The organism is Celerinatantimonas marina (assembly GCF_046054165.1).
Classification (GTDB): Bacteria; Pseudomonadota; Gammaproteobacteria; order Enterobacterales; family Celerinatantimonadaceae; genus Celerinatantimonas.
Window position 1 is genome coordinate 1 of record NZ_JBFNXK010000005.1, and the last position, 57,671, is coordinate 57,671.

Sequence of the window (57,671 nt, forward strand, 5' to 3'; positions counted from 1 at the left end):
CAGCCCAATCATTATTGCTTTTTATCATTTCAGGTATCCTCAACTAAGCCCATCCGTTGAAGCTCTGATCGTGAAGCTAGAATTTAGTTCAAAAAAAGTCCCTCACATCATGTGAGGGACTTCTGTATAAAAGACAGGCTTTATGCGGGTTTTTTGATGCTTGACGAACCTTGATCGATTAACCGATAGTTCAGTAATGCTGAGAAATAGCAGATCCAAATCGTGATGGCCATGGCAATGAAAGCGTTATGTCCAATTCCCGTCATCGGTGCACTTATTGCGCCGAATCCAAACATTAATAGCCCTAATAGAGCAGAGGCTGAGCCGCCTTCTTGAGGTGGAATGGATTGCATTGAAAGCGTGGCACTCATTGTCCCAACGGCGCTGTTGATCATAATCGTCACGAATAAAATGGGTAAGACCCACCATAAAGATGCCCCACTCAATGCACATATCACCAGTAGTGTTGCGCCTATGAGTCCAATACCAAGCGCTGTGATTAATATATGGGACTCAGAGCTTTTACGGCTTAAATAAGAACTCAGTTGTGCTGAAAGAATTAATCCAATGCCATTGATAGCGAAACAGTAACTGAAAGCTTGGGCCGATAAATGATACATATTTTGTAAGACAAATGAAGCGGCACCAATATAAGCAAACATTCCAGCAATAGAAAATCCTTGAGCTAAACAAGGAGCCATGAACTTTTTGTGGGTGAGCAATTGCCCCATAACCGGTAGCGCATTCCAAAATCTTCCATGCGCTCGTTGCTCTGGAGGGAGCGTTTCGATAATTTGGAATTGACTGAGTAGGAATAAAATAATGGTGATAACGGCAAGGATAAAGAATATTCCTCGCCAGGTGGTGATCAGTAATAGTGAGCTTCCTAACACTGGGGCAAGAATAGGTGCAATTCCGTTAACGGCCATGAGCAGTGAAAAAAAACGTGTGAGGGCTGAAGCTGTATAGAGATCTCGAGCAATAGCTCGAGAGAGCACAATCCCTCCGGCACCGGCAATACCTTGGATAAATCGGATAATAATTAATTGATCAATCGACTGTACCAACCCACATCCAATCGAAGTAAAAACCATCAGGAGCAAGGATAATTGGAGAGGTATTTTTCGACCGAGTTTATCACTGGCTGGTCCAATGATAAGTTGTCCAATACCCAGTCCTAATAATGAAGCTGTTAAGCTTAACTGCGTCATGGATGTGTTCGTTTTTAAATGGATGGCAATATCTGGTAAGGCAGCCAGATAAAGATCGGTACATAGTGGGCCGAGAGCAGCCAGTAAACCGAGTGTAATAATATATCCAACTTGGGTTTGTGGTAGATGTATATTAAGTTGCAATTGTGACTCCCTGATTTTGAAAAGCTCTCGACATCCATTGCTTAAAGAGCAAAACTATCAATAGATTATATGAATTCATTGAAGTAACTAATGGCTTTACATAACTTTGAATTGAATGTTGTATCTACGGGGTGGATTGGTAGTTTTCACGATGAAAAGGGCCACTCATGAGCATAGCAAACCTGTTATTGAAGGGGATGAAATGACCCGGAAAGAACCCATAACGATTGGAACGCTATCAATGGAACAGCAATGGTATGCTGAACGGGAATGGGTGAGGCGCTATAGCGTGTTGCATCCTTGTTTTTCCAGACGCCAAGAACGCTGTGAACGGTTCATGCGTTCAAGAGCTGAGAGTTATATGGTGGTTCGTCTGGATGGGATCGACATGAGTCGCCGGTTTTTAAAAAACGGATTATTTCATGAACGTTTCGATAAATGCCTTCATCGGGCGGTATTGCAGGCATTGAACGATTATTGTGCTGATTCGTCTGGTTCAATTATGGTGATGTGTTGCTCTGATGAAGTATCCTTGATTGAATCTCGGCCAAATGCTCTTGGTGCGGATTCAAGTCTATTCAAAATGATCTCGGTTTTGGCCTCTTTGCTGACATATTATTTTAATGCTAATGCACATCGTATGCCTTGGCGGCGTCTGGGTTATCAAGGGGGATTTGATGCGAGGCCGATTCAGTTACTGAATAAACTTGAAATTAATAATTATATTGGTTACCGACTGGCACTTTATCAACGGAACACACTGACCAAATTACTTCGGCTTAAAAAAGTACCCGCTTCAGAAATCTATCGGGAGCCATTCTATAATCATATCGATTATTTATTTGAAAAATCAGTTTCTGTTCAGGATTATCGGGAGCTTAGCCATTACATTCAGCAACCTGCATTTTGCCGTTGGCCGAATAAAAATCAGCCTTGGTTTCATTTGCAAACCTTGGCTGATTTTGATCGTCAACTAAAACTCAATCAACTGATCTCTGATTAATACCTAAAGCGCCGAGAAAGTTGTTGAAACCGAGAACGGTCATTAATGGGATGACCCACTTCTAAGTGGTGCTCTTTTTGATGGCTCAATCCGGTAGAGTAGAGAACGAGGCGATCTCGATGATGGTTTTTTAGCGCCATTGTGAATCGCATAAGTTCAGCCCGATCAAGCTTCATTAATGCTTCTACAACGAGTTGTCGTTGATTAAACGAGGTATCTTTGTTGCCGATACTCGTCCAATAATATTGAGCACGAACTCGCATATTGGATTCTAATTCTAAGATCTGAGTGGCCAAGCCTTGTTTGGCCTCATTCCATTGTTGTTCACTTAATTCAAAAACCAGAACTGGAAAATGATCAAGAAATCGGTCAATCGCATCCAGCATCTGAGTGGGGGTTGCATGCGGAGATTGAATGTAAAATATGATCCCGGGATGCCGGTTAAGCGGTAAGTTCCCGTTGCCTACAATATATCCTAATTGCTGCTGAGTTCTGAGTTCATAGAAAAAAGTAGATGACATGAGATGGTTGCAGAAGGTGTACAGAGCAATCTGCTCGGGTTTGTTTTCAGCACTTTGGAAGTAAACTAGTATCGCTGAATCGTTATGTTCCGTTGCCAATTCATAGGTTAGTGTCTGTTGCCCGCTGATATCAATGAGTTCTCGAGGTGTTTCTTCACCTGACTGGCTCTGAGGAGCCACTTCGCGTTGTAAATAATCGCTCATAGCAAAAGCTTGTTGTGTGGACCAGTTTCCATAAATAAAACTTTCAATATGAACTTTTTGATAAAGTCCGCTGACGAAATCTGGCATTTGTTGCACCGTGACGGGTTTTAATGCCTGGATCAATTGTTCCGGGATCGGATTTTTGGGTTGCAGTAGTGAAATTAGTTGCTGATAAAGCCGGTTAATAGGTTTGATATGCGTTTGGTTATGCCAATATTCAAGCAGCTGATGTTTGACATGCTCAAAGCGTTGCGGATCAAAATGACCGAAGCTTCGTTCATTTAAAATCATTTTTAATAATTCAAACTGACGGTGGCTGATCCCTGCAGTATGTAATGTATATCCCCCTTGATGGGTATAAATTTGATAACTCATCCCCGCAATTTCAGCTTGATAAGTGAGTTCACTTAAATGATCAATCAGGCATTCAATGGCTAATCGAGAATAAGCGATATGCTCGATTGAACTAACGGCATTGAACGTATCAATTCCTAAATAAATGTGTCCTTTGGGAATTTGAAATTCACTATCTTGTTGAAACCAAAATCGATAGCCCAGTTTATCACAGAGCACGCGTGGTTTATCCGATGTGTCATCACTGAAAATTTGATGCGGCTCATCACTGATAAATGGATTGACCGGAGGTAACAGCAGTTGTAAATCCCGAGGAGTTTCCCACCGAAGAAGTTGTTCTGGAGTAATAGGTTCGACCCGATAAGGCGTTTGGTACCATTGTGCTAGACGATTTGTTTCGACTTCTTTATCAAGCAGAGTGATACGTAACCGCTGTGGAACCATTTGATCTAAACAAGCGATCAATTCAGATTTATCAAAGGATTCCATCAAGTAATCGCCTTGAATAACATCTTCTGGAGTGTAATGGTGCATGTTGATCGCCAAATGGGATGCTAAATCAATGCTTCGGATCCGTTCTTGATAATTAAAAGCACGCTGTAAAATACATTGTTTTTCTTGATAGCGCCAAGCTTCTAATCCTTGATTTCGTATCAGTTGTAAGTAACTGAAACTAGCTTCAATGATATGGTCAATGGCTGAGAGCCCTTCTTCCGTCAGCTGATAGCTTAGTGTAAATTCTCGAAACCCTTTACCGCTAATCCCCCCGCCTGCGGCCATTGTTTGGATGAATCCCTCTTGGCGAAGATGGGCGATAAGCCCTCCAGAGGTTTCGTTTCCTAACAGATGAGCCAGAAATGTCAGTGGTTTATTGCGGTAATGGCATTGTTGATCGGCAAAATCAAAGGCTAGGGTGAGTCGACGCACCTCTTTAATAGGACGAGCGTAAATTAAAATAGCTCGTTCTTTATCTGTTAAGAGTGGGACTTCAGGATCACTGGGTTCCTGATGTGGAATTGTTTTAATAGCCTCAAAAAAAGATAATAAAAACTGTTGCGAAGCAATCGGAAGAGGACTGACTAAAACCAGTGTCATTTTATCAGCACTATAGCTTTGTTGATAAAAATGAATCAGATCCTGACGAACGGGTTGATTGGGCCAGTCTGCCAGAGTTTCTGCTGAACCCACGGAAAATTTGCTAAATGGATGCAGTGGATTGACTGTTTCTTTATGAACTTGATAAAGCCGTCTGACATCATCTTGAATCTTAAGTTGATACTCAGAATGGACGGCTTGTCGTTCTTTGTTGATCAACTCTGCATCGAAAAGAGGGGCAATAAAGAACTGGCTAAATTGGTCGAGCGCCGATTCAAACCAATCGGTTTCAATATCAAAAAAATAGTTGGTGAATTCTGTTCCAGTCCAAGCGTTATGATTACCCCCATGATGTGTGATGAATTGCTGATATTCTCCAGGATGAGGATATTTTTCAGTCCCTAAAAAAAGCATATGCTCTAAAAAATGAGCTAACCCCTGGCGATAGGGTGGATCATCAAAATGTCCGACATTGACGGCTAATGAGGCTGCTGATTTCGATGAATGTGGGTCGCATACAAGAATTGCCCGTAAACCATTCGATAATTGTTGGAATTGATATTCTCGAGTATCACTAGGACTGGTTCGCAAAATGCGCTCCATTATTAAGAGAGTCTATAATTCATTATCAACAGCTATTGGAGGAGTTGCAAATAACAAAAGACATTTTTTAGTAACCGGTTCCATGTTGTCAGAACTGATAGTAACATGGCTCCTTCAATTAGCATTATGAGTAGCAATGTAATGGATATATATGTCATGCGTCATGGGCAAGCTGAAATGCTAGCTGCTTCTGATAATCAGCGTGAACTGACAAAACATGGACGTCAGGAAGTGCGGAAAATGGCTGAAATGTTGGCCGATTCAGTTCACCAATTTGATTATGTTTTGGTCAGTCCTTATGTTCGGGCGCAGCAGACTTGGCAGGAAGTCATGTCAGTGATTCAGCGTGCGGGTTCTGTAACGTCACTGAATGAACTAACACCATCCGGAGATGCTTATGATATTGTGACGCTGGTTGAACAATTTGAACCGATGAGCCAAGTTTTGATTATCTCTCACTTACCTTTGGTCGGATATTTGGTTGAGGCTTTTGCTCCCGATGCAGGGGCTCCGCTTTTTACGACCGCTGCACTCGCTCATCTTCGTTTGAATGATCGCTTTCAGGGGGAGTTACTCAGTTTAACTCAAGCCCACTAATTCTCTGGGTAGTAAAATCGGCGGCGTCAAGCCGCTTTAGTCATTGTCGCGATATCATTCGCAAAATTATCATCACCTGTCATTGATTGATCACATTTCTTAATTATTGTAACCGCCTAACGGAACTTTTTCTGATATTCTTATCTAAGATAATGTATTAATGAAGCATTAAGTACTCGAAAAAGGATATCAGCAGTATTTTATTATGTATTACGTTAGATGGAGGTGTGGAATGATTCCTCTATGTAACCATAGATAGTAGGTGAAGCTCGATATGAAAATTTTTAAGAAATATTCTCCACAGCATATTGCCCGTTATGTGAAAGCTTTTTTCAAAGGTCGCCTTTATATTGAAGGCCGAGGCGCTTATCTTTTTGATTATGGAAAAGTGGTAATGCTGGAACAATATAGGACTTCAAAGCACCGTCAGACTGTTGCTGAAATTAATCGGTGTATTGAGAATTTTAATCATCATGATGCCGCGTAAATTTCCCATCCTTATCTAGTTTGATTGCTCCTGTTATCGGGGCAATCGAATGAGAACTAATAAAGCACTGGTACCTCCCCATTCTTTGGGAGCCTGATGGAATGCGGCAACGTCTGGATGTTGAGCCAACCATTGCGGTACCCGTTGTTTGAGAATGTTCTGACCGTGTCCGTGCATGATAGAGGCAATAGTTAAACGATCTTTGAGGCAGGCATGGATCATGGCTCCGATTTCTTGTTTGGCCTGAATTTGTGTGAGTCCATGTAGATCCAGAAAAATTTCGGGGGCATATTGTCCTCGCCGCAATTTTTTAAGTTCATCGGAATCAGTGTGTTGAGCACACCAACGCATCGGGCCTTCATCTGGGAGCAGTGGACTATATTCATCGGAAAAATAATAAGCTTGTTGACTAATTTGTTGCTGAAGTTGTCCAGCTGTGAGTCTTTTTTTCTTGATCCGAGGCGGCTGTAGCCGTATTTTATCTTGCTTTAAAGGCCGTACCCCGTGCATCTCTTTCTCAAAAAGATCAAAATCTGAGTCTGTTGATGGATTTTTGGGCATAATACGGTTCATTGACTATAAATTATGGATCTCATTGTACGCAATCCCGGAGCTAATTTGGAAAAGATTTTTGTAGAAGAGGCAGTCAGCGAACTGCATACAATTCAGGATATGTTGCGTTGGACTGTCAGTCGCTTTAACTATGCAAACCTTTATTATGGGCACGGGACTGATAATGCATGGGATGAAGCTTTGCAGCTGATTTTCCCCTCGCTTCATTTACCTCTTGAAATCGGTCAAGATGTGAAAGAAGCCCGTTTGACTCGTTCTGAACGCGAGATGTTAGTCGAGTTGGTTATTAGTCGGATTAAAGATAAAACACCAGTTGCTTATTTAACGAATAAGAGTTGGTTTGCTGGTTTGGAATTTTTTGTAGATGAACGTGTATTAGTTCCTCGTTCTCCAATCGCTGAGCTTATCGAACAGCAGTTTCAACCTTGGCTTATTGAGGAACCACAGCGGATACTCGATTTATGTACCGGTAGTGGTTGTATCGCAATCGCTTGTAGCTATGCATTTCCAAATGCTGAAGTCGATGCCGTTGATATTTCTCGGGATGCACTGGATGTGGCTGAAATTAACATTCAGAATCATGGTTTAGAACAACAGGTCTTCCCGATTGAATCCGATGGGTTTGGGGCTTTGCAAGGTCAATGCTATGATCTGATTGTAAGCAATCCTCCCTATGTCGACGCAGTTGATATGTCACATTTACCTGATGAATATCGGCATGAACCGGAGTTGGGATTGGCATCGGGCAACGATGGTTTGGATTTGACCCGACAGATTTTGGCGCAGGCAGCCGATCATCTAACGGAGCAAGGGGTTCTGATTGTGGAAGTAGGTAATAGTCAGGTCCACCTAGAGGAACAGTTTCCAAATGTTCCGTTTACTTGGTTAGAATTTGCTAATGGTGGTCATGGTGTATTTGCGCTAACCCGCGAACAATTAATCGCTCATGCGAGTGAGTTTTAAAATAGGATTACAAGGAATTCATTCATGGCAGGAAATAGCATTGGGCAACTTTTTCGGGTCACTACTTTTGGAGAGAGTCATGGTATAGCATTGGGTTGTATCGTTGATGGTTGTCCTCCGGGGTTAGAAATTGATGAACAAATGTTGCAGATTGAACTCGATCGCCGCCGTCCAGGAACTTCCCGTTATACAACGCCACGACGGGAACCGGATGCTGTTAAAATTTTGTCTGGGGTTTTTGAAGGTAAAACAACCGGAACCTCCATTGGTTTATTGATTGAAAATACCGATCAGCGTTCTAAGGATTATTCTGCAATTAGCCAACTGTTCCGACCTGGCCATGCTGATTATACCTATCATCAGAAATATGGTATTCGTGATTATCGGGGAGGTGGTCGTTCCTCTGCACGTGAAACTGCGATGCGGGTTGCCGCAGGAGCAATTGCAAAAGCCTATTTGAAACAGAAGTTTGGGATTGAAATACGCGGTTATTTAAGCCAGTTAGGACCGATTAAAGCCGAATCAATTGATTGGGAACAGATCAATCAGAATCCTTTCTTTTTTCCTGATAGTGAAAAGCTTGCTTCTCTTGATGAATATATGCGTGATCTGAAAAAACAAGGCGACTCGATTGGGGCTAAAATATCGGTTGTTGCAACTAAGGTTCCTGTTGGACTCGGTGAGCCCGTTTTTGATCGCCTAGATGCGGATATTGCACATGCACTCATGGGGATCAATGCTGTTAAAGGGGTTGAGATTGGTGATGGCTTTGGTGTTGTGACGCAACATGGTAGTGAACATCGAGATACGTTGACTCCGGAAGGATTTGCCAGCAACCATGCCGGTGGCATTCTGGGTGGGATCTCTTCAGGGCAAAATATCATTGCACACCTTGCATTGAAGCCAACCTCTAGCATTACGGTACCTGGAAAAACGATTAATCTCCAGGGGGAAAGTACGGATGTTGTGACCAAAGGACGTCATGATCCATGTGTGGGGATCCGGGCCGTTCCGATTGCAGAAGCGATGCTTGCTATCGTTTTAATGGATCACTTTATGCGGCAACGAGCACAGAATGCTGATGTGATAACTGATACGCCACATTTGAGTTGATTCGTTATTCAACCTGAAATGTAAAAAAACGGCTTCAAGCCGTTTTTTTGTATCGCTTTAATCTGAATAACATAATTGTTCAGACTGTTGTGCTGATGTTTTTTTCCGCCATCGAGAGGGGGTAAGCTGATAGAAATGCGAAAGCGGAGCATCCAGTCGATCCTGAATTGTCTCAATGTAATCAAATCCAGCTTTTAATAGTACATGTTGAGAAGCCAGATGATGTACTCGGGCATTGGCTGAGATAGCGGTCAAGGCTAATTGCTCAAATCCTGCGGCTAACATCGCTTTAGCCGCTTCAGTGGCGTAACCTTTTCCCCAAGCTTTCACCATGAGTCGATACCCTAGATTAATGATATGGCGGTCAGCAAAATCCCGATGAGTTAGGCCCGAAAAACCAATGATATGCTCGGGCTCTTGGTGCGTGCTAATCGCCCACATCCCAAATCCATTTTCTTGCCAGTGCGTCAGCCATTCCGTCAATTTTTGTTCAGCATAAGCCCAACTGGGGAAAGGGCCTTCTGGATTGAAGGTGTTGGTGGCTGGGTCGCCATAAATTGTAAATAAATCTGTTAAATCATCCATACTGGGCCGCCGCAGGAGCAGACGAGGTGTTTGTATATTCATAAAGTTAAATTACGTCATTGAAGGCATTTACCTTACAAGGTAATAATGTCATATAGATGAAACGGCTATTGTTTTGAATCGATTAAAAATTCAATTTAATAGAATTAATAGTCACATAATGCCGCTCATTGTGCTGATGTTCAATATATTTATTCAGGATGAATGAATTAATTTTCAAGATCGTTCGAATGGGCTATGCAATCTATAGAAAGGCTAGGTTATCGCTCAGTTTGTAATCATTTTACAAAATTTAAAATGAATAGTTATACACTCATAGTCTGTTAGAATGGGTGCCGCTAACGGTTAACCTACAACTATTTTCAGAAGAGAGAACAGCATTGAATATATGGGTGGATGCGGATGCTTGTCCGGTGGTTATTCGCAATATTTTAATTCGGGCATCCAATCGACATAAAATAAAGACCACATTTATAGCGAATCGACCATTACCCATTCAGCCCTCGGCGTTTGTGAGTCAGTGGCAAGTTCATCAGGGTTTTGATGAAGCTGATCATGAATTAGTCAGACGAGTGTCAAATGGTGATTTAGTGGTCACTCAGGATTTAAGGCTTGTAGCTGACGTTTTTGGTAAATCAGCGATGGCATTGAGCCCTCGAGGAGAATGGTTTGAGCCATCAACGATTCAATCACGAATTGCGCGTCGAGATTATAACGAAGTGCTCCGAGATAGTGGGGTCTTTACCGCCGGTCCGACGTCACTATCGAGCCGGGATAGTCAGAATTTTGCCAATAATCTTCAGCGTTGGATTAATCAAAGGAATGGATAGTCGATTAAAAGGCTACCATTTTTTCTTCGGTTGGAATAAGACATCGATATCGTCTTTTTCCTCTTCTTCTTTTTTCTGCTGGCTCTGCACTTTTTTCAATTTTTCGCTCATGTCATCATTCATTTGATGCATTTGCTCTAGTTTCGCGATGAGGTAATCATCCTTATCGTTAATGTTGCTCACGACTGTGATGGCTTTATTCAGTAATTGACGTGCCGTTCCCCATTGCCGCATCGCTTGGGCTTCCATTGCTCGTTTGATAGCATTTTCGATATTTACTTTGAGCGTCATTAACTCCAGTCGACGATCTTCAGCAACATAATTAGGCGTTGCCACACGTCCCCGAGAGTGCTCCGAACGAATGACGGAGCGCAACCGCTTGATTATTTTAAGCATCTGTACCGCCTCAGAGTCGGTATCAGGGATCCTCAGAACAGCGGATTGCTCAATACCATTTCGCAGTTGTTCCATTTGATTTTTAGCGGCCTGAATTCGATCGTTGAGTCCTTTGAGCTCAGGATCTACTTTTTGAATTAAGGTGAGGGTCTTTAATATTCGGTTATGCAAAATGATCATGAGATCGGAAGAGTAAGGGATCCGGGAAGAATTTAATAGCAAATCTTCCGTTTCGCTGATCACTACTTTGTGCCGCGATATGGTTGCTCGTTGGTCCGCCAATAGCTTTTGCTTATATTGCAAAACGATATTGTATCCGATCACAATAAACAGCAGGATGCCGATGGCAATGAGAACTAATGTAAAGATCATATCAGCAGGCTGAAATCCTTTAGTGTTAAGGGAGACGTAAAATGAACTCGCTTCCCCCCAATGGTCCATTATTTTTTAGTATAACTGAACCACAAAGTGAATGATTTTTATGCGCTCGAGCAATAAGTTTCGCAAAATAGAGTCCTAAACCGCTACGATTCTGACTCAGCATCGAAAGGCTAGGTTTATCGAGTTTTGCCAAATCGATTATATCATCAGGATAGCCATCTCCATCATCATTTATCTTAATTTCTAAAGTGTTATCGGCATTATACGCAACAATTTTAATTGTTTTTTTACAATAACGGATCGAATTTACGATGATATCGCCCAGCAAAAGCTGAATGAGCTCTGTATCACAGTGCCATGTAAGATCCTCATCTACCTCAATTAAAATATCAATTCCCTGTTGCTGGGCCAACCATCGATATCGATCAAACAAATCGGTTAACAAATCAGCGATAAATGCATGGGTGATATTAACACCAAACATTTTTTGATCGGATCGAAAAATAGCCAATAATTGTACCAAGGTACCGTTTATTCGGGATGATTCGTAGTAGAGCCTCGCTAGTTCCCGACGTGTTTTATGGGTTTGCTCTGGATCCATTGCCATTGATTCAATAGATTGATTCAGCAAACTTAACGAGTTCTTGATATCATGGACAATTGTTGCCAATACTGTTGAAAAATCCAATGAATCTGAAAAAGGCATGGTGATTGCACTTAAAATCGCATATAACTTGTTTTAAGCTTAACTGCTAGCTTGAAAAGCGTAAAGATTCGAACGATTAGTTATCGTTTGCCTCGTTAAATATAATTTGATTGAGCCCATGAAATTACAGCAATTGCGATATATTGTCGAAGTACTGAACCACGACCTGAATGTTTCTGCAACCGCGGAGAGTCTTTATACATCCCAACCCGGGATTAGCAAACAGGTTCGGACACTGGAAGATGAGCTTGGGGTCCAGATTTTTGAAAGAAGTGGAAAACATTTGACCCGGGTGACATCAGCGGGTCGAGAGATCATCCGGATCAGCTCAGAAATTTTAGCAAAAGTTGAGAGTATCAAGGCTGTAGCAAGTCAGCATACCCATCCGGATCAAGGGACGTTGAACATATCGACGACTCATACTCAAGCGCGATATGCATTACCTGAAGCGATTCGAGGTTTTATCCAACGTTATCCCAATGTCTCGTTGAATATGCATCAGGGAACGCCGTCACAAATTGCTGAGGCGGTTGCTAAGGGGACGGCGGATTTTGCGATAGCAACGGAAGCACTCTATATTTTCTCCGATTTGATTACGCTCCCTTGTTATTATTGGAACCGAAGTATTCTCGTAAAACCTGATCACCCGTTAGCCAAAAAACGGCAACGAGGAGAAGTTATTTCTATTGAAGATGTCGCACAGTATTCTCTGGTCACTTACACCTTTGGTTTTACGGGTAAGTCAGAGCTTGATAAAGCATTTAATCAGGCTGGACTAAAGCCTAAAATTGTTTTTACGGCGACCGATGCGGATGTTATTAAAACCTATGTGAGAGTTGGGATCGGGATTGGTGTCTTAGCGACGATGGCTATCGATTCGGAAGAAGATAGTGATTTAGTGGCTATTGATGCGAGTCATTTATTTAGGGCGAGCATCACGAAGATCTGTTTTCGCAAAGGAACATTTTTGCGTAGTTATATGTACGATTTTATTGAGCGATTTGCTCCACATTTGACACGTAACATCGTTGATCAGGCTGTTTTGGCCAAAAGTACGGAAGAGGTTGATAAACTTTTTGAGGATGTACATTTGCCAATGTATTAGCACTTATGCAGTAAGGTGATTGGGCTTGCGCATTTGGATTTGTGCCTCAAGTTGAATCATATTACTTGTTACAATTGTAAGGCCCGTGATCACGTGTGATACGGGCTTTTTGCATTAACATTCGATAATATTTACAGCTAATCCACCCCGGGCAGTTTCTTTATATTTAGTTTTCATATCTTTACCCGTTTGCCACATTGTTCGAATGGCTTTATCTAGGGATATAGTATGGATCCCTGTTCCTCGCAATGCCAGCCGTGAGGCATTCAACGCTTTGATGGCTCCCATTGCATTGCGTTCAATACAAGGAACCTGAACGAGGCCACCAACGGGGTCACATGTTAACCCCAGATTATGCTCAATAGCGATTTCCGCAGCATTTTCAATTTGTTCTGGTGTTCCTCCTAGAATGGCGGTTAAGCCTGCAGCGGCCATCGATGAAGCAACCCCCACTTCGCCTTGGCAACCAACTTCGGCACCAGAAATAGACGCATTTTGCTTATATAAACTACCTATTGCCGTAGCGGTTAAAAAATAGCGTCGACAGTCAAGACGAGTCAGAGGAGTAACAAACTGATTATAGTAAGCCAGTGTTGCAGGAATAATGCCGGCTGCTCCATTAGTCGGGGCTGTAATGACACGACCTCCGGCCGCATTTTCTTCACTTACGGCTAATGCAAATAAGTTAACCCAATCAAGGGTATTTAATGGATCGTTTGAAAGCTTTTGAGAGGCTTGCAGCTGTTGGTAGAGCGTTGATGCCCGGCGCTTGAGCTTTAACCCCCCTGGAAGTATTCCTTCCTGATGGATCCCGCGATGAATACATTGATGCATTGTATCCCAGAGCATTTCGCAATAGTCATCCACGCTCTCAGGTTGAGTATGTTGGGTTTCATTCGCTAAGATCAGAGTGGCAATACTCATCCCGGTTTGGTTACATAATTGTAATAGTTGGGCAGCACTGGTAAACGGGTAGGGGTCGGTTGACTGTGTGGGGGATGGATGGTTAGCATTCATTGCATCAGCATCGGTAATAAATCCACCACCTAATGAATAATAGGTTTTATCGACGTGCTCGCCGTTTTCAAAGTGGGCATGAAAAGTCATGGCATTATTATGCCCAGGATGGGTTTTTCGGCGATGAAAGATGATGCCATCCTGCCGTGGAAATGAGATGGTTTGTGTGCCTGCTAATAGCAGCGCCTGCTGTTGTTCAACAGCATTGAGTAACGAGGGGATCTGGTCGCAATCAACCGTCTCGGGAGCTTTGCCTAACAGCCCTAAGATGATAGCTTTCCCTGTTCCATGACCATGACCTGTGGCCCCAAGAGAACCAAATAATTCGATATAAAGTTCAGTTTTGTGACTAAACTGGGGATGCGTAATGAGCCATTGTGCAAATTGATTCGCGGCAATCATGGGCCCAACGGTATGGGAGCTCGAAGGTCCAATACCAATCGTGAATAAATCAAAAATACTGATCATGGTGGTGATTAAAAAACTCGGTGCATAGATGAAATTTAAGCATGGGTGAATAATGTTGCGAGTCGGTGTAAAACTGCAGCGGTTGCTCCCCAAATAACATAGCCATTGACCTCAATAAAGTAGAGTGTTTGTCGCTGTCGATGGCGCTCTATTTTTAGAGGCTGATAATGACTAAGTTCTAATAATGGTGCAAGTGGGAGATGGATAATCTCATCAACTTCGGTTGGATTGGCGGTTAATTGAAATGGTTCGGTGATCAATCCAATAAATGGAGACATAATAAAGTGTTCCCCTGCAAGTTGATCGGGTAGTCGGCTGACTAATTGAACCTTATGGGGGGATAGGCCAATTTCTTCATAAGATTCACGGAGTGCGGTATACCCCAAATTATGATCGGTATGCTCAAAACATCCACCAGGAAAGGAGAACTGTCTGGCATGATGTTTGAGCTGCGCACTCCGGCGAGTAATGATGATATACCATTGCCCATTTTCCAAATACACCGGTAAAAGTGTGGCCGCTGCAATTCGATTCGTATTCTGCTGATGATATGCTGACTTCAACGGCGTCAGTAATAATTGGGATAACCAGTGTCGGCTCATAAGATCTCCTGTAAAACGGGGAGAATTCGACCAAGTTTATCATGGCATTCCTGATATTCTTCATGAACATCGGAATCAGCGACAATTCCACCTCCCGCCCATGTGAATAATGTCCCTTGTTCAGCAACCAGAGTTCGGATCGTAATATTAGTATCCATTTTCCCACTCTGGCAGATATAACCAATGGAACCACAATAGGCATTACGTCGGTGTGGCTCAATTTGTTCAATAATTTCCATGGCTCGCACTTTGGGCGCTCCTGTGATCGAGCCCCCAGGAAAACAGGCGCGTAAAAGGTCTTCCGCACAGAGATCTGAGCGAAGTTCTCCTGTGATGGTACTGACCAAATGATGTACTGCCGGAAATGATTCAATATCAAAGAGTTTAGGGACCCGAACGGTTCCAGGCTTACTGACCCGGCCAATGTCATTGCGAAGTAGATCAACAATCATGACATTCTCTGCACGATCTTTTGGGGATAATCGGAGCTGCTCAGCATTGTTATGGTCGGTTATGGCATCCGTTCCTCGGGGCCGTGTTCCCTTAATCGGTTTAGTTTCAATATGGTTGCCGTCTAATGCAATAAAGCGTTCCGGCGATATCGACAATATAGTGGATTGTGGGAGCTGAATATAAGCACTATATGGTGCACCATTAGTGGCTAATAATTGTTGATAAGCGGTGCGAATATCGCCCTGATATTGGCTGGTAAATTGCTGAGTTAGATTGATCTGATAGCAATCCCCTTGGCGCAGATAATTCTGAATCTGGGCAAAACGGTTTTCGTAGGCGGCAAAAGGGAGATCCGTTTGCCATGTATTCAGTAGTCTAAAAGGTTGTAATGGCTGAACGGATAATTGCTGTAACCAGCGATAACGATACTGCCAATAGTGTTCTGCATCCGGATGATTGACGACTAACCACTGCTGATGATCATCATGATCGACAATAATCACCCAATCATAAACACCGACAGCCATATCAGGTGTTTGTAGTCTGGTTTTGTTCAAAACCGGGATAGGTTCAACACGTCTTCCTAAATCGTATCCCCATAAACCGACTAATCCGCCACTGAAAGGGAATTCAGATGGCGATGACTCTGGGAAAAATTGTTGGCGTAGCTGTTGGCATAGCTCAAAAGGATCCGCTTGGCTTATTTGGTAATGGTCACCATCCCAGATGGTGGTATCGCTATTATAGGTTGTCAGTGTTGCGATCGGATCGGCAACATAGATATCGAATTTTTCATTGGAATCAGGGGCGCTATGTAGCATTTGACTCCAGCGATGCGGCCCAAGTATTTGCATCAGCAGTTCAGCTGTGAACTTAACGGGCTGAAAATGAATCATATAAGGCGTTATTTACTATGATTATAGAATGCGAAGCGCTAGTCTAAACTGGACGATAAGCGTAACACAAATTAACTTTTCACGCTCTTAAAACAAAATAAACTCAGATTGTGAAGGTGCTCTGCATCCTTGCTTAAAAGGAGAACATTCATGACCGTCATACATAAACAAGATGTTGTTGATAGTGTGGCTGATGCGTTGCAATTTATTTCTTACTACCATCCAGTTGATTTTATTGATGCGATGGCTAGGGCTTATGAACAGGAACTGAATCCAGCGGCTAAAGATGCGATCGGGCAAATATTAATTAATTCCAAGATGTCTGCACAAGGGCACCGACCTATTTGTCAGGATACCGGGATTGTTACGGTATTTGTGAAAGTCGGGATGCAAGTACAATGGGATTGTGATGAGCCGCTGCAATCCATTATTGATGAAGGTGTTCGTAAAGCCTATAGCAATCCGGCTAATCCATTGCGGAAATCATTAGTCGCTGATCCGGCGGGGAGTCGGAAAAATACTCGGGATAATGCTCCTGCGGTGGTGCATATGGAGTTGGTTTCTGGATCGGACATTACCATTAGCATTGCAGCTAAAGGGGGAGGGTCAGAAAATAAAGCAAAAATGGTGATGCTAAATCCATCGGATGATATTGCTGCATGGGTTGAAAAGACTTTGCCCCTCATGGGAGCTGGATGGTGTCCGCCTGGAATGTTGGGAATTGGTATTGGTGGAACGGCCGAAAAAGCGGCGGTGATGGCTAAAGAAGCCTTAATGGAACCTTGTAATATTCAAGAACTTCAAGCACGAGGTGCTGAAACAACAGATGAAAAACTTCGTTTAGATATCTATCAACGGGTGAATCGTTTGGGGATCGGCGCACAGGGGCTCGGTGGTTTGACAACCGTGTTAGATGTAAAAGTGAAAAGTTGTGCAACCCATGCAGCGTCGAAGCCGGTAGTCATGATCCCTAATTGTGCGGCGACTCGGCATATTGAATTCACCTTGGATGGTAGTGGCCCCGCAAGCTTTGATCCGCCCTCATTAGATCACTGGCCGGAAATTAGTCTGGAGAATAGTGAAACCAGTCAACGGGTTTTCTTAGATCAAATTACTCAGGAAGACATCGCCAGTTGGAAAGCGGGGGATACATTATTACTGAATGGTAAAATCTTAACTGGACGAGATGCGGCTCATAAACGAATTCAGGAATTACTCGAAGCTGGGGAACCCCTCCCTGAGGGCGTTGATTTTCGGGGACGCTTTATTTATTACGTTGGTCCTGTTGATGCGGTAGGTGATGAAGTGGTTGGTCCCGCAGGCCCGACGACTTCGACTCGAATGGATAAATTTACGGAGATGATGTTAGGGCAGGCGGGTCTTATGGGCATGATCGGGAAAGCTGAACGGGGAGCCGAAACGGTTGAGTCTATTCGTCAACATCAAGCGGTTTATTTAATGGCTGTAGGGGGCGCAGCTTATTTGGTCGCCAAAGCGATTAAAAAATCCAGGGTTGTTGCTTTTGCCGATTTGGGGATGGAGGCTATTTACGAATTCGAAGTCTCTGACATGCCGGTCACTGTAGCCGTAGATTGTCATGGTAAAAATATTCATGAGATTGGGCCTGCTATTTGGAAGGTAAAAATCGCTGATCCACAGTTATAATATAGCGCTTTCTTTTTGGAATTCATGGAACGTGTTATGTCTTTTGCGCGTTCCATTTCAGTTAACCCCATGCTCCATTTATCTTTGTTTGTCATTAAAACTTTTTATTCTGTTGGATTTTCCCAAGGCAGTCGTGACGCAAGGCTCTGGTCAGGTGTTTGGTTAGGGGATATCTGAATGATTTTATTGACAATAAAAACAATAATTTTTATTGTGATAACAATATCTATTTAAATTTAGTTTAATCATTGTGATGACCTTATATCGTTTTTGTATCTTATAACCGTCATGGAAAGAGGGTTGTGGAAAAATTTATTGAGTTTCCATTGAATAGATTTAGTATACCGAGGCGTTTTGAGGTTTGGTCATCATGATAGGACATATTAATGAAACGTCTCTTGGAGCTTGCTCTAGTTATTTCTTGGTTATTCACCATGACTGGATGTGTTCAGCAATCGATTCATTCAGGTTCTTCCCAAACTGCAACAGCCCAAAGGCAAGATATCTCGGCAGTACCTCATACGATCATGGTTAGTTCTGACCGTCGTTATCCTCTTCCGGTTGGAAGTTTGATTCGATTCTCTCCAATGATGGTACAGGCGCTTGCTACTCAGCCCATCGCATTGCAAAAACAGTATCAATGGCTGAGCCAGGAATTACAGCAACTTCTGAATTATCGGGGATTTGTTGTAACGGAAAATAATGCCACGCTTTATTTGGCTGTTGCATTGTATCAGCCTCCTATTCAGTCCAATACGGATCAACTTGAGGATCTTTACAAAACTCATGTCAATGTTCAAGCGCGACAGCCGCTATCTCTATTGTTAAGAATTTACCGTCGGGGAGCTTTAGATCCGCTATGGCAAGGTGCTGTAGATGATTATATGTTTCGCGATGGAAACGGGAGCATACATATTGACCAAAAACAGGCTCGGGATACATTAATTCGATTGTTAAGAACGATTCCGATGCAGGATAAAGCCACAATTCAAAGATAAAAAAAACCCAGCGACTGCGACGTGCTGGGCTAAGGATTGTGTTTAATTACTTGGCACTATGTATGACTGTATATAAATAAGAAAGTTCTATTTTTTTTAAATTATACCTCTGGTATTGGTGATATATATCACATATCAGCAGTATGGTTTCTCATAGACCTGCTGGCATTCAGCTCGCAATGGCTATGGGGGTAGGAGTATGTCGAGGTAACCATGAAGCAATTAACCGCTATCTCTTTAAAAATGAAATTAGCGATAACAACAAGTTTGGGTATTTTAATTGGTTGCGTGCTCGTGATGTCGATTGGATTTTATTCATCCATTAATGAGCGAGTAGAGCGGTTAGGGGCGGAGTTAGCCTCTCAGGCACAGACATTTAACCACTATATTGAAGATTGGATTAATATCCGAAGTAATAGTTTGAATGCCATTCCATCCTCAATCCCTGTTGATCAGATGATCCCCGTATTACAGCAGGCTCGGGATAGTTCTGGGTTTGCAAATGTTTTTATCGCATATCCGGATGGGACTGAACAAAATGCTGGTCAGGTGACTCTAGCGGCAGGTAACAACGATCCCCGTAAATGGGAATGGTACCAAAAAGCACAAGCTCAGCCTGGTACGTTATACATGGCGAGTCCTTCAGTCGCCTCTGCAACCAAAAAAATCGTGGTCTCATTTGGTTTAGCCCGACAGATTAATGGAAAATCGGTCGTTTTTGGGGCCGATATGAACATGACGCAGCTGTTGGATTTGCTGCGGCAAGCCCAGTTGCCAGGGAAAGGTCAGGTTTTAATTGTTACCCGGGAAGGTAATATTTTCGTTCATCAGGACACCTCTAAATTAAATCACTCGATTCAATCATTAGGTGCAGAATTGACACCAACTGTCTTAACCCAATTGATGACAAGTGATCATCGTGTCCGTGAAATGGAAGTTGATGATGAAGATAGCTATGTATTTGTAGCTCCGATCCCCGATACTAATTTATATACATTGATGGTGATTGATAAAGAATCTATTGTTGCCCCAATGTATCAAGCTCTGTGGCGTCAGGCTTTAGGAAGTTTGGTTGTTATTATCTTGTGTGTCATATTATTTAGCTTATATAACAACTATTTACTTCGTTCTCTGGAGAGCGTGTCCGTCGCATTAAAAGAAATTGCGCAGGGTGGAGGAGACTTAACCCGTAGTATTGTAGTGACGAGCCGGGATGAGGTGGGGGTTCTTGCTACTAGTTTTAATCAATTTAACAACACGCTACGAACTCTTATTCGTGATTTGCGTAACCAAATCGAGATATTGAGGGATCAGTCTCATTCCAGTCATACCCGTAGTCAGCAAATGTCTAGCCAACTGAACCAACAGCAACAGGATGTAACCTCCGTAGCAACAGCAATTGAAGAGATGTCATCAGCTACGTCTGAAATCGCAGGATATACACAACAAACTCTGGACTCTGTTAAGGAATCAACAGAACTAACCGAAAAAGGTCATCAACTTATTAATGATAACCGTGAGTCGGTTGAATCATTGGCAACTTCTATTAAGCAAGCTTCTGAAGTGGTGGATGAATTACAGGAGCATGCTCAGAGTATCAATGGGATATTAGCAACGATTCAGGGCATTGCCGAACAAACAAATTTGTTGGCGCTGAATGCTGCAATTGAAGCGGCTAGAGCGGGTGATCAGGGGCGTGGATTTGCTGTGGTCGCCGATGAAGTTCGGACATTGTCACAACGAACTCATCAAGCGACTGAAGAGATCCAGCAAACGATTACGACATTGGTTGGGAATATTACAGAGGCGGTTGGGTTGATGAATAGTACCACTGATAAAGTGCAGGGAAGTGTCAGTGATGCAGTACAGGCGTCTGAAGCCCTCAATCAAATTAAAGCTTCGGTAACTATGATTCATGATATGAATACACAAATTGCAACTGCCGCAGAAGAACAATCCCAAGTAAGCCACGAAATTACTATGAATTCGACCCGAATTAAGGATGTGAGCGAAGCATTATCAAACGATGCTCATGCAGCTCAGGAAAACTCACTCGAATTGGATAGACAGACCGATGAGTTGGCCCAAAAAATTAGTTCATTTAAAGTTGATTAATCCTGAATCAACATCAAGAAAAAGGGGCGAAAGCCCCTTTTGCACATGATAGATATATGTATAGCAGTTGAATCAATAAATTCGGTGAGTTTTAGCGTTCAATCCGAGAATCCCGTAAAGTTCGTTTTACTTTTTTAAGATTTTCTCTGAATTTATATCCACGACGAAGCGTAAAACCAGTGGCTAAAACATCAACTAGGGCCATTTGGGCTAATCGAGATGCCATGGGCATATAGACATCGGTATCTTCAGGGACATCCATAGAGAGCAGCAGATGGCATTGTTCGGCTAACGGCGAATGTTTGGCAGTCATTGCAATAACAGTCGAATCATTTTCTTTCGCTAATTTAGCTATATCTACTAACTCTTTAGTTCGCCCGGTATGAGAGATGAGCACCACTACATCTTCGTCTGTACTTAGAATGCAACTCATCCGCATCATCACAACATCACTGAAACTGGTGACCGGAACATTAAAGCGGAAAAATTTATTTAAGGCATCCTGAGCCACCGCAGCAGAGGCGCCTAATCCACAAAAAGTAATACGTTTGGCCTGAGTGAGAACATCCACAGCCCGGTTGATAACTACAGGGTCAAGGCTGTTCTTTGCGGCTTCCAGGCAGGCGATCGAAGATTCAAAGATTTTAGCTGTATAGGCATCGGGACCGTCATTCTCTTCCACATGGCGATTCACATAAGGGGTTCCGTTTGCCAGACTTTGTGCTAGATGCAGTTTAAAGTCAGGGAATCCTTTGGTATCGAGACGTCGACAAAAACGGTTTACTGTCGGTTCACTGACATCGGCCATTTTAGCTAGAGTGGCAATGCTCGAGTGGATAGCGGTTTGCGGTGAAGCAATAATGACTTCCGCTACTTTGCGTTCTGATTTACTGAATGAGTCAATATTCTTAGTAATTTTATCGAGCGTGTTCATAAGAGTGTCTAATGTTGTCGTTTTAATTGTTTACATTGGGTGTAATGTAAATTTTTTTCAAAATCTTTCCACAAACTGCAAATGCAGTCTACTCATAGTATAAATATCTATTAAAAATTACATATTAGATGTTTTATAGACAATAAAGTATGATTTATATCTAAATTTTTTTGTTTTTATTTAATGTTACGTAATTTTATAACGAAATTAAGATATAAAAAAACAAAGTTGTGATTGACCGCACTTGTTTTATGCTTAGCTAGAGCATAGGGTACGATACAGGTAACTGTTTGATCAGATGAATGGGGCATATATCGATGGCAAAATTAGGATTAATAGCGGATGTTGGCGGGACTAATATTCGCTTAGCTTTAGTTGAACCGGAGCGAGGCGAATTACTAAAAATAAAGAAATATCGGTGTGCTGCATTCCCCGGGATTGAAGATGCCATTCGGACTTATTTAGATGAGGTGCAGGAACAAGTTGAACATGCATGTATTGCTATTGCCTGCCCAACCAATGCTGATTGGATTTCAATGACCAACCATAGTTGGGCTTTTTCTTGTCAGGAAACCCAACGCAATCTTGGATTACAACATTTTTGGGTTATTAATGATTTCACCGCCAATGCGATGAGCTTGCCGACGTTATCTGAGCAACAAAAGATCCAAATTGGTGGGCAGCCGCCTCGAGCTGGAGCCCCTATTACCGTGTATGGCCCGGGAACGGGTTTAGGAGTCGCACATTTAGTGTCTGTTGATGGACGTTTTATTCCGCTGGCGTGTGAAGGCGGACATGCTGACTTCGCGCCGGTTTCAGATTTAGAGATAAAAATTTTATCATTTCTTAAACAACGATTTGGTCGAGTGTCTAATGAGCGACTATTATCAGGGCCAGGTTTGGTGAATATCTATGAAGCGCTTTGTCATATTTATCAGTTACCCGTGCAGCAGTATCAACCATCCGATATTACCGAAAAAGGATTACAAGGCGATTCCGTTTGTCAGCAAGTTTTATCCCTGTTTTGTCAGATGCTGGGAAGTTTTGGCGGTAATTTAGCTTTAACTCTCGGCTCGTTTGGTGGTATTTATATCGCGGGTGGAGTGGTTGCTAATTTCAGAGAATATTTCTTATCCAGCGATTTTCGGAATCAATTTGAAGAAAAAGGTCGTTTTAGTCGCTATTGTGGCCAGATTCCCGTTTATCTCATCACCGCAGAACAACCTGGGTTACAGGGGGCTGCGGCTTATTTGCGTCAGGAATTAGGCTATAAACTCATAGATTAGGTGAAAATTGGTGGTTTCATCGCCAGTTAGTCACTAAACCACTAAAAAACGGTTGAAAGATGAAAGCGGATTCCATAACATACGCTTCGTCATTAGGCATACGGTGACGTGTCCGAGCGGTTGAAGGAGCACGCCTGGAAAGTGTGTATACGGCAACGTATCGAGAGTTCGAATCTCTCCGTCACCGCCACGATGCCTAATATATGGTGAGGTGGCCGAGAGGCTGAAGGCGCTCCCCTGCTAAGGGAGTATAGGGTTTATAGCCCTATCGAGGGTTCGAATCCCTCCCTCACCGCCATTTCGTTACTTACTTCCTTTTTTTCAAATTCATTTATTTTTAAAATCGATCTGTCATTGAGGCCATTTACAATCAGGGTTTAATCATCTGCCGAATTTACAGTTTATCAATGGATAAAGGTGATATGATTAGTAATAGGGGATTTAATATGGATAGTATCAGAGAGATAAATGAGCATGATCCATTGGATGAAGCTGCTCAGTTATTACATTCATTGCGTCAACAGTACACTTTCCAGGAATTGCTTGAAAAAATCCGTGAACAGCAGCTAGTTCATGGGTATCAATTAGTCGGAAGTTATAATGATCAAAATGAACTGGTTGGCATAGCCGGATTTATTGAAGGGCATAGCTTAGCTTGGGGCCATTATTTATTGATAGAAGATCTGGTGGTATCGGATGATCGCCAGGGAAATGGTGTTGGGGAAAAATTGCTTTCCTGGCTTCGACGCCTTGCATATTCTCGTGGATGCCGTGAGCTCCATGTCAATTCAGGTCTACAACGTTTTTTTGCCCATAAATTATTTTTACAGGAAGGATTCAGAATCAGCAGCCATCATTTTAGTTTAAAATTGTTACCGGATATGGCAGCAGACTGATTCTGTGTTGCATCGTTATACTTTTGCTGAGCTGATTTCTAATAGTGAAGCATTTCCTCCTATAGCTGTGGTATTGATGGTGCAGACTTTTTCGGTATTAAAATGAATGCAAAATGAGTCTTTCGAAAATTGGGGGAGTTTCTCATCACTATCGTAAAGTAGCGGTATGATTTCGCCTTCTCGGGTCGAAAGGATCCGATTTGCATTAATAATCTCGTCTTTAGGGGCTGCGATGCATACCATTTTAATTTCTGGATCTTTTATATTTTTGCTCCAGTCTTGATAATTACATAGCTCTATTGCGTCAGGTGGAGCAAATCTATTTTTTATTTGTTCAATTAATCCATTCGTATAGGGTTGAAAGGTTTCATGGATAAATAAAATAGCTTGATTCCCACTAATTAATGTTGCGGTTAATGTTGCTGTTATGGCTTTAACTGGCATTGAAGGTCCGATAATAATTGCAGTTTTGCCTCGAGGTTCCAACCACAATTCATTTGATTCCCCTGTTACGCCAGGGAGTTGATGGATCCCCTGCAGGTGCTGTTTGGCACAGCGACATTGGTAATCAATCATCATAATGGCTTTTTGCCACATGGGATCTTGTTCGGATTGCGACTCGCGCAGCGATTGAGCCCATTGACGCATTTGATTGATTCGCAGCGCAATCGTTTGAGATAACTCTGGATTGGAGCTATTGAGACTATCGGTTAAAATCTTATTGGTTATATCCATCCCTAATTGCTCCATTATTCCTGAATCGTGTAAAGTGCTTGGCTAAACTGATAAAGATAATGAGGTCCACCGGCTTTGGGGCCTGTACCGGACATTCCCCGGCCACCAAAAGGCTGAGAGCCAACTGTTGCGCCCACTTGATCCCGATTGATATAACAGTTACCGACATGAGCCGTTCTGGCAATATGAAGGAAACGGTTTTCAATACGACTGTGGATCCCTAGCGTTAATCCAAATCCAAGTTCGTTAATTTGCTGTATTAACTGATCGAGTCCTTGGGCCGGGTAGCGAATGATATGTAAAATTGGCCCAAATTTTTCGTCTGGTAATTCAGCGAATGAAGTTATTTCATAGGCACAAGGTGCGATAAACCAACCGGTTTGAGAAGGTTTTATCGGTGTTGTTGCCACATGCTGAGCGTGTTGTTGTAGGTATTGTTGGTATTGCAATAGCTTATCAAAAGCGGACTGATCGATGACGGGACCCACATCCGTTTCAAGTTGTGTTGGATCTCCAATAGTTAATTCTGTCATTGCTCCAGCAAGTCGGTGAATAACTGTATCTGCAATATCTTCCTGAAGGCATAAAATCCGAAGGGCGCTACAACGTTGTCCTGCCGAAGCAAAAGCTGAACGGAGTACATCTTTGATAACCTGTTCGGTCAAGGCACTACTATCGACAATCATGGCATTTTGGCCGCCGGTTTCGGCTATCAACGGAACTGGAAGCTGTTCCCGGTTGGCGAGCGTTTGGTTAATTGTCCGTGCAGTTTGGATTGAACCAGTAAATGCGACGCCTGATATGCGGGGATCCGCCATAAGTTTTTGTCCTAATTCAGCCCCCCCGGTAATGAGGTGAAGTGCTTGCATCGGGATCCCTGCTTGATGCATCAAGCTTATCGCTTTAGCTGCAATGAGCGAAGTCTGTGGTGCAGGTTTAGCAATAACAGTATTTCCGGAAACTAAAGCCGCCATGATTTGGCCTGTAAAAATAGCCAATGGGAAATTCCAAGGACTGATACAGGCAAAAAGACCTTGTCCCTGATAACGAATGGCTACATTTTGCCCCAGATCATTTTTGACGATTTTCGCTTTGACCAGATTAAGTTCTGCCTGCTGGGCATAGTAGTAACAAAAATCTACGGCTTCCCGGATTTCATCAATCGCATCTTGGATGGTTTTCCCCGCTTCGTATTGACATAAAGCGATTAATTCAGTGCGATGTTCTTCGAACAACAGGGCAGTTTTCTTCAGACACAAAGCGCGTTCGACGACTGGACGTTGACTCCAGGATTGTTGCCCTCTTTGAGCCTGAGCTAGCGCCAGTTCAAAATGTTCCGGAAGGGTTGGGCTGACATAACCAATGACATGTGTGTGATCATAAGGTGTGACCACCGAGGTGGCTAAAGAGCCGTTAAATTTAAGTGCCCCCGCGATAATGGGCCCCGACTGCCATTTTCTCTGTTGGTATTTATCTCTTTGTTTTAAGAAATTAGATATTGATTGACCTGAATGAAGATTAATTCCGGTCGAGTTTTTACGATTTGGTCCATAAATATTCGTCGGAAGTACGATTCTTGGATTAGGAAGAACGGATTGATTTCGAAGTTTAAGAATTGGGTCTTCAACGATATCATCGATAGAGCAGCGGGGATCGACGATACGATGTACAAAAGAGTTATTTGCTCCATTTTCGAGTAACCGTCTGACCAGATAAGGGAGAAGATCACTATGTTTTCCCACTGGGGCATATATCCTTACGGGAATATGGTGGTCTTTCAAAATCTGGTCATAAAGAACATCGCCCATGCCATGCAAGCGCTGAAATTCAAATGGATGGGCGGCGGGGAGTTGCATAATGGCAGCAATACTCTGAGCATTATGGCTGGCAAACTGAGGGAAAAGCAGCCCTTGAGTTGATTCACAGAGCAGCATCTGAGCACAGACAAAATAGCTAACATCAGTCGCTTCTTTTCGGGTATAGACAGGGTAGTTATTTAATCCCCTCTGTTGATAAAGCTTGATCTCGGTATCCCAGTAGGCGCCTTTTACCAGTCTCGTTGGAATTTCATCACCAACCTCATGAGCGAGAGAGGCCAGCCAACTCAGGATGGCTAAAGCGCGTTTTGAATACGCTTGAACCACCAAGCCGAATTTTCCCCAACCTCGACATATTTCACTGCGATAAACGTGTTCGAAAATCTGTAAAGAAATCTCTAGTCGATCCATTTCTTCGGCATCGATGGTTATGGCTATATTCTGTTTTCTGGCCGCCTGAACCAGTTGGGTAACTGTTGTAACTAATTCTTTAAAGACGCGTTGTTCTTTTAAACTATCATAACGTGGATGAAGTGCTGAAAGTTTTATAGAGATGCTTGGTTTGGGGCTATGCGTCAATTCGGGTACTTTCCCTACCGCTGCAATACTCTGAAAATAGTCATTAGCGTAACCATCCGCATCTTGTTGGGTTAACGCAGCTTCTCCGAGCATATCAAAGGTATAGGTATAACCTTTTTTACGATAGCGTTTACCTTGTTCTAAGGCATTTGCCATCGTTGTTCCCAGCACGAATTGATGCCCGATGATTTTCATGGATTGACGGATCATCTGTCGGATTATCGGAGCACTGAAACGAGCGAACATTTTCTTTATGGCAGAGTCTGATTGCTCTGGGCTTAGATTTAATAGTCTTTGTGTTAAAAGCAAACTCCAAGTGGCCGTATTCACGATAATAGAATTCGATTTATGGCGGTGATTTCGCCAGTTTCCCAAAGCTAATTTATCATCAATTAGTGCCTGGGCTGTAAGTGGATCAGGAATACGGATGAGTGCTTCCGAAAGGCTCATGAGTAAGATACCTTCCCGAGTATCTAGACTATATTCTAAGAGTAGTGCATCGAGCATTCCCATCGTTTTTTTATGGGATCGAACCTTAGTGACGAGTTTTATTGCAAAATTTTTAGTTGGTTCACTTATCTCGGTGGCTTCAGCAATCGACAAGAGCTCTTTAAGCCATAAAGTCTCATCAATGGCACTGGAGTCCAACAGATATTCCCATAATTGTTGGGGGGGCTGAGTAATGAAATTGCGCTCTAATGCTTGTGTGGCTTTAAACATATAAATGACCCTTTGAGTTTTATATTGATCCATCAAACGCAAACTTATAAAACGTTACTATGATTTTACGGCTATTTCCCCTTTGTTGTATTGAATCAAGTATTGATTTTTGGGAGTTGAAGCTGGTTATTGAATGACTTTAAACGTTAGCGAGCTTTTGTATTGCGGAAATAGGCAGGAAAATAGTTAGTTAGCGCATTTATATGAAAATCATTGTGGATGATGAAGATAGGGGGGCACTGAGCAACCCCCTCGTAAGACGTCTTAACCCCAACGGATTAACTTTCGATTTGTTTTCTGAAAAAACGGATCATTTCGCTGCGCGTTTTCTGATGATCAAGATGAAATATATCTCGAGGGAAAAGTAGTTCAATGACTCCAGAGTCAAAAATTCGTTTCACTTCATATTCGTTATGAGCCACATCTTGTTGGTACATGTAGTTCAAAAATGTTTGATTGGTATGAATAATCAATTCAACCCGCATACCGCCTAATCGAGCGAAAAATTTAAGCATTGGTGTTTGCGAACTGGAACCCACGGCATGCCCTTTATAGATGGTATTTTCAGTGAGCGTATCGGAGATATCTTCCAATACCATCAAAGAATTAGCATTAGCCGCACTTCGCGTTAAGTGTTGTTGGAATGATTTAATATCGCTAATGTTGTCTAAAACAGCCATTAACCCGAGTTCATCATCGACCGCTACCGCTGGATTTTTTTCGTTTTTACGCAGTAATTTAAGTACTTTGGCTTCTGGTGGTTTTTTCCGAATAGAGACATAAATCGGAATATTACGATGCCCAAGTGTGAAACGACGTCTTTTAAGTAATGTTAATTTTTCACCCGGGGGTAATTGAATGGCATCGGCTTGCTGCGGGCTTAAAACCTGAACATCCGTACAATGGAAATTTTCAGGATCATGAATAGAATGTAAATAGACGGGGTTCAGTTCGCCTATTTTAAGATCTGGGCTCCAAACGTAGCTATTCAGAAATCCCAAGAAATTAGAGAATTTATCGGCGATTTCTGTCTCGCGTTCTCGTTGATCAATGCTGCCCGCTAGAGTCATGAGCGTTAGCTTTCTTCGGGCTTCAAATCGCGCTTTCTTATGATAACGATCATCAAACATAATCAAAATGAGTTCTATTGGATTATTAGCCATTTCAATTTCGTTCGTGGTTTCAATAAATGAACCATAAGGCGCTAGAATTTTGCCCTTAAGAGAATGAATCACTGTGTCTGCCGTTCTGGCATACTCATGAACTCGATTTTCGATTTCTTTACGTGTTCCGGATATCCCAAACATGTTCCCAAGTAAGTGTAATGCACGTTCACTACGCATTTGACGAAGCGCTGGATCATGTAACAATTGATCAATTTCGGCAAAAGTTTCAATACCTAAAAATTCAAAAATCTGACTTCTCAGAGCCCGATATTTGGAAATGTGATTACTATCTTTATGCAGATTTTTAACCCAGTTACGTGCTTCTTGAGAAAAAGGGTGTGGATTGAGTGCTGTTTTTTGAACAGCGAAAGGTCCTTCCTGTTGCATGGATGTGAATATACTGGAGGGAGATAAAACAGACATATCCGGTTACTCTTAAATAAACAAATACAGCACACCGGGAAGATGTACTGTATATGAGGGGTAATCAAGTGCTAATTACAGCCAGCTTATTATGCTGTTTGAGATAAGGCAAGATCTATGTAAATTTTCCTGAGTCGAGCAGCAATAGGCCCTGGTTTTCCATCACCAATAGCTTGGTCATTGATCGATATAACCGGCAACACAAATGTTGTTGCTGAGCTAATGAATGCTTCTTTTGCTTTCATGGCTTCTTCAGGAGTGAATAGCCGTTCTTCGATTTTAATATCGGCTTCAGATGCAAGTTGCAACAGCGCCTTACGAGTAATCCCATGTAAAATGTCATTACTAAGAGGGCGGGTTACAACCGTACCATCATCAGTCACAATATAGGCATTATTAGAGCTTCCTTCAGTGATATAACCGTCTTCAGTTAACCATGCATCATCATAACCATGATCTAATGCAAATTGTTTGGCCATACATGGGGCCAGTAATTGGACGGTTTTAATATCACGACGATGCCAACGAATATCTTCAATCGTGACGACTTTCATTCCTTTTTTAGCTTTAGGACTCTCAATGAGACTCCGGGCTTGAGAGAATAACACCAAAGTAGGTTGAGCATCTTTAGGGTATGCAAAATCGCGATCACCGGCTGATCCACGAGTTAATTGCAAATAGATACCGCCTTCATCAATATCGTTCAGACGAATAAGTTCTTCTTGAATATGTTTTAGTTCGTCAACCGAAACAGGAAGCGTCAACGCCAACTCTTTACATGAACGTTCTAGGCGGGCCATGTGTCCTTCGTTATCAATGAGTTTTCCATGAATAACGGCAGTGACTTCATATACAGCATCTGCAAACAGAAAGCCCCGGTCAAAAATTGAAATACGAGCATCATGCTCATTAATATATTCGCCATTTACATAAACAATGCGATTCATTTTGTAAAATCCTTGTGTCAACAGGGGGAAATTATCCCCAAAGTTGTGGTTTAAGCAATTGCATTTCACTTGCAGTGGTATAACTGAATCCATTTGGACGATCTTCTGCAAGTAATAATGGTCCATCCAGATCGACAATATGGGCACTTTGGGCAAGCGTAAATGCAGGGGCCATTGAGAGTGACGTTCCCAACATGCAACCGACCATAATTTTGAAGCCTGATTGTTCCGCTTGAGCTTTAAGTTCCAGAGCCTCGGTAAGCCCACCCGTTTTATCAATTTTAATATTAATCATTTCATAGCGGCCTTTGAGTCTGTGAAGATCTTTTCTGGTGTGACATGACTCGTCGGCACAAAGCGTTATGGGATGTTCAAACTCACTTAAAATCGAATCTTGATCAGCTGGAAGTGGTTGCTCAATCATTTCCACATTCAATTTCACCAGCTCAGGGATCAGTTCCTGGTAAATCTCTGGTGTCCAGCCCTCATTTGCATCCACAATAATTCTGGCTTGAGGCGATCCTTGACGGACGGCCTGTACTCTTTCTAAATCCCCTTTTCCTGCTAATTTGAGCTTAAGTAATGGACGGTGCTGATGCTCAACTGCTTTTTCATGCATTTTTTCTGGGGTATCCAGTGAGAGTGTATAAGCACTGGTTACTGAATGGGGCTCAATATCAAGTAATGACCAAATCGAACAGCCTTTTCGTTTGCACTCTAGATCCCATAGTGCACAATCCAAGGCATTTCGGGCTGCCCCAGCTGGAAGCAACTCATTGAGTTCCTGACGAGTCATCCCTTGATTAATTTTTTCAGATAAATTCGAAATTTGAGTTGTCACGCTCTCGATGGTTTCACCATAACGAGTATATGGAACACATTCTCCGCGCCCCGTAAAACCACTTTCGAGTAATTCAACTAAAACAATCCTGGCTTCAGTTCGAGATCCACGAGAGATAGTAAATGCTCCAGCGATAGGCCAGCTCTGTTGGTAAATCCGTAATTGCATGACAACTCCTATACGACTTATTAATCTTTCAACATGTTATCAACGATTCGAGCGACTCCCTGACGGAATGGGTCAATAGTTGGTAAACCATATTCAGCTTCGAGTTTTTCCATTAGAGCAAACGCATCTTTTTCAGATAGTTTTGATGTGTTCACAGAAATTCCGACAAATTTTGCAGCGGGGTTAGTGAGCCGGGCCATCGTCAGGTTCAAATCAAGACAGGCTTGAATATCTGGTAATTTATATTCAGGAGTTCCGCGCATATGTTCTCGGGTTGGTTCATGGCAGAGGATTAATGCATCAGCCTGTGCTCCGTGGATCAACCCCGTAGTCACACCCGCAAAAGAAGGATGGAAAAGAGATCCCTGGCCTTCAATTACATCCCAATGTTCCGGAGTATTATCTGGGGCGAGTACTTCAACCGCACCAGAAATAAAGTCAGAGACAACTGAATCGACACAAACACCGGCACCGCTGACCAAAATACCTGTTTGACCTGTAGCTCGGAAATCAGCAGGGATCTTCCGAGACTTGAGTTCTTCGGTGATAGCCAGAGCGGTGTACATTTTTCCTACTGAACAATCAGTCCCCACGGGTAATGCTCGTTTACCGGAGCGTTTTTTACCAGAAGCTACTGGGAAAGTTTGTGTAGGAAAACGCACATCAAACATTTTCCGGCCTTTGGCTTTTGCTAACTCAACCAGTTCAGGAATTTCATTTAATTGGTTGTGTAATCCTGCGGCTAAATCTAAACCTGCATTCAGTGCTTCTTTTAAAATTACAAGCCATTTATCTGAAATAATGCCACCACGGTTAGCGACACCGATAACTAATGTTTTCGCACCAGCGGCTTTAGCCGCTTCAATATCAAGATCAGGAAGTTCACAATCGGCTTGGCATTCTTCCATTCGGAATTGACCAACACAATATTCGGGATGCCATTGTTTAATCCCTTGTGCAACTTTGGCCGCGAGCGGATCATGTGCATCACCTAAAAACAGAAGGTAAGGTTTTTGAATTTCCATAAAAAATCCTTGTTATAAATGTCAGGCATGCCAATACCATGACAAAGTTACAGTTATACATTCCGAACCACACCTAAGATGTAATTCGCATAAAACATCGTGTGAGTTAGATATAGCAATAACCATGACAATTTTTTCAATTAGATGACGTTTCCGATAATGACTTATTTGTCGAAATAAACGCTTTTTTGTAAAAAACAAAAAATGGAAGAGTAAATAAGGGAAGATTATTTTGAACTAGTTTTTAATTTTAGTTTTTTTTAAAAAAGTAGAATATTAAACTTTTTAGAAAATAGGATATTTACGCAAAATAAAAACATAAAAATTCTATCGAGTACAATGTGATAGATAAATATCGAACGAAACGCACATAAATAGTGCTTAAATGCTCTAGTGGTGTTAACTTTTGGTGCGTTAGTTGGAATTTTAAACGTTTTTATCATATCTAAAAGCAATAAATAGGGGGCTGAATAAATTTCCTTATTCGATATGCACAGTTATTGTGGTAGATAATTTATCCTATTATTTCTTTATGGATAGATTTTCATACTATTATTGTGTCTCTGTCTTTCATTACCCGAGAGAATGGGCATAGTGGTCTATTCTTTGCAGAATTTATATAAAATGTAGCCAGCACGCACAGGTGTGTATGCGGTTATATTGTCTTATTTATCAATCATCAAGGAGTCGAATATGATTACGGCTGAAGCTGTAATTGATTTAGCGGCATTAAGAACAAATTTTGATTACTTGGCTGGACAGCAGCCTTTATCACAAATGGTTGCCGTGATTAAAGGAAATGCATATGGGCATGGAAGTGTAGCTGTTGCTCAAGCTTTAAAAGGTAAAGCAACTTGTTTTGCGGTTGCTCGGCTGGAAGAAGCGCGGGTGCTTAGAATAAATGGAATTGATGCACCTATTATGTTACTTGAAGGCTGTTTTAGCCAAGAGGAAACACATGAAGCGGCAGCGATGAAATTAGAGCCAGTTGTGCAAAATGATCAACAAATTGAATGGCTCTCACATGTAGATGCCGCAACCCCTATGCAACTTTGGTTAAAAATTGATACGGGGATGCATCGTTTAGGTTTTGCTCCTGAGCAGATTGCATCCAGACACCAATTATTGTCTTCGTTTGCATGTGTTGTTGATCCAGTAGGCTTCGTTAGCCATTTAAGCCAGGCTGATGAGATTGATAGTAACCAAACCGATTACCAGCTTGCTATTTTTAAAGATACGACCGAGGCTCTTGGGGGACCGAGAAGTTTGGCTAATTCTGCAGCATTATTAACCCGACCTGATATTCAATTTGAACGTTCCAGACCGGGAATTGCTTTATACGGTTCATCGCCGATGGCTGGGCGCACCGGTGTGGATGAAGGACTTATCCCAGTGATGACATTGCGATCAAAATTGATTGCTGTACGAGAGCATCAACAGGGTGAACCGGTAGGTTATGGAGCCATCTGGCATTCAAAATCAGATACTAAAATTGGTGTTGTCGCTATGGGCTATGGTGATGGTTATCCACGGACTATGCCGTCTGGCACGCCAATATGGATTAACGGCCGAACAGTGCCTCTCGTTGGCCGTGTGTCAATGGATATGCTAACGGTTGATTTAGGTGCCGAATCAGCAGATAAAGTTGGCGATGAAGTGGTTTTATGGGGGCCCCAGAATCCAGTCGAAAAAATAGCAGCTCAGGTTGGAACCATTGGATATGAATTATTGATCCAGCTGACTGAACGGGTTAAAAGAACCTATATCAATTACTAATACGCTTTCGATTATGTACTTGGTCCCGATGGCTGAATTTGGTAATGAATATTGTTGATATACCAGATTTTAATGCCCTCGGGAGTCGTGACGGCTACTTCATCATCAATTTGTTTTTTGAGCAGTGCTTTGGCCATCGGAGAGTCTATAGAAATATAGTCTTTCCGATCATAAATTTCGTCTCCTCCAACAATACGAAATGATTTGACATCCCCTGAATCATTTTCGATTTCAACCCAAGCGCCGAAGAACACTTTCCCATCTTGTTGTGGGGAATAGTCAACAATTGTGAGTTCTGCAATTTGTTTCCGTAAATATCGAACCCGGCGATCAATCTGACGTAATAGACGCTTATTTTGTGTATAATCAGCGTTTTCAGATCGATCACCTAAACTTGCAGCCCAACTGACAATCTTTGTTACTTCCGGGCGACGTTTCCGCCATAAAAAATCAAGTTCTTCCCGAAGTTTATTATACCCTTCACGGGTAATTAACTTAGCTTTCACACATAGTTACCGCAAACATAACGATGCAGGTGAAAATACTATGGGCTGGCGATGAACGCAAGTGCTGAATCTAAGCGAGTCACCTAGACGGCAACCGGCTGTTTTTCCTCGGCTTGTCGATATGGAGAATCGTATACATGAGCTAGACCAGCGTAACCTTCACTCATGACATAAAGTAATGCTGGACCAAACCCTGGAATATTAATTGTAATACGGTCATGGACGGTCGGATAATGTTCAAAATCGTCAATTTGTTCCAGTTGTTCGGGGGTAATTTCAAAAACATCAATAGTAATGGATTGATTACCTCCATTAAGAACGGCTGGCTCATTACCATATTGATACAGTGAAAAAGCCTTAGGAGTCGTATATTCACCAAGGTATTTGGCTGCTTTTAATACCATATCGTGAGATTGATGAGCTGATTTTAAAGCTCCATAAATCGCTAAATATACAGAAACATCAGATGGAGACTGTTGCATAAAAATCACCTGCTAAAGATTAATTATTCCTTTCATCATTATTTTAGCGAGGCACACTGGAACTTGGATATGGAAGCGAACGCTAAAATTATTGATAATTTGGTACTTACAATCGGTTTTATTATCTTCTGTTTACTAACATAATTTAATGACTTACCGCATGTTTTAACGGCTTCCTATTTCTATGTATTAAAAATTTGATCGCTATCTTTTATGGGATCAAATGACTAAAAATGAGCTAGGACCATTACCTTTCAGTTGGAGGCCCAAAGCTCAAAACACTCAAAATCACCCCATATTATAAATGTGTAAAATTAACATTTTGTTAAAATATGGATTGGTTTAGTCTAAATTGGGCATATTTTGAGGGTCAATGATGGCGCCTTTATACTGGATGACCGTGCCTGCTAGACAGTGCCCCCATTTTGCAGCTTCCGGGTATGCTTTTCCACACAGTAAAGCGGATATCACGCCAGCGCCAAAAGAATCACCAGCCGCTGTAGTATCAACCACTAATTCTTTCGGTATTTTGTTTGCTGCGACGATGTAATGTTCACTGCCAGTATAAATATGACAAGGTTCAGCCCCCATTTTGACAAAGCATGTCTCAACCCCATATTGCTGAGTTCGTTGCACACATTGCTCCAACGAATGCTCCCCATAAAGTGCTAACTCATCATCAAACGTCAGCAAAGCCAAGTCACTTAAGATTAACACTTGTTGATAAACTTGCTGGGCTTGTTCCTGTGTTTCCCATAAAGCAGGGCGATAGTTGTTATCAAAGACAATGTGAGCGCCTTTGCTTTTGGCTTGTTTAAGTGCTGTAAATAAATTATTCCGACTTTGTGGCGTTAAGATGGCTAGGGTAATTCCACTTAAGTAGATCCAATCAAAATCACTTAACAGAGCTATTAATTGCTCACTATTGTTTTGTTCCAGAAAATATTTTGCTGCGGCATCATTACGCCAATATCGGAAATTTCGTTCTCCCTGAGCATCGGTTTCGATTAGATAGAGACCGGGGAGCTTGTTATCCAGTTGCTGAACATATTGAGTATCAATGCCTTCATGTTGCCAGCTTGCAAGCATTTCTTGACTGAATGCATCCACCCCGAGCCCTGTAAAATAGCTAATTGTGATGGGAGAGTTTTGGGTCAGACGAGCGATATAGACAGCTGTATTAAGCGTATCACCACCAAAACGGCGGCTCAGCAGTCCTGATTGGTTTTGCTGCAACTCAACCATGCATTCGCCTAATATAGCAACACGCAAGTTACTCATGATTACTCCTGTGACTGATTAGTAAAAGCAAATCAATTATCATTCGATTATGACATCGGTATAGATACCATAATTTTTCATATGGGTATCAATACGAAAAAATGTTTTAATTAAATAGATTTACAGATGCTATATGAATTCACATATAGATAAAATATAGAAACAGTGTTTTAATGATGGTCGTCAAAAAAATTTTATCAGGTCATCGATGTTAGAGCATTTTCTGGGGCATTTTTGGGGTCAACTGTTTGGATTTATTAGTTTTGCATTAGGCATCGCTAGTTTTTGTCAAACAAATGATAAGAAACTCAAATTATTGATGGTGATCCTGAACATTTCTAACACAATCCATTACGCATTATTTGGTGCCGTTACATCCCTGATCAGCTCGATACTTTCCACATGTCGAACCAGTTTATCGGTAAAAACTCAATCCGCATATGCCGCATGGGGATTCATCCTCATAGGTATTGTCTTAGGTATCTATTGCTCACACCGTTGGCTTGATATGTTACCTATTTTAGGAATGAGTATTGGAACCTATGCGCTTTTCCGGTTGCAGGGCATTGCAATGCGTACGGCCTTTTTAATAGGGTCTAGCTGTTGGTTAGCCAACAATATCGTTGTGGGATCAATGGGTGGGACTTTACTGGAATTAATGATGATCTCGATCAACTTAGTTACGATGTTCAGGATCTTCAGAGCCCAACAACAGCAAGTGAGCTGCTGATCTCTCTTTTTATGATAGAAAGATTTTTATATCTGCAGAACAACTGCCAGATCAATAGGTTAATATTGGTGTAATTGATTTGATTGGAAAATCCAATCTATCAAAAAATTGAGTTAGCTATAATTGGGTCATGGATTGATCTTGGCTATTGAGCTGGAGGCGAGACATGATTTGGATAACGAGCTTTATCATTGGGTGGGGCATTGCAATATATTGGTTACTGCTGGGCCGCTATCGATTTGTTATTTTAATGTCAAAAGGGCATGTCAGAGTTCTAAAAGGCCATGTTCCAGAGTCATTTCTTTCTATTTGTGAAACCACATCGTTAACGATCCCCGAGGAACATCGGGTCATTATTCGGGGTGATCAGCATTCGGGGCAGGTTTATTTGAAGATGTCGCCGCATGTTGAAGAAACGATTCGTCAGCAACTTCGAAATAACTTTCCTTACTCGGCCTATGGTCGGGCCCGCTTGGATTGGGATTTTCCCCGGCTGGATAAACCGGGGAACTAAGGGGATTAAACTTTAAAACGGCTGACTAAATTGTGTTGTTGGTTGGCAACGTCACTCATATCTTTACTGATTTCTAGAGTTTGTTCACTATCCGATTTAATGTTTTGGCTAGCCTGACGAATACCGCTGACACTTTGACTAATTTCATTGGCAACGGCACTTTGTTGCTCTGCTGAATTAGTGATTTGTTCTGCCATTTGTTGGATCTGGGTGTTAGCTGTGGCAATTTGTCCCAGTATATCAGCGGTATAGGTTACTCGTTCAGATGTTTCTTTCGCTGCTGAATAGGCTGTTCCGACCGTTGAGACGACTTGGTTGGTTTCGTCCTGAAGGGTTTCAATAACAGCTTGAATTTCACCAACAGAAGATTGAGTCCTGGCCGCTAAAGAGCGAACTTCATCGGCTACGACAGCAAAACCACGGCCATGTTCACCAGCTCGTGCGGCTTCAATCGCTGCATTTAAGGCCAATAGATTAGTTTGTTCAGCAATATTCTTAATTACCAATAAAATATTGCTAATACTTTCACTACTGGTTGCTAACTGATGAATGCGTTGTTCTGACTGTTCCAGTTGTTGATGCAACTGAGCCATCGCAACACTCATATCATTTGCAGCATTCTGACCTTCTGTAACGGCCTGTTGTGCCTGATTGACTGCTAGTGATGTTTGCTGAGTACTATCAGCGACCTCTCTTGAACTCGCTGCCATTTCCTCAGAAGCTGTTGCAACTTGATCAACCTGAGCAAATTGCGAGCGGATACTTTGTGAGGTTTTATTAATGAGTGTATTTGTACTGGCCGATTTGTCTTTCATTTCATCAACTGACATGACAACGTCGGCAATGAGTTGACGAAGAGATTCAACAAATTGATTAAATGAAGCGCTTAACTGACCCACTTCATCCTTACCAGATACCGGCATTTGATGAGTGAGGTCAGCATCACCATTTGCTATTTTAACCAGTTCATTACGAAGCGCTAAGAGAGGCTTAATTAAAGGGCCAGTAAAAATCCAGATAATGACGAGCATGATCCCAGCAACGATAATCGTCATAGCCGCTTGCTGGATCGTTGACTTGGTCGAATTGGATTGAAGTGCCTGATTGAATTCATGCTCTGCTTTTAAGACGGTATCCTGAGGCAGCTCAACTAAGATCCCCCAATGGCTGTTCACCAAGGGTAATGGCATCGGATAAAAGTTAATAAACAGTTTGCTTGCCTCATCCCACTTATTAACGACTTCATCTTGTTGCAACATACTCTGAAAATCCAATTGATTTCCATCATCGGCAATTCGATTACCATGCGAGTCATCAATCTGAATACTTCCTACACCTTGATACAGAGATTGATCCATTTCACCGACTAGCTCGTCGATTAAAGATAAGTTAATTCTCAGTGCTGCGACACCAATAGCTTTGCCATTTTCTTGCAAGGGGACAGAAAGCCACAAACCGGCAGGGACATCTTTAGTTGCAGGTAGCGGCTTACTCAAACATGTCGCATTTGTTTTCTCACCACACAGAATCGGTGCGGCTTCAGATGCAGCGAGTTGTTTAGTGGTTAAAGGAAGATGGACAACTTTGTTTCCTTGACGTAGCCAGCGAGAGCTAAATTGTCCGGCATCATTACTGCCTAAATAATCTGAGCCTAAATAACTGACATCTTCTTCTCCCATTGCATCTGGATTAAAAATCACAGTGATTTCGGAAGCATATTTATCACTTTCGAGTTGTGTTTTTAACATAGCAACAATAGATGAGCGCAGATTTGAACCTGGTAGATAGTTTTTAAGCGTATTACTCTTGGCTGAAATGACTTGGCGAGATAATAAACTCAGTTGAGTTTGTCTTGATTCTAAAGCGGTAGTTATTTGTGCCACTCTGGCTTTTATTTCGGCATTAACGAGAGCTTGAGCATCCTGCTTCAGAATATTTCCGGTGCGGTCTGTGATCAAAATACGGGTATGATAAAAGGAGTATATTGATGTGCCCATCAATAAAACTGCTGTTAATAGTAAGACTGCACCGGTAAAAAGCGTGAGTTTCCATCTAAATGACACGAAATACTCCTATACAACGATGAAATAAAAATAAAGCTTATCCGATTTGTGAGAAGGCTTCAATTTAATTCACTAAAAAGAGGCGATTATTTAGCGTATGATTTTTGTTTATTAAAGTTTATTAAATTAATATTCCAAATGTTTTCGGTTTTAATCAATTAAATGAAACTTTCTATAGCTTCAATGAACTGGATTAGATGAATTATCTGATTATTCTTATAGGCTTAAAGATCCTACATAAACAGCCGATAATGGGTGTCATTAGTTTTAAATATATCGTGATTTAAAATAGTTAACTTTCTATAAAGTTGTATTGAATTCAGGATGTTTTTTAATCGGCTCCCAGGTAAACTAATCACATTTAGTTTGTTGATTTCGTATTATGATTAATAGTCCTGCTGAAGCCTTTACAGCTTATTTGAATATGGGAATGAGGCTTCCAAAGTTTAACGCTTTATTATCTACAAATAACTCAACTATTTCTTTGGAACGAATTACCGATATTATTGATGATATTGATGCCTTTTTTTTCGATGGATATGGCGTTCTTAATATAGGTAGCACTGCAATTTCAGGCGCTTCTGCAAGTATCACTGCCTTGCAGCAAGCGGGTAAAGCCGTTTATGTCGTCACGAATGCAGCCACTCAAAACATGGATGCACTGGTTAAAAAATACCATGATTTTGGTTTTTTGATTAAAAAAGAGATGATTGTTAATAGCCGTGAAGTCATGATGACTGATTTTGTCACTCAAACATCATTTGAGTTGTCTATTGGTGTGATTGTGCCGGAGTTATATCGTCCGGTTACCATGAACTATCATGAAATCTATCCAGAAAATGAAGCTTTTTGGGATGCTGATGTATTTTTGTTTTTAAGTGGGCAAAATTGGAATTCACAGCGGCAGGACCGCTGGCTGGAGGCATTATATCAACGACCTCGTCCTATTTGGGTTGGTAATGCAGATTTGATCGCGCCGTTAGAGCAGGGGGTTTCTCATGAACCCGGGAGTTACACACTTACATTGCCTGATGAGTTGTATCGTCATGTTCATTGTTATGGAAAACCATTTCAGCCTATCTTTGAGAGAGCATTAAATTTAGTTAAAAAACAATATGGTTATGAGGATCGTAGCCGAATGGTAATGGTAGGGGATACATTGCATACGGATATTTTAGGTGCGGCCGCAATGGGGATGAAGACTGCTTTAGCGACAGGATTTGGGTTTTTAAGGCATCTTGATGTAAATGAATCGATTAGGCAAAGTGGCATTGTCCCGGATTATTTACTGTCATCCATTTAATTTTGATAATAAAAAAACCCGGTTAACCGGGTTTTTTGTTAGATCGATAAAACGGATATTTAATAAGCTTCGTGATGTACGCTTGCAACAGCTCGACCTGATGGATCTGCATTTTTGGTAAAACTTTCATCCCAAGCGAGAGCTTCAGGTGTTGAGCAGGCGACTGATTTGCCCCAAGGAACACATTCAGCAGCACTATCGAGTGGGAAATGTTCTTCAAAAATACTGCGATAATAATAAGCTTCTTTCGTATCCGGTGTATTAATCGGGAACCGATATTCAGCTGTTTCCATCATCTGATCGGTGATTTCTGTTTCTACAAATTCTTTTAGACTGTCAATCCAGGAATAACCGACCCCATCAGAGAACTGCTCTTTCTGGCGCCATGCCACTGATTTAGGTAAATAATCTTCAAAAGCTTCGCGAACAATGTGTTTTTCAATTTTTCCATGACCACACATTTTTGCGGCAGGGTTAAGACGCATGGCAACATCCATGAATTCTTTATCCAAGAATGGAACACGACCTTCCAAGCCCCAAGCTGCCAATGCTTTGTTCGCCCGTAGACAATCAAATAAATGCAGTTTAGATAATTTACGGACGGTTTCTTCGTGAAATTCTTTGGCATTTGGAGCTTTGTGGAAATAGAGATATCCCCCAAATAGCTCGTCAGAACCTTCCCCAGATAGAACCATTTTAATGCCCATTGCTTTAATTTTTCTGGCCATTAAATACATTGGAGTTGAAGCTCGAACTGTGGTCACATCATAAGTTTCCAAGTGATAGATCACATCACGCAGAGCATCCAAGCCATCCTGAATGGTGAAATGAATTTCATGGTGAACGGTTCCTAAATAATCAGCAACTTCTCGGGCCGCTTTTAAATCTGGAGCGCCTTCAAGGCCTACCGCAAATGAATGAAGTTGTGGCCACCATGCTGCACTGGCATCATTATCTTCAATACGCCGATCTGCGAAACGTTTGGTAATGGCAGAAATTACCGAAGAATCAAGTCCTCCTGAAAGCAGGACACCATAAGGAACGTCACTCATCAATTGACGTTTCACTGCTGCTTCTAAGGCGTCCCGGAGTTCATCGACCGAGGCTTCATTATTCGCAACGTTTTCATACTGCTCCCAGTCACGACTATAATAGCGGACTAGTTTTCCATCTTTGCTATCGAGATAATGGCCGGGAGGAAATTCTCGCACGGTTTTACAAATCGGAGTCAGCGCTTTCATTTCAGAGGCAACAAAAAAGTTTCCGTTTTCATCGTAACCTGTATAGAGAGGAATAATCCCCATATGGTCACGACCAATGAGGTAACGTTGCTCTTTTTCGTCATATAGAATGAAAGCAAAAATACCGTTTAGGTCGTCTAAAAATTGATTTCCCTTTTCTTCATACAAAGCCAGAATGATTTCACAGTCGGATTCAGTCGCGAAATTGTAATTAATGTTCAAATTGGCGCGCAGCTGTTTGTGGTTGTAGATTTCACCGTTAACAGCTAGAACATGAGTTTTATCTTCATTATAGAGAGGCTGAGCCCCATTATTTACATCGACAATCGCCAGTCGTTCATGGCATAAGATCGCATGATCTGAGGTGTAGCTTCCTGACCAGTCAGGTCCACGATGACGAAGTCGTTTTGACATTTCCAAAGCTACTTTGCGTAGCTCTGTGACATCTGTCTTAATGTCAAGCGCGCCAAAAATCGAACACATATATTTCCCTTCATTACTTTAGTATAAGAAAATCGATAGTCCTTAACGGCTATCTGCACTATCAATTTGCCAATATCAGCAGAGAATGCAAGGGGTTAATAGAAATTTTCTGGAATATTTTGAAAAGCTAGGATACAAGTGGTGTTTTGTGCTGCTTATATTGAAGCTTCCAGATAAATATTACACATTGTTATCGGAATTGTACAAAGTACCATAAATATGTTGGGCAAATCCAAGTCCGGCTTCATCGTATAAATTAACCACTTCATCAACGCCAAGTTCTTTGAGATTCTGATAGTCTTCATCAAAATGACTAATTGCTGCAATTTTACCCGCATAGTGTCGTTTACGCAGTTGGGTGACCGCATAGACGTTACCATTATGATGAGGCATCGTGAGTAAAATAAGTTGTACCGTTTGACTGGGAATCAATTTTTCCCAAAAATCGGAATCGGCAGCATCACCTTGGATCACGGCGCGTCCGGCCCCAATATGATTTTGGACTTTAATTAAGTCCGTATCGACACCAATGATTTTGTCTGGATAATACTGGCTCAGGTGATCATAAGCACCGGTCCCAATGCGTCCCATCCCTAAAATGACTACTTCCATGTTCCCCAATTCAATGGGCATATCTTCACGACTGAGTCGTTTTCGTTGTAGTCTTTGTAGTATTGGGAGCCAATGTCTGTAGAGAGGGTCCGCAAATTGGTTAAGGGGTGCGGCAATGAGGAAACTAAGACTTAATGTGATGGCTAAACCGGCTAACCATTGACCTGATAACCAATTATGTTGAACCGCGACGGCGCAAACAATCAATCCAAATTCGCTGTAGTTTGTCAAACTTAAGCTACCGAACCATGCCGTACGAGCTCTGAGTCGAAAAACTAACAGTAGGGCTAAATATAAAAGGCCTTTGATGGGCAATAGGCAGACCAATAACAACGCAATGATAAGGCTTTGAGATGTCGGAAGATCATGCATTCCAATAGATAAAAAGAATGCAACCAAAAATAGCTCTTTGAACGCAAATAAAGCTCGGCTTAAGTTGTTCGCTTGATTCGTCCCAGCGATGAGCATTCCAATTAATAATGCACCTAGATCGGGTTTGATACCGACAAGCCCAAACCAGTAATAGCCTAAGAGAAAGGTGAGTGAAAAGCCGATTAATAATTGAACTTCACCATGTCCTGCTCGTTGGATCAAGTAGAGCAGGATAGGACGCAGAGGAATCAGCAATATGAGCGATAGAGCCCAGATACTAGGCGATATTCCGGAGCTAAAACTTAAGAAAATCACTGCGAAAATATCCTGCATAACCAGAATTCCAATCGCAACACGTCCATAAAAGGAGTGTAATTCACTCTTATCTTGCAATACCTTGACAGCAAAAACGGTACTTGAAAAACTTAAAGAAAATGCTAACAGTAATATTCCAGCGGTAGACAACTGAGTTAGTTCTGGAATAGCGAATAATTTAAAAGCAAAGATGAATACAATAAAAATACATCCATTTAATCCAAGATGTATTAGTGAGGAGGCGTAGACTTCAGTTTTCAATAGTGTGCGGATATCAAGTTTTAAACCAATTGAAAATAAAAGTAACGTCACCCCAAGATTTGCAAAATTATCGATCATGACACTCTGTTGAATGCCCAGATAATTCAGGATAAATCCTGCTAGAAGGAATCCCAGCAGGGGAGGTAACTTTATTAGTTGTAACAATAATCCTGCACATGCCGTGACGGCAAGTAGTATAGCAGCATCCATTGCATTCATCGTCTGCTCCTCAGAACTGACTTAAATCGAGATCACTAATTCCTTCAAATACATAATTAGGTCGATAAGGAACATAATCGATATCACTAAGACGACTCACCCCAGAAAGAACCAGTACGGTGGTAAGACCTGCCTGAAATCCCGCTAAAATATCTGTTTTAAGATTATCTCCAATTATAATTGTATCATCAGAATGAGCCGATATTTTATTTAGTGCCGCGCGAATGATCCAAGCACTAGGTTTCCCCACATAAAAAGGCTGATGACCGGTGATACGTTCAATTGGGGCACATAATGCACCACAGGCCGGGCTTAAATTGGCTCCATGTGTATCTGGATTGGTTGCGATAAATTGTGCGCCGCTCAGAATGAATTGAGACGCCTGTTGGATCATGGCCCAGTTGAAGTTACGAGTTTCTCCTACCACAACCACATCAGGATTAATATCAGTGAGGGTAAAACCGGCATTATAGAGTTCGTGAATTAAAGCCCCTTCACCAATTACAAAAGCTTTCTTACTGGGTTGGCGTCGTAAAAAATCGGCCGTGGCCATGGCGCTGGTATAAAAACACTCTTGGGGAACATCGATTCCTGCAAGAGCAAAACGGTTTTGTAAATCTTGAGGAGTTTGCGATGGATAATTAGTTAAGATGACGAGTTTAGTTTGAGATTTAAGTAGTGTCTGGATGAATGACACAGCTCCAGGAAGGGCCTGATTATCGTGTAACAATACACCGTCGATATCACAGATAACGGCTTTTGGCATGACAAATCCTAACGATGATATAGAAAGTCAATATCATAGCACTAAGCTTGCATCCAACATATGAATATTTATGATTATCAATAAGCTAAGAGATTTAACACACCCATTGAATCTAATATTTATTCATCTTATTTAAGCCTACTTGATCTGAAATAAAAAGATATATGGGAATTGATGTTCTGTATTTCTTGGTTGAACATATATCGATACACCTGCTATACCTATCAGCCTTGATCCGTATAAAGAATATTTTATTTTACATTTAATCGGGCCGATCTTAAATTTAGATCAGTCCGATCAGATATGACTTATAGATCGACTTTGGAGGGAAATTCGCATAAATCTTCAATAATACAAGAGCCACAACGAGGTTTTCTGGCAACACAAGTATATCGACCATGCAGAATGAGCCAGTGGTGTACATCGACTTTAAACTCGGCAGGGACAACCTTAAGTAGTTTTTGTTCAACTTGATCCACATTTTTACCCGCTGCAAAATTACTACGATTACAGACCCGGAAAATATGGGTATCAACGGCAATCGTTGGCCAACCAAACGCTGTATTTAATACTACATTTGCGGTTTTTCTTCCTACTCCGGGCAACGCCTGTAATGCTTCTCTATCTTGTGGAACTTCACCATGATGTTTTTCTATCAGAAGTTGGCAAGTTTTTATCACATTAGCAGCTTTGGAGTTAAATAACCCAATCGTACGAATATATTCTTTGACCCCTTCAATCCCTAACCGCAGTATGGTTTCAGGAGTATTGGCAACCGGAAATAGTTTGGCTGTTGCTTTATTTACGGATACATCTGTAGCCTGAGCCGATAGCATGACGGCAATTAAGAGTTCAAAAGGACTTTGATATTTTAGTTCAGTTCTCGGATTGGGATTTGCGGCCCTTAACCGGACTAATATTTCTTTTCGTTTTTGATTATTCATACTGCGTTATTCTCGATAACATCTGTTGCTTTGGTTACTGCTTTCTCTTTTGCTCGTTTTTCAATATGTTGATCGATAACATATTTACCAGCAATAAGGAGTCCCAACCCGATAAAAGCACCTGGTGGAAGAATCGCAAGTAGCATATGTTGATCAAAATGGAATACTTCTATACGTAGAATACTGGCCCAATCCCCCAAAAGTAGGTTAGCGCCATCAAAGAGCGTACCGTTACCGATAATTTCCCGAAGACCGCCTAATATCAATAAGATCACTGTAAAACCTAATCCCATCATCAAACCGTCAAATGCAGCGGCGGGGGCACTGTTTTTGGCCGCAAAAGATTCAGCTCGACCGATAATGATGCAGTTCGTGACAATAAGTGGGATAAAAATACCTAAATTTAGATATAAATTATAAGTATAGGCATTCATCAGCAGCTGAACGCATGTGACAAAACTAGCAATAATCATCACAAAGACCGGGATCCTTATTTCATTCGGAACCCATTTACGAATCAGCGATATACAGGTATTCGATGCGATGAGAACGATGATCGTCGCAAAGCCTAACCCTAATGCATTGGTAATCGTGGCCGTCACGGCCAGCATAGGACATAAACCTAGCCGCTGAACGAGTGCCGGATTATTTTTCCATAATCCTTGTAGTGCAATCTCACGATAGTGAATCATAATTAATCCCCTTGACAGCGTTGATCAGATTGAACAATCGCATCATATTGGTGTTTATTAAGTTCCAAAACGCGTTTGACAGAATTAACCACAGCACGAGGAGTAATCGTCGCACCGGTAAATTGATCAAACATTCCACCATCTTTTTTTACCGCCCACCGTTCATCTTGATCACTGTGTAATGCTTTACCGTTAAACTCATAAACCCAGTGCGATTTGCGCGTTTCAATATTATCACCTAGACCCGGCGTTTCATTTTCACTAATAACCCGAACCCCACTCACTTTGCCAGTTTTCCAAACACCAACTAATAAACTAATCGCTCCGTTATATCCATCAGGAGCAATAGCTTGATAAATAATGGCTATCGGTTGGTTGTTTTCATAAGCAATCCAACGGCGGTGGGGCTGTGAATCCCCCAAGTATTGGGGATAAGTAATTAGTCGACAACTATTAAGTAACTGTTGGTTGACCAACTTAGCAGGTAACAACTCTCGTAACGACTGACTCAGTTTGACCTGCTGTTGCTTAATAATCGTAGGAGCCGTCAAAACGTTCGTTAATATGACTAATAATGTACACACCAAGGCAAACACGGCTAATAAAATAGCATTTTTAATAACAGGATTATTCATGTGATGATTTACCCCGATGTCCATATACACGCGGTTGAGTGAGATGATCTAATAAGGGAACACACATATTGGCAATTAATACTGCAAATGCTACTCCATCCGGGTACCCACCAATATGACGGATTATGAAGACTAATGCACCAATCATCGACCCATAAATTAAGCGGCCTTTGGGCGTTGTTGAAGCTGTCACTGGATCGGTCAAAATGAAAAAAGCACCTAACATGGTTGCACCAGAAAATAAATCGACTAAAGGCGAGGCGATATGTTCAGGAGCGAACCAATGTCCAATTAAGCTAAAAATAGCAAATGTAGCTAGAAACATAACAGGGATATGCCAGCGAATAATCCGTTGCCATAATAAAAAAAGTCCACCGAGCAGGAATCCCGCATTCATGGCATTCCAACCAATACCAGCAAAAGAGTCAAAAAGAGGAGTCGCTAGTATAGACGGAACTGAATGACCTAGAGTGATTCCAGTTTTTAACGCATTTAATGGGGTCGCTTGACTAATAGAATCTGCACTATTGGCAATTTGATGCAAACTGAAGCCGTCAAGAGTGAATCCTGTAAAAATCAAATGAAGGGAATCACCGAATTGAAGCGGTAATTTGATGAGTGATAACGGAGGAATCCAGCCCGTCATTGCAACCGGAAAGGATATAAGCAAAAAAACATAAGCGGCCATTGCCGGATTAAATATATTTTGTCCTAAACCGCCATAGAGTTGTTTGGCTAATAAAATGGCAAAAATGGTTCCCAGAACAGCAACCCACCAAGGTGCATATCCAGGAATAGAAATCCCCAACAGAATTGCTGTGACCAAAGCACTGTGATCACGAAGTGTTGATAGTACCGAACGATTGCGTAGCTTAAGGACAATCCCTTCAGTGATCCATGCGGTCAAAATACATAACACTATTTGGATAAAAGAACCTGGACCAAAAAAATACCACTGAGCAATGATTCCTGGGCATGCGGCTAGAGCAACCCAAGCCATAATGGCTGGAGTAGATCGATGTGTGTGTTTGAAAGGTGAACTAAGAATAGTCAGCATCATGAGTTGGGCGATTCCTCATCATTTTTCGAACTAGCGTCAAAACGTTGCGCGGCTTTTTTGGCTTTAGCGCGAGCGACTGCTGCAGCCACTGCGGCCTTACGGGGATCATCGTCAGCAGTGGATGATTGCTCCGCTTTTTTGGCTTTAGCGCGAGCGACCGCTGCAGCCACTGCGGCCTTACGGGGATCATCGTCAGCAGTGGATGATTGCTCCGCTTTTTTAGCTTTAGCACGAGCGACTGCTGCAGCCACTGCGGCCTTACGGGGATCATCTTCAGCAGTGGATGATTGCTCCGCTTTTTTGGCTTTAGCACGAGCGACTGCCGCCGCCACTGCGGCCTTACGGGGATCATCTTCAGCAATAGATGATTGCTCCGCTTTTTTAGCTTTAGCGCGAGCGACCGCTGCCGACACTGCGGCCTTACGGGGATCATCGTCAGCAGTGGATGATTGCTCCGCTTTTTTAGCTTTAGCACGAGCGACTGCTGCAGCCACTGCGGCCTTACGGGGATCATCTTCAGCAGTGGATGATTGCTCCGCTTTTTTGGCTTTAGCACGAGCGACCGCAGCTGTCACGGCGTCTTTACGAGAAGCATCCTCTGGAGTGGGTTGCTGCTCGGCCTTTTTTGCTCTTGCGCGAGCCACTGCTGCTACAGTGGCTGCTTTTCGAGCATCTTCCTGAGTACTGTCCGTTGTAGGTGTTTGCTGTGTTCCTGCTTGCTTAGCTTTGACTCTGGCAATTGCGGCCGCGATAGCATCTGTTTTTTCGGGATCTTGTAACTCTTTGGCTCGCTGTTGGGCGGCTTGCTGATGGCGAGCTTCGCGTTCTTCTTTTTCTCGCTCGAGGCGTTGGTTGCGTCGTTCGGTACGCTGACGAGCTCTCTCCGCGTCTAATTCGAGTTGCCGTTGCTCTCTTAACTGCGCTTTTCCTTGCCGGTAATACTGAACTAATGGAATATGGCTTGGGCAAACATAGGCACAGGCGCCACATTCAATGCAATCTTTCAGGGCATATTGTTTTGCTTTTTCTAATTCATTGCCCTGAATAAACCAGTAGAGTTGCTGAGGTAACAAATCGATAGGGCATGCCTCGGCGCACTCACCACATCGAATACATGCTAATGGTTGTGAGGATTGCCCAAATTCAGCTTTATTACCATATAAAACACAGTTACTGGTCTTGATAATAGGTATTTGCGCCGATGGTAGGGCATAACCCATCATCGGACCGCCCATAATCAGATATGGGTCGTTGATTGATTTCTCAGGCAACAGCGAACTAATTGGGGTTCCGATATCGATCCACATATTTTGCTGTTTCGTCATTCCTTTCCCGGCAAGCGTAATCATTCGTCGAGTTAACGGCTCGCCACAATCAATGGCTCGATGAACCGCATAAATAGTTCCTACATTGAGCATTAAGATCCCAACATCAGCCGATAATCCCCCGGAAGGAACTTGTTGGCCCGTTAAGATCTCGATCAGCTGTTTTTTTCCACCTGAAGGATATTTAGCCGGAATAGCACGAACAATCGTATTTTCATCACTGACCTTTTGCATGGCTTGAATAGCTTTCGGTTTATCATTTTCAATCGCAATGATAGTCAGCGTTGGCTTAGTAATCTGCTGGATCCACTTAATTCCCTGTTTGATCTCTTGCGCATAATGCTGCATTAAGGTGTCATCAGCCGTAATGTATGGCTCACATTCAGCACCATTGACAATCAACAAATTAGTTTTTGAACGGGATGCTATTTTGATAGCTGTAGGGAACCCTGCCCCCCCTAAACCACAAATGCCCGCTTGATGAATGGCATTTACTAACGCCATTCGATCATTTGTATTTTGAATTGGTTCTAATTCGAGCCATTCATCTTTAGCATCGGGTTGCAAAATGATAGCTGTTTCTGGGATAGCTGACGGATGATTAGTTGGACGTTTTTCAATGGCCGTGATTATTCCAGATGTGGGCGCATGGATCGGTGGTGCTGAAAAAAGAGCGCTTTGTGTTAAAGGCTGTCCTCCTAAAACCCGTTCTCCAATGTGTACAACAATATCGCCATCTTCTCCAATATGCTGATGTGGATGAAGGATATATTGCCCTTGATATTCGAAATGTTTAGGGTATTTAGTACTGACCTTCTTTTTATGGGAATAGGGGTGAACGCCTCCCTGAAATGACCATATTTTCCCTTCCCGAATCGCTTGGATATTTTTTAATGTCATGAATGGCTCTCGATTTCTACAACGGGAATACTGTTTAACTGCCAATTCCAATTGCGTGTCGATTGGGATAACGGCTTCATTTCAATACAATCAGTTGGGCAGGGAGCAACACATAACTCACACCCTGTGCATTCACTACTAATAACGGTATGCATCTGTCGAGTGCTTCCAATAATGGCATCGACCGGACAAGCCTGAATGCACTTCGTACATCCGATGCAGGCATCTTCATGGATTAAAGCCACTTTTTTTACATGTTGAGTCACATTTGCATTTTCTTCTTGGGGGGGAGCAACGCCCAACAAATCTGCTAATTTTTTGATCGTGACTTCACCACCCGGGGGACACTTATTAATGTGATCACCGTTGGCAATCGCTTCGGCATAAGGCCGACATCCAGGATATCCACACTGCCCACATTGAGTTTGAGGGAGGACTTGATCAATCTGATCTACTAATGGGTCGCCATCGACTTTAAACCGAACGGAGGCATATCCAAGGATAGCCCCAAAAATAAGACCCAACACCAGCAAAGCCAGTATTGCATATAAAATCGTCATCATAATTTATAACTTAATTAAGCCCGTAAAACCGAGAAAAGCCAGTGACATCATGCCAGCTGTAATCATCGCAATTGACGCGCCTTTAAATGGGGCTGGCGTATCCGCAAGAGCCAGTCGTTCACGAATAGCCGAAAATAGGATTAAAACTAACGAAAATCCTACGGCGGCACTAAAACCATAGACAACTGAACTCAATAGGTTATGGTTTTCGTTAATATTGATGAGAGCAACCCCAAGTACTGCACAATTAGTTGTGATTAAAGGTAAATAAATTCCTAACAGCCGGTATAACGTTGGGCTGGTTTTTTTGACAAACATTTCTGTAAACTGGACGACGACCGCAATGACTAAAATAAAAGCCATTGTCCGTAAATAAGTGAGTCCTAGGGGCAACAAAATATAATGCTCGACCAAGTAAGCACATAAGGAAGCCAGCGTTAAAACAAACGTCGTTGCCATTGCCATTCCTGCAGCCGTTTCAACTTTGCCTGACACCCCCATAAAAGGGCAGAGTCCCAGAAACTTCACCAAGACAAAGTTGTTGACTAAAACGGTTCCTACAAATAGCAAAAAATAATGAGTCATGAGCCCAGCAGCTAAATCTAATGATATCTATATTATCGTTGTTTCATCCCAACTAAACAACACCTCATAGAATATGGGAATTTCCATAATTTTTATAAGGACCTCATGGAAGATTGAGCGATGGGTGCAAATTTATCGCGTTGGATTCGAGTAAAAATCAACCACTCCCGATAGATCATTTCTAATGACCGAGTTTCATCCATAAATGTCTCAACCTTGATCTGTATCAATAATTATTTAAATTCAAAAAACACTATATGTAGTGTTTTGTATAAACTTAATGAACTAAATATTGATTAATGGGTAGGAAAAAATGAATCTTCAACCAGTCGTAGAAAAACGTGATGGGAGTCGTGTACCTTTCGATCCGGTACGAATCAGCCAGGCTATTTTAGCTGCTAGTGAGGCTTCTGAATCAACGACTGACGGATTTGCTGAAGAAGTTGCTAGTCATATCGCAAGTCAATTTAAAGGACAACAACAGGTTAAAATTGATCAAATTCAGACTGCTGTTGAAGAGTTGCTGATGCAGAGCCCATATCGCAAATTAGCTCGGGCTTACATTGAATATCGCCATGATCGAGATATCGCACGAGAACGCACCAGCCAACTGAATAAAGATATTGCAGGTTTAATGGAACAGAGCGATAACGAAATTCTGAATGAAAATGCAAACAAAGATGCTAAAGTCATTCCGACACAGCGGGATTTACTCGCCGGTATCGTTGCTAAACATTATGCTAAAAAATATATTCTTCCACGAGATATTGTCCAAGCTCATGAACGAGGTGATATTCATTATCACGACTTAGACTATTCGCCATTTTTCCCAATGTTCAACTGTATGCTGATTGATTTGAATGGCATGTTGACGAATGGTTTCAAAATGGGCAATGCAGAGATTGAAACACCACGTTCGATTGCTACGGCGACAGCAGTCACTGCCCAGATTATTGCTCAGGTAGCCTCGCATATCTATGGTGGAACAACCATTAACCGCATTGATGAAATTTTAAGCCCTTATGTGACTCGTTCTTATGAAAAACATTTAGAAGTGGCACGGCAATGGGGGATTAAAGACCAACGCGCTTATGCGGAAGAACGGATCCAAAAAGAATGCTATGACGCATTTCAATCGCTGGAATATGAGGTTAACACACTGCATACCGCTAATGGTCAAACTCCATTCGTAACATTGGGTTTCGGCCTTGGCGTCAGTTGGGAAGCCCGTTTAATTCAAAAATCGATTTTACAAAATCGAATCGCTGGTTTAGGTAAAAATGCCAAAACAGCGGTATTTCCTAAACTAGTTTTTGCTATTCGTGAAGGTGTGAATCGCTCAAAAGAAGATCCAAACTACGATATCAAACAACTCGCCTTAAAATGCTCAACTGAGCGGATGTATCCAGACATTTTAAGTTATGACAAAGTTGTTGAAGTAACAGGGTCATTTAAGACCCCGATGGGCTGTCGAAGCTTCCTTGCTCCTTATACCAATGAACAAGGTGAGCAGATCCATGATGGCCGAAATAATTTAGGGGTCGTGAGTATTAATTTGCCACGTATCGGTCTACAGGCTAATCATGATCGCCAACGTTTCTATGAGTTACTTGATGAACGTTTAGAAATTGCCTACAAAGCATTAATGACACGTATTGAACGACTTTCTAATGTGAAAGCGCGTGTGGCTCCCATCCTTTATATGGAAGGTGCCTGTGGTGTTCGCTTAAAAGCCGATGATCCAGTGATTGATCTATTTAAAAATGGTCGAGCTTCTATTTCTCTGGGGTATATTGGTGTATATGAAACCATTAATGCTTTATATGGTACAGAAACACATGTATACGATAGCGAGCAACTGCGCCGAGAAGGTGAAGAGATCGTTCGTCACCTACAGCAAGCGACTGAACGCTGGAAAGAAGAAACAGGTTATGGTTTTAGTCTTTACGGAACACCGAGTGAAAACTTGTGTAATCGCTTTTGTAAACTAGATACTAAAGAATTCGGCATTATTGAGGGAGTAACGGATAAAGGTTACTACACAAACAGTTTTCATTTGGATGTAGAGAAAAAAGTTAATCCTTATGAAAAAATTCAATTTGAAGCACCTTATCCAGCTCTCAGTAGTGGTGGTTTTATCTGTTATGGCGAATATCCAAACATGCGTCATAACATTGAAGCGTTGGAAAACGTTTGGGATTATGCCTATACCCGAGTTCCTTATTATGGGACCAATACGCCAATCGACGAATGCTATGAATGTGGCTTTAAAGGTGAGTTTACCTGTACCAGTAAAGGGTTCGTTTGTCCTAAATGTGGCAACCATGATAGTAGCAAAGTGTCTGTAATTCGTCGGGTCTGTGGTTATCTGGGAAGTCCAGATGCACGCCCATTTAACTATGGAAAACAACAAGAAGTTCTGCGACGGGTGAAACATCTCTAATGCATTATTCCCAATATTACCCGATTGATGTTGTCAACGGGCCGGGGACACGGTGTGCACTGTTTGTCTCTGGATGTACACATCAATGCAAGGGATGTTATAACCAGGCGACTTGGCGCTTTGATGCTGGCTGTGAGTTTGATGATGGGATGTTGGCACAGATTATAGGGGATTTGCAGGATACGGAAATTCCCCGTCGAGGATTAACATTAAGCGGGGGAGACCCGCTTCATCCGAACAATTTGCCGATGATTCATCAAATCGTTTCACGAGTGAAAACGTTATGTCCTAGTAAAGATATTTGGTGTTGGACGGGATATCTGATCGAAGAGTTGACTCCAGAGCAGTGGCGGGTCGCAAAGTTGTTAGATGTGGTGGTTGATGGCCCATTTAAACAAGAATTATTAAGCCCGGAACTACCTTGGCAAGGAAGCTCCAATCAACGAATTATTCATATTGCTGAATGGATTGAAACCCATTCTTTAAATGAAAAATAACAATCTAGAAAATTTATTGAAAAGGTTGGTTCATATGTAATCAACCTTTTTATTTTTTAAATAAAAAGATAATAACAATAGGGAATAATGGCTAGGATATCGAAGTGGCTCCCCAGGTTGGATTTGAACCAACGACACATGGATTAACAGTCCACCGCTCTAACCAACTGAGCTACTGGGGAATATGCGAAGGAGAACACCTTCAGTGCGAAAGATGATAATCATCGGGCTAATCACTGTCAATGCCCTCAATAAAAAAATAAATAGGATTCATACATAGCTAATGTAGCGCTGTTTTAGATTAAAAATGAGGTCTATTTATCAGAAATAAATTAATGTATTGCTAATGCATTTATTATTAATAATCCGTTTTTCCGCACTAAAAAAGGGCTCGATTTAGGGGCATATTTATACACAAATAGTGTTGATCGAGAGCCGATGCGGGTTACACACAGTTATCCACTAAATCTGTGGATAACCATGTGCATTAGCATATGAAATCATTCTCTAAGCCGCATCAATACTGACTTCTCGATAAAATATTCAAAAAACGGTCATGATAATATAGCTAATAAAAACAATCAGTTATAAATAATTAGGTCCAGATACAGAAAAATGTCATTTCTCCTTGCGGCTTTGATGAATAAATGTTATTGGCTGTGCATTAAATTTTACATTCGGTGAATAATTTCATTTAAAATGCTCTTGACATTTATTTTTAGAGCATTTTTTTATATTAATTTTTAGTTCTTGCTGAATTTTATAAATAGGTTGATTAAGATCATCGAATTAGTGGATCAAATATAGGTAGCGGTCATAATGAAATCTTTTGAATTAGTCTCAAATTATCAGCCTTCAGGAGACCAACCTAAAGCGATTCGCGAGTTGCAGGAAGGATTACATGACGGTCTGGCACATCAAACATTACTGGGAGTGACTGGCTCTGGAAAAACATTCACGATTGCTAATCTGATCGCTAGCGAAGGGCGGCCAACTCTGATTCTGGCTCCGAATAAAACATTGGCGGCACAACTTTATGGTGAGATGAAAGAATTTTTCCCAAATAATGCCGTTGAATTTTTTGTTTCTTATTACGACTACTACCAGCCTGAAGCCTATGTCCCAACTACAGATACATTCATTGAAAAAGATGCGTCGATCAACGCCCATATTGAACAAATGCGGTTATCCGCAACTAAGGCCTTAATGGAGCGACGGGATGTTATCTTGGTAGCATCCGTTTCTGCTATTTATGGTTTGGGTGATCCTCAGTCCTATTTGAAAATGATGTTGCATTTGAGTGTGGGTGAAATGATCGATCAACGCCAAATTTTGCGGCGGTTAGCTGAGTTGCAATATACCCGCAATGATGCGGCGTTTGAACGAGGAACCTTCCGTGTCCGGGGTGAGGTCATTGACATTTTCCCTGCAGAATCAGAACAAAATGCACTACGGATTGAATTATTTGATGATGAGGTTGAACGCTTAAGTTATTTCGATCCTTTAACTGGGGCTATCGAAGAAGTCATTGCTCGGGCAACTATTTACCCTAAAACACACTATGTCACTCCTCGAGAAACGCTTCTGGAAGCTATAGAACTAATTAAAGAAGAATTAAAAGAACGTAAAGCGCAATTACTGGCGGATAATCGGCTCTTAGAAGAACAACGATTAAGCCAGCGGACACTCTTTGATATAGAAATGATCCAAGAGTTAGGATATTGCTCCGGTATTGAAAACTATTCGCGGTTTCTTTCTGGAAGGGGCCCCGGAGAACCCCCACCAACTTTAATTGATTATCTCCCAAAAGATGGTCTATTAGTTATCGATGAATCGCATGTGACGGTTCCTCAGATTGGTGCCATGTATAAAGGTGATCGCTCTCGGAAGGAAACACTTGTTGAATATGGATTTCGATTACCATCGGCATTGGATAATAGGCCGTTAAAGTTTGAGGAGTTTGAATCGATTATCCCTCAGGCCATTTTTGTATCGGCCACTCCAGGGCCTTATGAAGTAGAAAAAGCGGATGGTCGTTTTGTAGAGCAAGTTGTCAGACCAACCGGATTATTGGATCCCCGAATCGAAGTTCGCCCAGTGGCCACACAGGTCGATGATCTGTTGTCTGAAGCTCGCCAGCGTTCGGCCAAAGGGGAACGAGTTTTAGTGACAACATTAACTAAGCGAATGGCCGAAGATCTAACGGATTATTTATCGGAACATGACGTCAAAGTTCGGTATCTACATTCTGATATTGATACTGTCGAACGTATGGAAATTATCCGAGATCTGCGTTTAGGTAAATTTGATGTCTTAGTTGGGATCAACCTATTACGAGAAGGTTTGGATATGCCAGAGGTCTCATTAGTCGCTATCTTGGACGCAGATAAAGAAGGTTTTTTACGTTCTGAACGCTCGATGATCCAAACCATTGGTCGAGCCGCCCGAAATTTGGAAGGAATGGCCATTTTATATGCAGAA

At 41.9% G+C, this 57,671-nt stretch carries 49 protein-coding genes and 3 tRNA genes (1 of these 52 running past the window's edge); 21 read left to right on the forward strand and 31 right to left on the reverse strand.

Annotated elements, in window-relative coordinates; genetic code table 11:
* Window positions 1-140 precede the first annotated feature (140 nt).
* Entirely contained in the window at window positions 141-1,355 is a 1,215-nt protein-coding gene (locus ABUE20_RS06530) for a multidrug effflux MFS transporter (protein WP_408619069.1), read from the reverse strand.
* 202 nt (window positions 1,356-1,557) lie between these two features.
* Between ABUE20_RS06530 and ABUE20_RS06535 the strand changes: the two genes are divergently transcribed.
* Window positions 1,558-2,358: a tRNA(His) guanylyltransferase Thg1 family protein gene (locus ABUE20_RS06535; protein WP_408619070.1), complete on the forward strand. Its 801-nt coding sequence runs from the start codon at window positions 1,558-1,560 to the stop codon at window positions 2,356-2,358.
* On the opposite strand, the gene ABUE20_RS06540 is transcribed toward ABUE20_RS06535, so the two are convergent.
* Complete coding sequence (locus ABUE20_RS06540) at window positions 2,355-5,123, reverse strand: insulinase family protein (protein ID WP_408619071.1); 2,769 nt, start codon at window positions 5,121-5,123, stop codon at window positions 2,355-2,357. The genes ABUE20_RS06535 and ABUE20_RS06540 overlap by 4 nt on opposite strands.
* A gap of 153 nt (window positions 5,124-5,276) precedes the next feature.
* Between ABUE20_RS06540 and sixA the strand changes: the two genes are divergently transcribed.
* Together sixA and ABUE20_RS06550 are read left to right on the forward strand one after the other, a co-directional pair.
* On the forward strand, window positions 5,277-5,732 hold the full coding sequence (gene sixA, locus ABUE20_RS06545; protein WP_408619072.1) for a phosphohistidine phosphatase SixA: 456 nt from the start codon (window positions 5,277-5,279) through the stop codon (window positions 5,730-5,732).
* A gap of 274 nt (window positions 5,733-6,006) precedes the next feature.
* Window positions 6,007-6,219 (forward strand): DUF1107 family protein, encoded by a 213-nt coding sequence (locus tag ABUE20_RS06550; RefSeq protein ID WP_408619073.1) that lies wholly within the window; start codon window positions 6,007-6,009, stop codon window positions 6,217-6,219.
* A gap of 33 nt (window positions 6,220-6,252) precedes the next feature.
* On the opposite strand, the gene smrB is transcribed toward ABUE20_RS06550, so the two are convergent.
* Window positions 6,253-6,783, reverse strand: coding sequence for an endonuclease SmrB (gene smrB, locus ABUE20_RS06555; RefSeq protein ID WP_408619319.1), 531 nt, complete (start codon window positions 6,781-6,783; stop codon window positions 6,253-6,255).
* A 54-nt stretch (window positions 6,784-6,837) separates the two neighbouring features.
* Between smrB and prmB the strand changes: the two genes are divergently transcribed.
* On the forward strand, window positions 6,838-7,755 hold the full coding sequence (gene prmB, locus ABUE20_RS06560) for a 50S ribosomal protein L3 N(5)-glutamine methyltransferase (RefSeq protein WP_408619320.1): 918 nt from the start codon (window positions 6,838-6,840) through the stop codon (window positions 7,753-7,755).
* 24 nt (window positions 7,756-7,779) lie between these two features.
* Window positions 7,780-8,868: a chorismate synthase gene (aroC, locus tag ABUE20_RS06565; RefSeq protein ID WP_408619074.1), complete on the forward strand. Its 1,089-nt coding sequence runs from the start codon at window positions 7,780-7,782 to the stop codon at window positions 8,866-8,868.
* A 57-nt stretch (window positions 8,869-8,925) separates the two neighbouring features.
* On the opposite strand, the gene ABUE20_RS06570 is transcribed toward aroC, so the two are convergent.
* Window positions 8,926-9,495: a GNAT family N-acetyltransferase gene (locus ABUE20_RS06570; RefSeq protein ID WP_408619075.1), complete on the reverse strand. Its 570-nt coding sequence runs from the start codon at window positions 9,493-9,495 to the stop codon at window positions 8,926-8,928.
* Window positions 9,496-9,833: 338 nt separating this feature from the next.
* On the opposite strand from ABUE20_RS06570, the gene ABUE20_RS06575 reads away from it, so the two are divergent.
* A complete protein-coding gene (locus tag ABUE20_RS06575) occupies window positions 9,834-10,283 on the forward strand; it encodes a YaiI/YqxD family protein (RefSeq protein ID WP_408619077.1) in 450 nt (149 codons plus the stop codon).
* Between the two features lie 12 nt (window positions 10,284-10,295).
* Here ABUE20_RS06575 and ABUE20_RS06580 read toward each other — a convergent pair whose 3' ends face one another.
* Both ABUE20_RS06580 and ABUE20_RS06585 read right to left on the reverse strand, forming a co-directional pair.
* The gene (locus ABUE20_RS06580) at window positions 10,296-11,051 is read right to left on the reverse strand and encodes a DNA repair protein (RefSeq protein WP_408619079.1); all 756 of its coding nucleotides are present in this window, start codon (window positions 11,049-11,051) and stop codon (window positions 10,296-10,298) included.
* A gap of 25 nt (window positions 11,052-11,076) precedes the next feature.
* Entirely contained in the window at window positions 11,077-11,766 is a 690-nt protein-coding gene (locus ABUE20_RS06585) for a sensor histidine kinase (RefSeq protein ID WP_408619080.1), read from the reverse strand.
* Between the two features lie 118 nt (window positions 11,767-11,884).
* Here ABUE20_RS06585 and cysB point away from each other — a divergent pair, with 118 nt between their 5' ends.
* Window positions 11,885-12,871 (forward strand): HTH-type transcriptional regulator CysB, encoded by a 987-nt coding sequence (gene cysB / locus ABUE20_RS06590; RefSeq protein ID WP_408619082.1) that lies wholly within the window; start codon window positions 11,885-11,887, stop codon window positions 12,869-12,871.
* A 114-nt stretch (window positions 12,872-12,985) separates the two neighbouring features.
* On the opposite strand, the gene ABUE20_RS06595 is transcribed toward cysB, so the two are convergent.
* Genes ABUE20_RS06595 through pabB form a run of 3 tightly spaced genes read right to left on the reverse strand, consistent with a single transcriptional unit; the run spans window position 12,986 to window position 16,307 of the window.
* Entirely contained in the window at window positions 12,986-14,356 is a 1,371-nt protein-coding gene (locus ABUE20_RS06595; protein ID WP_408619084.1) for an L-serine ammonia-lyase, read from the reverse strand.
* A 35-nt stretch (window positions 14,357-14,391) separates the two neighbouring features.
* A complete protein-coding gene (locus ABUE20_RS06600; RefSeq protein ID WP_408619086.1) occupies window positions 14,392-14,958 on the reverse strand; it encodes a CoA pyrophosphatase in 567 nt (188 codons plus the stop codon).
* Window positions 14,955-16,307, reverse strand: a complete 1,353-nt coding sequence (gene pabB, locus ABUE20_RS06605; RefSeq protein WP_408619087.1) for an aminodeoxychorismate synthase component I — start codon at window positions 16,305-16,307, stop codon at window positions 14,955-14,957. The genes ABUE20_RS06600 and pabB overlap by 4 nt, the downstream gene beginning before the upstream one ends.
* A 150-nt stretch (window positions 16,308-16,457) precedes the next feature.
* Here pabB and ABUE20_RS06610 point away from each other — a divergent pair, with 150 nt between their 5' ends.
* The 3 genes from ABUE20_RS06610 (at window position 16,458) to ABUE20_RS06620 (ending at window position 21,085) form a co-directional block, all read left to right on the forward strand.
* On the forward strand, window positions 16,458-17,972 hold the full coding sequence (locus ABUE20_RS06610; protein ID WP_408619088.1) for a fumarate hydratase: 1,515 nt from the start codon (window positions 16,458-16,460) through the stop codon (window positions 17,970-17,972).
* A 386-nt stretch (window positions 17,973-18,358) separates the two neighbouring features.
* Window positions 18,359-18,970 carry a YajG family lipoprotein gene (locus tag ABUE20_RS06615; protein ID WP_408619089.1) on the forward strand — a complete coding sequence of 204 codons (612 nt, stop codon included), beginning with the start codon at window positions 18,359-18,361 and terminating at the stop codon, window positions 18,968-18,970.
* Between the two features lie 213 nt (window positions 18,971-19,183).
* Entirely contained in the window at window positions 19,184-21,085 is a 1,902-nt protein-coding gene (locus tag ABUE20_RS06620) for a methyl-accepting chemotaxis protein (protein WP_408619090.1), read from the forward strand.
* Between the two features lie 91 nt (window positions 21,086-21,176).
* Here the strand turns inward: ABUE20_RS06620 and ABUE20_RS06625 are convergent, their stop codons facing one another.
* Complete coding sequence (locus ABUE20_RS06625) at window positions 21,177-22,019, reverse strand: MurR/RpiR family transcriptional regulator (protein ID WP_408619091.1); 843 nt, start codon at window positions 22,017-22,019, stop codon at window positions 21,177-21,179.
* Window positions 22,020-22,336: 317 nt separating this feature from the next.
* Between ABUE20_RS06625 and ABUE20_RS06630 the strand changes: the two genes are divergently transcribed.
* From ABUE20_RS06630 to ABUE20_RS06645, 4 genes are all read left to right on the forward strand, one after another.
* Window positions 22,337-23,305 (forward strand): glucokinase, encoded by a 969-nt coding sequence (locus ABUE20_RS06630; RefSeq protein WP_408619092.1) that lies wholly within the window; start codon window positions 22,337-22,339, stop codon window positions 23,303-23,305.
* Window positions 23,306-23,407: 102 nt separating this feature from the next.
* Window positions 23,408-23,495, forward strand: a tRNA-Ser gene (locus ABUE20_RS06635).
* A 15-nt stretch (window positions 23,496-23,510) separates the two neighbouring features.
* A tRNA-Ser gene (locus ABUE20_RS06640) sits at window positions 23,511-23,603 on the forward strand.
* Window positions 23,604-23,751: 148 nt separating this feature from the next.
* The gene (locus tag ABUE20_RS06645) at window positions 23,752-24,201 is read left to right on the forward strand and encodes a GNAT family N-acetyltransferase (RefSeq protein ID WP_408619093.1); all 450 of its coding nucleotides are present in this window, start codon (window positions 23,752-23,754) and stop codon (window positions 24,199-24,201) included.
* 15 nt (window positions 24,202-24,216) lie between these two features.
* On the opposite strand, the gene ABUE20_RS06650 is transcribed toward ABUE20_RS06645, so the two are convergent.
* From ABUE20_RS06650 to dgcN, 6 genes are all read right to left on the reverse strand, one after another.
* The gene (locus ABUE20_RS06650) at window positions 24,217-24,936 is read right to left on the reverse strand and encodes a hypothetical protein (protein WP_408619094.1); all 720 of its coding nucleotides are present in this window, start codon (window positions 24,934-24,936) and stop codon (window positions 24,217-24,219) included.
* 14 nt (window positions 24,937-24,950) lie between these two features.
* Window positions 24,951-28,052 (reverse strand): bifunctional proline dehydrogenase/L-glutamate gamma-semialdehyde dehydrogenase PutA, encoded by a 3,102-nt coding sequence (putA, locus tag ABUE20_RS06655; RefSeq protein ID WP_408619095.1) that lies wholly within the window; start codon window positions 28,050-28,052, stop codon window positions 24,951-24,953.
* 278 nt (window positions 28,053-28,330) lie between these two features.
* Window positions 28,331-29,641 (reverse strand): hypothetical protein, encoded by a 1,311-nt coding sequence (locus tag ABUE20_RS06660; protein WP_408619096.1) that lies wholly within the window; start codon window positions 29,639-29,641, stop codon window positions 28,331-28,333.
* 89 nt (window positions 29,642-29,730) lie between these two features.
* Window positions 29,731-30,588 carry a D-amino-acid transaminase gene (locus ABUE20_RS06665; protein ID WP_408619097.1) on the reverse strand — a complete coding sequence of 286 codons (858 nt, stop codon included), beginning with the start codon at window positions 30,586-30,588 and terminating at the stop codon, window positions 29,731-29,733.
* Between the two features lie 31 nt (window positions 30,589-30,619).
* Window positions 30,620-31,597 (reverse strand): N-acetyl-D-Glu racemase DgcA, encoded by a 978-nt coding sequence (dgcA, locus tag ABUE20_RS06670; RefSeq protein WP_408619098.1) that lies wholly within the window; start codon window positions 31,595-31,597, stop codon window positions 30,620-30,622.
* A 20-nt stretch (window positions 31,598-31,617) separates the two neighbouring features.
* Entirely contained in the window at window positions 31,618-32,622 is a 1,005-nt protein-coding gene (dgcN, locus tag ABUE20_RS06675) for an N-acetyltransferase DgcN (RefSeq protein WP_408619099.1), read from the reverse strand.
* 693 nt (window positions 32,623-33,315) lie between these two features.
* Between dgcN and alr the strand changes: the two genes are divergently transcribed.
* Window positions 33,316-34,398 carry an alanine racemase gene (gene alr / locus ABUE20_RS06680; protein WP_408619100.1) on the forward strand — a complete coding sequence of 361 codons (1,083 nt, stop codon included), beginning with the start codon at window positions 33,316-33,318 and terminating at the stop codon, window positions 34,396-34,398.
* Between the two features lie 11 nt (window positions 34,399-34,409).
* Here the strand turns inward: alr and greB are convergent, their stop codons facing one another.
* From greB to kdgK, 3 genes are all read right to left on the reverse strand, one after another.
* Window positions 34,410-34,904 carry a transcription elongation factor GreB gene (greB, locus tag ABUE20_RS06685; RefSeq protein ID WP_408619101.1) on the reverse strand — a complete coding sequence of 165 codons (495 nt, stop codon included), beginning with the start codon at window positions 34,902-34,904 and terminating at the stop codon, window positions 34,410-34,412.
* Between the two features lie 83 nt (window positions 34,905-34,987).
* Complete coding sequence (locus tag ABUE20_RS06690) at window positions 34,988-35,386, reverse strand: gamma-glutamylcyclotransferase family protein (protein ID WP_408619102.1); 399 nt, start codon at window positions 35,384-35,386, stop codon at window positions 34,988-34,990.
* 342 nt (window positions 35,387-35,728) lie between these two features.
* Window positions 35,729-36,667 carry a 2-dehydro-3-deoxygluconokinase gene (gene kdgK, locus ABUE20_RS06695; protein WP_408619103.1) on the reverse strand — a complete coding sequence of 313 codons (939 nt, stop codon included), beginning with the start codon at window positions 36,665-36,667 and terminating at the stop codon, window positions 35,729-35,731.
* Between the two features lie 208 nt (window positions 36,668-36,875).
* Here kdgK and ABUE20_RS06700 point away from each other — a divergent pair, with 208 nt between their 5' ends.
* Together ABUE20_RS06700 and ABUE20_RS06705 are read left to right on the forward strand one after the other, a co-directional pair.
* The gene (locus ABUE20_RS06700) at window positions 36,876-37,397 is read left to right on the forward strand and encodes a YgjV family protein (protein WP_408619104.1); all 522 of its coding nucleotides are present in this window, start codon (window positions 36,876-36,878) and stop codon (window positions 37,395-37,397) included.
* Window positions 37,398-37,563: 166 nt separating this feature from the next.
* A complete protein-coding gene (locus ABUE20_RS06705; RefSeq protein WP_408619105.1) occupies window positions 37,564-37,911 on the forward strand; it encodes a DUF3634 family protein in 348 nt (115 codons plus the stop codon).
* Between the two features lie 5 nt (window positions 37,912-37,916).
* Here the strand turns inward: ABUE20_RS06705 and ABUE20_RS06710 are convergent, their stop codons facing one another.
* A complete protein-coding gene (locus tag ABUE20_RS06710) occupies window positions 37,917-39,974 on the reverse strand; it encodes a methyl-accepting chemotaxis protein (RefSeq protein ID WP_408619106.1) in 2,058 nt (685 codons plus the stop codon).
* A gap of 382 nt (window positions 39,975-40,356) precedes the next feature.
* Here ABUE20_RS06710 and ABUE20_RS06715 point away from each other — a divergent pair, with 382 nt between their 5' ends.
* The gene (locus tag ABUE20_RS06715; RefSeq protein WP_408619107.1) at window positions 40,357-41,277 is read left to right on the forward strand and encodes an HAD-IIA family hydrolase; all 921 of its coding nucleotides are present in this window, start codon (window positions 40,357-40,359) and stop codon (window positions 41,275-41,277) included.
* A 59-nt stretch (window positions 41,278-41,336) separates the two neighbouring features.
* Here ABUE20_RS06715 and asnB read toward each other — a convergent pair whose 3' ends face one another.
* The 10 genes from asnB to rsxA all read right to left on the reverse strand — a co-directional run bounded on the left by asnB (window position 41,337) and on the right by rsxA (window position 52,250).
* On the reverse strand, window positions 41,337-43,001 hold the full coding sequence (gene asnB / locus ABUE20_RS06720; RefSeq protein WP_408619108.1) for an asparagine synthase B: 1,665 nt from the start codon (window positions 42,999-43,001) through the stop codon (window positions 41,337-41,339).
* Between the two features lie 180 nt (window positions 43,002-43,181).
* Entirely contained in the window at window positions 43,182-44,780 is a 1,599-nt protein-coding gene (locus ABUE20_RS06725) for a cation:proton antiporter domain-containing protein (protein WP_408619109.1), read from the reverse strand.
* A 10-nt stretch (window positions 44,781-44,790) separates the two neighbouring features.
* Entirely contained in the window at window positions 44,791-45,546 is a 756-nt protein-coding gene (locus ABUE20_RS06730) for an HAD-IIA family hydrolase (protein ID WP_408619110.1), read from the reverse strand.
* A gap of 308 nt (window positions 45,547-45,854) precedes the next feature.
* The gene (gene nth / locus ABUE20_RS06735) at window positions 45,855-46,490 is read right to left on the reverse strand and encodes an endonuclease III (RefSeq protein WP_408619111.1); all 636 of its coding nucleotides are present in this window, start codon (window positions 46,488-46,490) and stop codon (window positions 45,855-45,857) included.
* Complete coding sequence (locus tag ABUE20_RS06740) at window positions 46,487-47,182, reverse strand: electron transport complex subunit E (RefSeq protein WP_408619112.1); 696 nt, start codon at window positions 47,180-47,182, stop codon at window positions 46,487-46,489. Before ABUE20_RS06740 ends, nth begins: the two co-directional genes overlap by 4 nt.
* A 2-nt stretch (window positions 47,183-47,184) precedes the next feature.
* Window positions 47,185-47,817, reverse strand: a complete 633-nt coding sequence (gene rsxG / locus ABUE20_RS06745) for an electron transport complex subunit RsxG (RefSeq protein WP_408619113.1) — start codon at window positions 47,815-47,817, stop codon at window positions 47,185-47,187.
* Window positions 47,810-48,877, reverse strand: a complete 1,068-nt coding sequence (rsxD, locus tag ABUE20_RS06750; RefSeq protein WP_408619114.1) for an electron transport complex subunit RsxD — start codon at window positions 48,875-48,877, stop codon at window positions 47,810-47,812. The genes rsxG and rsxD overlap by 8 nt, the downstream gene beginning before the upstream one ends.
* Window positions 48,874-51,102: an electron transport complex subunit RsxC gene (gene rsxC, locus ABUE20_RS06755; RefSeq protein WP_408619115.1), complete on the reverse strand. Its 2,229-nt coding sequence runs from the start codon at window positions 51,100-51,102 to the stop codon at window positions 48,874-48,876. The genes rsxD and rsxC overlap by 4 nt, the downstream gene beginning before the upstream one ends.
* On the reverse strand, window positions 51,099-51,665 hold the full coding sequence (gene rsxB, locus ABUE20_RS06760) for an electron transport complex subunit RsxB (RefSeq protein WP_408619116.1): 567 nt from the start codon (window positions 51,663-51,665) through the stop codon (window positions 51,099-51,101). The genes rsxC and rsxB overlap by 4 nt, the downstream gene beginning before the upstream one ends.
* Before the next feature lie 3 nt (window positions 51,666-51,668).
* Window positions 51,669-52,250 (reverse strand): electron transport complex subunit RsxA, encoded by a 582-nt coding sequence (gene rsxA / locus ABUE20_RS06765; protein ID WP_408619117.1) that lies wholly within the window; start codon window positions 52,248-52,250, stop codon window positions 51,669-51,671.
* 313 nt (window positions 52,251-52,563) lie between these two features.
* On the opposite strand from rsxA, the gene nrdD reads away from it, so the two are divergent.
* Window positions 52,564-54,693, forward strand: coding sequence for an anaerobic ribonucleoside-triphosphate reductase (gene nrdD, locus ABUE20_RS06770; protein ID WP_408619118.1), 2,130 nt, complete (start codon window positions 52,564-52,566; stop codon window positions 54,691-54,693).
* Window positions 54,693-55,190 (forward strand): anaerobic ribonucleoside-triphosphate reductase-activating protein, encoded by a 498-nt coding sequence (nrdG, locus tag ABUE20_RS06775; protein ID WP_408619119.1) that lies wholly within the window; start codon window positions 54,693-54,695, stop codon window positions 55,188-55,190. The genes nrdD and nrdG overlap by 1 nt, the downstream gene beginning before the upstream one ends.
* A 105-nt stretch (window positions 55,191-55,295) precedes the next feature.
* Here the strand turns inward: nrdG and ABUE20_RS06780 are convergent.
* A tRNA-Asn gene (locus ABUE20_RS06780) sits at window positions 55,296-55,372 on the reverse strand.
* A 634-nt stretch (window positions 55,373-56,006) separates the two neighbouring features.
* Between ABUE20_RS06780 and uvrB the strand changes: the two genes are divergently transcribed.
* Window positions 56,007-57,671, forward strand: the 5' portion of a protein-coding gene (gene uvrB, locus ABUE20_RS06785) for an excinuclease ABC subunit UvrB (RefSeq protein ID WP_408619321.1). Its footprint extends 327 nt past the window's final position; the window shows 1,665 of its 1,992 coding nt (coding positions 1-1,665); the start codon lies at window positions 56,007-56,009; the stop codon falls past the right edge of the window.

Coding starts and splice junctions, on each gene's coding strand:
- kdgK (WP_408619103.1), bottom strand. CDS start 36,667: ATGAGTAACTTGCGTGTTGCTATATTAGGCGAATGCATGGTTGAGTTG.
- ABUE20_RS06645 (WP_408619093.1), top strand. CDS start 23,752: ATGGATAGTATCAGAGAGATAAATGAGCATGATCCATTGGATGAAGCT.
- ABUE20_RS06535 (WP_408619070.1), top strand. CDS start 1,558: ATGACCCGGAAAGAACCCATAACGATTGGAACGCTATCAATGGAACAG.
- aroC (WP_408619074.1), top strand. CDS start 7,780: ATGGCAGGAAATAGCATTGGGCAACTTTTTCGGGTCACTACTTTTGGA.
- ABUE20_RS06570 (WP_408619075.1), bottom strand. CDS start 9,495: ATGAATATACAAACACCTCGTCTGCTCCTGCGGCGGCCCAGTATGGAT.
- rsxG (WP_408619113.1), bottom strand. CDS start 47,817: ATGAATAATCCTGTTATTAAAAATGCTATTTTATTAGCCGTGTTTGCC.
- ABUE20_RS06725 (WP_408619109.1), bottom strand. CDS start 44,780: ATGAATGCAATGGATGCTGCTATACTACTTGCCGTCACGGCATGTGCA.
- ABUE20_RS06740 (WP_408619112.1), bottom strand. CDS start 47,182: ATGATTCACTATCGTGAGATTGCACTACAAGGATTATGGAAAAATAAT.
- ABUE20_RS06665 (WP_408619097.1), bottom strand. CDS start 30,588: ATGAATCGCATTGTTTATGTAAATGGCGAATATATTAATGAGCATGAT.
- cysB (WP_408619082.1), top strand. CDS start 11,885: ATGAAATTACAGCAATTGCGATATATTGTCGAAGTACTGAACCACGAC.
- ABUE20_RS06690 (WP_408619102.1), bottom strand. CDS start 35,386: ATGCAACAGTCTCCATCTGATGTTTCTGTATATTTAGCGATTTATGGA.
- putA (WP_408619095.1), bottom strand. CDS start 28,052: ATGTTTAAAGCCACACAAGCATTAGAGCGCAATTTCATTACTCAGCCC.
- ABUE20_RS06620 (WP_408619090.1), top strand. CDS start 19,184: ATGAAGCAATTAACCGCTATCTCTTTAAAAATGAAATTAGCGATAACA.
- ABUE20_RS06715 (WP_408619107.1), top strand. CDS start 40,357: ATGATTAATAGTCCTGCTGAAGCCTTTACAGCTTATTTGAATATGGGA.
- ABUE20_RS06700 (WP_408619104.1), top strand. CDS start 36,876: ATGTTAGAGCATTTTCTGGGGCATTTTTGGGGTCAACTGTTTGGATTT.
- ABUE20_RS06615 (WP_408619089.1), top strand. CDS start 18,359: ATGAAACGTCTCTTGGAGCTTGCTCTAGTTATTTCTTGGTTATTCACC.
- ABUE20_RS06610 (WP_408619088.1), top strand. CDS start 16,458: ATGACCGTCATACATAAACAAGATGTTGTTGATAGTGTGGCTGATGCG.
- nrdD (WP_408619118.1), top strand. CDS start 52,564: ATGAATCTTCAACCAGTCGTAGAAAAACGTGATGGGAGTCGTGTACCT.
- nth (WP_408619111.1), bottom strand. CDS start 46,490: ATGAATAATCAAAAACGAAAAGAAATATTAGTCCGGTTAAGGGCCGCA.
- rsxC (WP_408619115.1), bottom strand. CDS start 51,102: ATGACATTAAAAAATATCCAAGCGATTCGGGAAGGGAAAATATGGTCA.
- nrdG (WP_408619119.1), top strand. CDS start 54,693: ATGCATTATTCCCAATATTACCCGATTGATGTTGTCAACGGGCCGGGG.
- ABUE20_RS06585 (WP_408619080.1), bottom strand. CDS start 11,766: ATGCCTTTTTCAGATTCATTGGATTTTTCAACAGTATTGGCAACAATT.
- pabB (WP_408619087.1), bottom strand. CDS start 16,307: ATGATTCATTTTCAGCCCGTTAAGTTCACAGCTGAACTGCTGATGCAA.
- ABUE20_RS06625 (WP_408619091.1), bottom strand. CDS start 22,019: ATGAACACGCTCGATAAAATTACTAAGAATATTGACTCATTCAGTAAA.
- dgcN (WP_408619099.1), bottom strand. CDS start 32,622: ATGGAAATTCAAAAACCTTACCTTCTGTTTTTAGGTGATGCACATGAT.
- ABUE20_RS06705 (WP_408619105.1), top strand. CDS start 37,564: ATGATTTGGATAACGAGCTTTATCATTGGGTGGGGCATTGCAATATAT.
- rsxB (WP_408619116.1), bottom strand. CDS start 51,665: ATGATGACGATTTTATATGCAATACTGGCTTTGCTGGTGTTGGGTCTT.
- rsxD (WP_408619114.1), bottom strand. CDS start 48,877: ATGATGCTGACTATTCTTAGTTCACCTTTCAAACACACACATCGATCT.
- ABUE20_RS06630 (WP_408619092.1), top strand. CDS start 22,337: ATGGCAAAATTAGGATTAATAGCGGATGTTGGCGGGACTAATATTCGC.
- dgcA (WP_408619098.1), bottom strand. CDS start 31,597: ATGCAATTACGGATTTACCAACAGAGCTGGCCTATCGCTGGAGCATTT.
- ABUE20_RS06600 (WP_408619086.1), bottom strand. CDS start 14,958: ATGAGCCGACACTGGTTATCCCAATTATTACTGACGCCGTTGAAGTCA.
- ABUE20_RS06580 (WP_408619079.1), bottom strand. CDS start 11,051: ATGATCTTTACATTAGTTCTCATTGCCATCGGCATCCTGCTGTTTATT.
- ABUE20_RS06730 (WP_408619110.1), bottom strand. CDS start 45,546: ATGCCAAAAGCCGTTATCTGTGATATCGACGGTGTATTGTTACACGAT.
- rsxA (WP_408619117.1), bottom strand. CDS start 52,250: ATGACTCATTATTTTTTGCTATTTGTAGGAACCGTTTTAGTCAACAAC.
- ABUE20_RS06550 (WP_408619073.1), top strand. CDS start 6,007: ATGAAAATTTTTAAGAAATATTCTCCACAGCATATTGCCCGTTATGTG.
- sixA (WP_408619072.1), top strand. CDS start 5,277: ATGGATATATATGTCATGCGTCATGGGCAAGCTGAAATGCTAGCTGCT.
- alr (WP_408619100.1), top strand. CDS start 33,316: ATGATTACGGCTGAAGCTGTAATTGATTTAGCGGCATTAAGAACAAAT.
- asnB (WP_408619108.1), bottom strand. CDS start 43,001: ATGTGTTCGATTTTTGGCGCGCTTGACATTAAGACAGATGTCACAGAG.
- ABUE20_RS06660 (WP_408619096.1), bottom strand. CDS start 29,641: ATGTCTGTTTTATCTCCCTCCAGTATATTCACATCCATGCAACAGGAA.
- ABUE20_RS06595 (WP_408619084.1), bottom strand. CDS start 14,356: ATGATCAGTATTTTTGATTTATTCACGATTGGTATTGGACCTTCGAGC.
- ABUE20_RS06650 (WP_408619094.1), bottom strand. CDS start 24,936: ATGGATATAACCAATAAGATTTTAACCGATAGTCTCAATAGCTCCAAT.